The organism is Streptomyces sp. JK94 (assembly GCF_053613315.1).
Map to the genome: position 1 here is coordinate 1 of NZ_JBSICH010000020.1, position 57,671 is coordinate 57,671.

The 57,671-nt window shown below is 71.3% G+C and carries 43 protein-coding genes and 1 pseudogene (1 of these 44 running past the window's edge); 14 read left to right on the plus strand and 30 right to left on the minus strand.

Annotation, left to right across the window (positions count from 1 at the left end; all coding sequences use genetic code 11):
- Positions 1–394 precede the first annotated feature (394 nt).
- The 3 genes from ACVV2G_RS19265 to thyX all read right to left on the minus strand — a co-directional run bounded on the left by ACVV2G_RS19265 (position 395) and on the right by thyX (position 4,089).
- On the minus strand, positions 395–2,080 hold the full coding sequence (locus ACVV2G_RS19265) for a ribonuclease J (protein ID WP_453843969.1): 1,686 nt from the start codon (positions 2,078–2,080) through the stop codon (positions 395–397).
- Positions 2,081–2,231: 151 nt separating this feature from the next.
- On the minus strand, positions 2,232–3,131 hold the full coding sequence (gene dapA, locus ACVV2G_RS19270) for a 4-hydroxy-tetrahydrodipicolinate synthase (RefSeq protein ID WP_453843970.1): 900 nt from the start codon (positions 3,129–3,131) through the stop codon (positions 2,232–2,234).
- A gap of 217 nt (positions 3,132–3,348) precedes the next feature.
- Entirely contained in the window at positions 3,349–4,089 is a 741-nt protein-coding gene (thyX, locus tag ACVV2G_RS19275; RefSeq protein ID WP_453843971.1) for an FAD-dependent thymidylate synthase, read from the minus strand.
- 176 nt (positions 4,090–4,265) lie between these two features.
- Here thyX and ACVV2G_RS19280 point away from each other — a divergent pair, with 176 nt between their 5' ends.
- Together ACVV2G_RS19280 and ACVV2G_RS19285 are read left to right on the plus strand one after the other, a co-directional pair.
- Positions 4,266–4,505: a hypothetical protein gene (locus ACVV2G_RS19280; RefSeq protein ID WP_453843972.1), complete on the plus strand. Its 240-nt coding sequence runs from the start codon at positions 4,266–4,268 to the stop codon at positions 4,503–4,505.
- Positions 4,506–4,643: 138 nt separating this feature from the next.
- Positions 4,644–5,198, plus strand: a complete 555-nt coding sequence (locus ACVV2G_RS19285; RefSeq protein ID WP_453843973.1) for a hypothetical protein — start codon at positions 4,644–4,646, stop codon at positions 5,196–5,198.
- Between the two features lie 64 nt (positions 5,199–5,262).
- On the opposite strand, the gene ACVV2G_RS19290 is transcribed toward ACVV2G_RS19285, so the two are convergent.
- The 5 genes from ACVV2G_RS19290 to rpsO all read right to left on the minus strand — a co-directional run bounded on the left by ACVV2G_RS19290 (position 5,263) and on the right by rpsO (position 10,751).
- Positions 5,263–5,718, minus strand: a complete 456-nt coding sequence (locus ACVV2G_RS19290; protein WP_453843974.1) for a tetratricopeptide repeat protein — start codon at positions 5,716–5,718, stop codon at positions 5,263–5,265.
- A gap of 61 nt (positions 5,719–5,779) precedes the next feature.
- Positions 5,780–6,532, minus strand: a complete 753-nt coding sequence (gene dapB / locus ACVV2G_RS19295) for a 4-hydroxy-tetrahydrodipicolinate reductase (protein ID WP_453843975.1) — start codon at positions 6,530–6,532, stop codon at positions 5,780–5,782.
- A gap of 30 nt (positions 6,533–6,562) precedes the next feature.
- The gene (locus ACVV2G_RS19300; protein WP_453843976.1) at positions 6,563–7,942 is read right to left on the minus strand and encodes a M16 family metallopeptidase; all 1,380 of its coding nucleotides are present in this window, start codon (positions 7,940–7,942) and stop codon (positions 6,563–6,565) included.
- Entirely contained in the window at positions 7,939–10,158 is a 2,220-nt protein-coding gene (locus tag ACVV2G_RS19305) for a polyribonucleotide nucleotidyltransferase (RefSeq protein ID WP_453843977.1), read from the minus strand. Before ACVV2G_RS19305 ends, ACVV2G_RS19300 begins: the two co-directional genes overlap by 4 nt.
- Positions 10,159–10,463: 305 nt before the next feature.
- On the minus strand, positions 10,464–10,751 hold the full coding sequence (gene rpsO, locus ACVV2G_RS19310; protein WP_356297798.1) for a 30S ribosomal protein S15: 288 nt from the start codon (positions 10,749–10,751) through the stop codon (positions 10,464–10,466).
- Positions 10,752–11,053: 302 nt separating this feature from the next.
- On the opposite strand from rpsO, the gene ACVV2G_RS19315 reads away from it, so the two are divergent.
- Positions 11,054–11,341 (plus strand): DUF397 domain-containing protein, encoded by a 288-nt coding sequence (locus ACVV2G_RS19315; protein WP_453843978.1) that lies wholly within the window; start codon positions 11,054–11,056, stop codon positions 11,339–11,341.
- Between the two features lie 91 nt (positions 11,342–11,432).
- Here the strand turns inward: ACVV2G_RS19315 and eccD are convergent, their stop codons facing one another.
- Positions 11,433–12,944: a type VII secretion integral membrane protein EccD gene (eccD, locus tag ACVV2G_RS19320; protein WP_453844129.1), complete on the minus strand. Its 1,512-nt coding sequence runs from the start codon at positions 12,942–12,944 to the stop codon at positions 11,433–11,435.
- 259 nt (positions 12,945–13,203) lie between these two features.
- Between eccD and eccCa the strand changes: the two genes are divergently transcribed.
- The gene (gene eccCa / locus ACVV2G_RS19325) at positions 13,204–17,172 is read left to right on the plus strand and encodes a type VII secretion protein EccCa (RefSeq protein WP_453843979.1); all 3,969 of its coding nucleotides are present in this window, start codon (positions 13,204–13,206) and stop codon (positions 17,170–17,172) included.
- A gap of 468 nt (positions 17,173–17,640) precedes the next feature.
- On the opposite strand, the gene ACVV2G_RS19330 is transcribed toward eccCa, so the two are convergent.
- The 4 genes from ACVV2G_RS19330 to ACVV2G_RS19345 all read right to left on the minus strand — a co-directional run bounded on the left by ACVV2G_RS19330 (position 17,641) and on the right by ACVV2G_RS19345 (position 22,066).
- The gene (locus ACVV2G_RS19330) at positions 17,641–17,940 is read right to left on the minus strand and encodes a WXG100 family type VII secretion target (RefSeq protein ID WP_453843980.1); all 300 of its coding nucleotides are present in this window, start codon (positions 17,938–17,940) and stop codon (positions 17,641–17,643) included.
- Between the two features lie 64 nt (positions 17,941–18,004).
- Positions 18,005–18,355, minus strand: a complete 351-nt coding sequence (locus ACVV2G_RS19335) for a WXG100 family type VII secretion target (protein WP_453843981.1) — start codon at positions 18,353–18,355, stop codon at positions 18,005–18,007.
- A 116-nt stretch (positions 18,356–18,471) separates the two neighbouring features.
- Positions 18,472–19,725: a S8 family serine peptidase gene (locus ACVV2G_RS19340; protein ID WP_453844130.1), complete on the minus strand. Its 1,254-nt coding sequence runs from the start codon at positions 19,723–19,725 to the stop codon at positions 18,472–18,474.
- A gap of 1,894 nt (positions 19,726–21,619) precedes the next feature.
- Positions 21,620–22,066, minus strand: a complete 447-nt coding sequence (locus ACVV2G_RS19345) for a DUF2563 family protein (protein WP_453843982.1) — start codon at positions 22,064–22,066, stop codon at positions 21,620–21,622.
- 637 nt (positions 22,067–22,703) lie between these two features.
- Here ACVV2G_RS19345 and ACVV2G_RS19350 point away from each other — a divergent pair.
- The 4 genes and pseudogenes from ACVV2G_RS19350 to ACVV2G_RS19365 all read left to right on the plus strand — a co-directional run.
- Positions 22,704–23,210, plus strand: coding sequence for a hypothetical protein (locus ACVV2G_RS19350; RefSeq protein ID WP_453843983.1), 507 nt, complete (start codon positions 22,704–22,706; stop codon positions 23,208–23,210).
- Positions 23,211–23,266: 56 nt separating this feature from the next.
- A complete protein-coding gene (locus tag ACVV2G_RS19355; protein WP_453843984.1) occupies positions 23,267–25,597 on the plus strand; it encodes a hypothetical protein in 2,331 nt (776 codons plus the stop codon).
- 97 nt (positions 25,598–25,694) lie between these two features.
- Positions 25,695–26,186: a hypothetical protein gene (locus tag ACVV2G_RS19360; protein ID WP_453843985.1), complete on the plus strand. Its 492-nt coding sequence runs from the start codon at positions 25,695–25,697 to the stop codon at positions 26,184–26,186.
- Between the two features lie 166 nt (positions 26,187–26,352).
- A pseudogene (locus ACVV2G_RS19365) lies at positions 26,353–26,653 on the plus strand (IS5/IS1182 family transposase); the annotation flags it as partial.
- Positions 26,654–26,709: 56 nt separating this feature from the next.
- Here the strand turns inward: ACVV2G_RS19365 and mycP are convergent.
- Positions 26,710–27,963, minus strand: a complete 1,254-nt coding sequence (mycP, locus tag ACVV2G_RS19370; RefSeq protein ID WP_453843986.1) for a type VII secretion-associated serine protease mycosin — start codon at positions 27,961–27,963, stop codon at positions 26,710–26,712.
- 29 nt (positions 27,964–27,992) lie between these two features.
- Positions 27,993–29,519, minus strand: a complete 1,527-nt coding sequence (gene eccB, locus ACVV2G_RS19375) for a type VII secretion protein EccB (RefSeq protein ID WP_453843987.1) — start codon at positions 29,517–29,519, stop codon at positions 27,993–27,995.
- A gap of 227 nt (positions 29,520–29,746) precedes the next feature.
- On the opposite strand from eccB, the gene eccE reads away from it, so the two are divergent.
- From eccE to ACVV2G_RS19390, 3 genes are all read left to right on the plus strand, one after another.
- Positions 29,747–31,105, plus strand: coding sequence for a type VII secretion protein EccE (eccE, locus tag ACVV2G_RS19380; RefSeq protein ID WP_453843988.1), 1,359 nt, complete (start codon positions 29,747–29,749; stop codon positions 31,103–31,105).
- Positions 31,102–31,878, plus strand: a complete 777-nt coding sequence (locus ACVV2G_RS19385) for a hypothetical protein (RefSeq protein ID WP_453843989.1) — start codon at positions 31,102–31,104, stop codon at positions 31,876–31,878. The genes eccE and ACVV2G_RS19385 overlap by 4 nt, the downstream gene beginning before the upstream one ends.
- A 292-nt stretch (positions 31,879–32,170) precedes the next feature.
- Positions 32,171–35,374, plus strand: coding sequence for an SCO5717 family growth-regulating ATPase (locus ACVV2G_RS19390; protein ID WP_453843990.1), 3,204 nt, complete (start codon positions 32,171–32,173; stop codon positions 35,372–35,374).
- Between the two features lie 84 nt (positions 35,375–35,458).
- On the opposite strand, the gene ACVV2G_RS19395 is transcribed toward ACVV2G_RS19390, so the two are convergent.
- The 9 genes from ACVV2G_RS19395 to rimP all read right to left on the minus strand — a co-directional run bounded on the left by ACVV2G_RS19395 (position 35,459) and on the right by rimP (position 47,766).
- Entirely contained in the window at positions 35,459–36,406 is a 948-nt protein-coding gene (locus ACVV2G_RS19395; RefSeq protein ID WP_453843991.1) for a bifunctional riboflavin kinase/FAD synthetase, read from the minus strand.
- A 134-nt stretch (positions 36,407–36,540) separates the two neighbouring features.
- Positions 36,541–40,383, minus strand: coding sequence for a trypsin-like peptidase domain-containing protein (locus ACVV2G_RS19400; RefSeq protein ID WP_453843992.1), 3,843 nt, complete (start codon positions 40,381–40,383; stop codon positions 36,541–36,543).
- A 253-nt stretch (positions 40,384–40,636) separates the two neighbouring features.
- Positions 40,637–41,542, minus strand: a complete 906-nt coding sequence (gene truB / locus ACVV2G_RS19405) for a tRNA pseudouridine(55) synthase TruB (RefSeq protein WP_453843993.1) — start codon at positions 41,540–41,542, stop codon at positions 40,637–40,639.
- Positions 41,539–42,045: a 30S ribosome-binding factor RbfA gene (gene rbfA, locus ACVV2G_RS19410; RefSeq protein WP_453843994.1), complete on the minus strand. Its 507-nt coding sequence runs from the start codon at positions 42,043–42,045 to the stop codon at positions 41,539–41,541. The genes truB and rbfA overlap by 4 nt, the downstream gene beginning before the upstream one ends.
- Before the next feature lie 37 nt (positions 42,046–42,082).
- Positions 42,083–42,376 (minus strand): DUF503 domain-containing protein, encoded by a 294-nt coding sequence (locus ACVV2G_RS19415; protein WP_453843995.1) that lies wholly within the window; start codon positions 42,374–42,376, stop codon positions 42,083–42,085.
- Between the two features lie 187 nt (positions 42,377–42,563).
- Complete coding sequence (gene infB, locus ACVV2G_RS19420; protein ID WP_453843996.1) at positions 42,564–45,638, minus strand: translation initiation factor IF-2; 3,075 nt, start codon at positions 45,636–45,638, stop codon at positions 42,564–42,566.
- A gap of 176 nt (positions 45,639–45,814) precedes the next feature.
- Complete coding sequence (locus tag ACVV2G_RS19425; protein WP_453843997.1) at positions 45,815–46,096, minus strand: YlxR family protein; 282 nt, start codon at positions 46,094–46,096, stop codon at positions 45,815–45,817.
- A 102-nt stretch (positions 46,097–46,198) separates the two neighbouring features.
- Positions 46,199–47,209, minus strand: coding sequence for a transcription termination factor NusA (nusA, locus tag ACVV2G_RS19430; protein WP_453843998.1), 1,011 nt, complete (start codon positions 47,207–47,209; stop codon positions 46,199–46,201).
- Positions 47,210–47,211: 2 nt separating this feature from the next.
- On the minus strand, positions 47,212–47,766 hold the full coding sequence (gene rimP / locus ACVV2G_RS19435) for a ribosome maturation factor RimP (RefSeq protein WP_453843999.1): 555 nt from the start codon (positions 47,764–47,766) through the stop codon (positions 47,212–47,214).
- Positions 47,767–48,051: 285 nt separating this feature from the next.
- Here rimP and ACVV2G_RS19440 point away from each other — a divergent pair, with 285 nt between their 5' ends.
- From ACVV2G_RS19440 to ACVV2G_RS19450, 3 genes are read left to right on the plus strand one after another with little or no spacing between them, the layout of a single operon-like run.
- On the plus strand, positions 48,052–48,585 hold the full coding sequence (locus ACVV2G_RS19440; RefSeq protein WP_453844000.1) for a hypothetical protein: 534 nt from the start codon (positions 48,052–48,054) through the stop codon (positions 48,583–48,585).
- On the plus strand, positions 48,582–49,088 hold the full coding sequence (locus tag ACVV2G_RS19445; RefSeq protein ID WP_453844001.1) for a ferritin-like domain-containing protein: 507 nt from the start codon (positions 48,582–48,584) through the stop codon (positions 49,086–49,088). The genes ACVV2G_RS19440 and ACVV2G_RS19445 overlap by 4 nt, the downstream gene beginning before the upstream one ends.
- 39 nt (positions 49,089–49,127) lie before the next feature.
- Complete coding sequence (locus ACVV2G_RS19450) at positions 49,128–50,027, plus strand: aminoglycoside phosphotransferase family protein (protein ID WP_453844002.1); 900 nt, start codon at positions 49,128–49,130, stop codon at positions 50,025–50,027.
- A 434-nt stretch (positions 50,028–50,461) separates the two neighbouring features.
- Here ACVV2G_RS19450 and ACVV2G_RS19455 read toward each other — a convergent pair whose 3' ends face one another.
- From ACVV2G_RS19455 to dxr, 6 genes are all read right to left on the minus strand, one after another.
- Positions 50,462–52,165, minus strand: a complete 1,704-nt coding sequence (locus ACVV2G_RS19455) for a proline--tRNA ligase (RefSeq protein ID WP_453844003.1) — start codon at positions 52,163–52,165, stop codon at positions 50,462–50,464.
- Positions 52,166–52,240: 75 nt separating this feature from the next.
- Positions 52,241–52,771 carry a GNAT family N-acetyltransferase gene (locus ACVV2G_RS19460; RefSeq protein WP_453844004.1) on the minus strand — a complete coding sequence of 177 codons (531 nt, stop codon included), beginning with the start codon at positions 52,769–52,771 and terminating at the stop codon, positions 52,241–52,243.
- A 253-nt stretch (positions 52,772–53,024) separates the two neighbouring features.
- On the minus strand, positions 53,025–53,873 hold the full coding sequence (locus ACVV2G_RS19465; protein WP_453844005.1) for a GNAT family N-acetyltransferase: 849 nt from the start codon (positions 53,871–53,873) through the stop codon (positions 53,025–53,027).
- A gap of 97 nt (positions 53,874–53,970) precedes the next feature.
- Positions 53,971–55,128: a flavodoxin-dependent (E)-4-hydroxy-3-methylbut-2-enyl-diphosphate synthase gene (gene ispG, locus ACVV2G_RS19470; protein ID WP_453844006.1), complete on the minus strand. Its 1,158-nt coding sequence runs from the start codon at positions 55,126–55,128 to the stop codon at positions 53,971–53,973.
- A 262-nt stretch (positions 55,129–55,390) separates the two neighbouring features.
- The gene (locus ACVV2G_RS19475) at positions 55,391–56,683 is read right to left on the minus strand and encodes a M50 family metallopeptidase (protein ID WP_453844131.1); all 1,293 of its coding nucleotides are present in this window, start codon (positions 56,681–56,683) and stop codon (positions 55,391–55,393) included.
- 8 nt (positions 56,684–56,691) lie between these two features.
- A protein-coding gene (dxr, locus tag ACVV2G_RS19480) for a 1-deoxy-D-xylulose-5-phosphate reductoisomerase (protein ID WP_453844007.1) crosses the window boundary here: on the minus strand, positions 56,692–57,671 show its 3' portion. The gene runs 277 nt beyond the window's last position; the window shows 980 of its 1,257 coding nt (coding positions 278–1,257); its start codon lies beyond the right edge, outside the window; its stop codon occupies positions 56,692–56,694.

Consider the following 57,671-nt stretch of genomic DNA (forward strand, 5'->3'; position numbering starts at 1 on the left):
CGATCAGGTCGGGGTATCAACATATCTGGCGTTGACTTTTGGCACGCTGTTGAGTTCTCAAGGAACGGACGCTTCCTTTGTACTCACCCGAGAGACTCTCTCAGGCTTTCCTCCGGGCGCTTCCCTTCGGTCTTGCGTTTCCGACTCTATCAGATCCTTTTCGATCCGATTTCCTCGGTGCTTTCCGGGTTCCCGCTTTCGCGTTTCCCTTTCCGGCGGTTCCGACTTTATCAGAGATTCTGAGTCGGATTTCCCGCCCTCCGGGGCCGGCTCCGATCCACGAAGTGATCGGGTGCCCGTCCGAGCGGAGATGTAAACGTACTGGAGCGGGGCGCCCCGATGCAAATCGAGGCTCCCCGCTCCAGGTTGAGGCCGCCGGATGCCCGACGGTCCGTCAGACCTCCACGACGACAGGGAGGATCATCGGCCGGCGCCGGTAGGTGTCCGAGACCCACTTGCCGAGGGTCCGGCGCACCAGCTGCTGGAGCTGGTGGGGCTCGACGACCCCGTCCTGGGCCGAACGCTCCAGTGCTTCGACGACCTTGGGGAGGACCACGGCGAACGCCGAGTCCTCGATCCCCGAGCCGCGGGCCTGGACGTGCGGGCCGCCGGTGATCTTGCCGGTGGACGAGTCGATGACGACGAAGACCGAGATGATGCCCTCGTCGCCGAGGATCTTGCGGTCCTTGAGGGCCGGTTCGCCCACGTCGCCGACGGAGAGGCCGTCGACGTAGACGTATCCCGCCTGGACCTTGCCGGAGATCTTGGCCTTGCCTTCGACGAGGTCGACGACGACACCGTCCTCGGCGATGACGATGCGGTCGTGCGGGACGCCGGTCAGGGCGCCCAGTTCGGCGTTGGCGCGCAGGTGGCGCCATTCGCCGTGGACCGGCATGAGGTTTCTGGGCCGGCAGATGTTGTAGAAGTACAGCAGCTCGCCGGCCGAGGCGTGGCCCGAGACGTGGACCTTGGCGTTGCCCTTGTGGACGACGTGCGCGCCCCAGCGGGTCAGGCCGTTGATCACGCGGTACACCGCGTTCTCGTTGCCCGGGATGAGGGACGAGGCCAGGATGACGGTGTCGCCGTCGACGATGCGGATCTGGTGGTCCCGGTTGGCCATGCGGGACAGGGCGGCCATCGGCTCGCCCTGGGAGCCCGTGCAGACCAGGACCACTTCGCTGTCCGGCAGGTCGTCGAGGGTCTTGACGTCCACGACGAGACCCGGCGGGACCTTCAGGTAACCGAGGTCCCGGGCGATGCCCATGTTGCGCACCATGGAGCGACCGACGAAGGCGACCCGTCGGCCGTACTCGTGCGCGGCGTCCAGGATCTGCTGGATGCGGTGCACGTGGCTGGCGAAGCTCGCCACGATGATCCGCTTGCGGGCACCGGCGAAGACCTGGCGCAGGACGTTGGAGATGTCCCGCTCCGGCGGGACGAAGCCCGGGACCTCGGCGTTCGTCGAGTCGGAGAGGAGGAGGTCGATGCCCTCCTCGCTCAGCCGGGCGAAGGCGTGCAGGTCGGTGAGGCGGTTGTCCAGCGGGAGCTGGTCCATCTTGAAGTCGCCGGTGTGGACGACCATGCCCGCGGGAGTGCGGATCGCGACGGCCAGCGCGTCCGGGATGGAGTGGTTGACCGCGACGAACTCGCAGTCGAAGGGACCGACGCGCTCGCGGTGCCCCTCGGTCACCTCGAGGGTGTACGGCCGGATGCGGTGCTCCTGGAGCTTGGCCTCGATGAGCGCGAGGGTCAGCTTGGAGCCGATCAGCGGGATGTCCGGCTTCTCGCGGAGGAGATAGGGAACCCCGCCGATGTGGTCCTCGTGGCCGTGGGTGAGGACGATGCCCTCGATGTCGTCGAGGCGGTCCCTGATCGACGAGAAGTCCGGCAGGATCAGGTCGATTCCGGGCTGCTCCTCCTCGGGGAAGAGCACTCCGCAGTCGACGATCAGCAGACGGCCGCCGTACTCGAAGACCGTCATGTTGCGGCCGATCTCGCCGAGGCCGCCGAGGGGTGTGACCCGCAGGCCACCCTTGGGGAGCGCCGGGGGACGGCCCAGTTCAGGATGCGGATGACTCAAAAGACTCTCCTCAACCACACGCGCCACGTACCGGTGGGCACGTGGCGCGCGTGACGTTCGTGCAGAAGCAGTTGTCGAAGTGGGGTGCGGGCACCGGTGGCCCGCCTATTCAGTTGTGAAGTCCGGTCGTGCGGTGGTGCGAAGTCTGTTGTCAGAGCTGTACCCCGCCGGCGGCAAGATCGATCTTGAGCTGCTCGGTCTCCTCGGGCGTGAGGCCGACCATGGGCGCGCGCAGCGGTCCGGCGGGCAGTCCCTGGAGGGCGAGCGCGGCCTTGGTGGTCATGACGCCCTGGGTGCGGAACATGCCAGTGAAGACCGGGAGCAGCTTCTGGTGGATCTCCAGTGCCTTCTGTACGTCACCGGCGACGTGCGCGTCCACCATGGCGCGCAGTTCGGGGGTGACGACGTGGCCGACGACCGAGACGAAGCCGACCGCGCCCACGGAGAGCAACGGCAGGTTCAGCATGTCGTCGCCGGAGTACCAGGCCAGGCCGGAGTGGGCGATGGCCCAGCTGGCGCGGCCGAGGTCGCCCTTGGCGTCCTTGTTGGCGACGATCCGCGGGTGCTCCGCGAGGCGGACCAGCGTCTCGGTGTTGATCGGGACACCACTGCGGCCGGGGATGTCGTAGAGCATGACCGGCAGGCCGGTGGCGTCGGCGATGGCCGTGAAGTGCAGGTACAGGCCCTCCTGCGGGGGCTTGTTGTAGTACGGCGTGACGAGCAGGAGGCCGTGTGCGCCGACGCGCTCGGCGGCGCGGGCCAGCTCGATGCTGTGCTGGGTGTTGTTGGTGCCGACTCCGGCGACGACATGGGCCCGGTCGCCGACGGCCTCCAGGACGGCTCGTACGAGGTCCGCTTTCTCCGCGTCGCTGGTGGTGGGGGACTCACCGGTGGTCCCGTTGATGATCAGGCCGTCGTTGCCTGCGTCCACCAGGTGGGTGGCGAGCCGCTGTGCGCCGTCGAGATCGAGTGCGCCGTCCGCCGCGAAGGGCGTGACCATGGCGGTGAGGACCCGCCCGAAGGGGGTCTGCGGAGTGGAGGTCGGAGCCATGGGCTACACGCTACTCGTTGCTCAGGGCGGGGTCTGCCCTCGGGGGAGGCGGCTGGTCGGGAGGGAGGCGGAGCCCGGCACTGCCTGCTCGGGGGTTCAAGCAGTGCCGGGTCCCTTTGATCAGGCTAAGTGAACTTCTCAGAACGCCGCAATACGGACACTTCGGGTGGCTGATGCGTACATCTGTGCCCGACGGCCCGCCCGCTCGGCCGGGAGGCTACGGGGCCACCCGGCCGTTGGCGTTGAACGCGGCGTGGGTGAGCGGCATGAGCCGGGCCCACTCCTCCTCCATCTTCTCGCCGACCATCTCGATCTCGCGCTGCGGGAAGGACGGGACCTTCGCCAGCTCGTGCTGGGTGCGCAGGCCGAGGAAGTGCATCAGCGAGCGTGCGTTGCAGGTGGCGTACATCGACGAGTACAGGCCGACGGGGAGCACCGCGCGGGCCACCTCGCGGGCGACGCCGGCGGCGAGCATCTCCTGGTACTGGCGGTAGGCCTGGCGGTAGGAGTCCTCCATGGACCGGCTGACCAGGCCGTGCTGCTCGGCGGTGCCCTCGACGAAGACGTACTTGCCCGGACGGCCCTGCTGGACCAGCCTGCGGTCCTGCGCCGGGACGTAGAAGACCGGCTGGAGCTCCCGGTAGCGGCCCGACTCCTCGTTGTACGACCAGCCGACGCGGTGCCGCATGAACTCACGGAAGACGAAGATCGGGGCGCTGACGAAGAAGGTCATCGAGTTGTGCTCGAACGGGCTGCCGTGGCGGTCCCGCATGAGGTAGTTGATCAGGCCCTTGGAACGCTCCGGGTCCTTCCGCAGCTCGTCGAGGGACTGCTCCCCGGCGGTCGAGACGCGGGCGGCGAACAGCACGTCGGAGTCGGTCGCGGCGCTCTTGACCAGGTCGACGGTGACGTCGCTGCGAAGGTCGATCTTGGACTCGTCGGCGGGGGTGTCGGTCACGGGTGCAGGGCCTTCCCATCTCATCGCTTGGCGAGGGCCACTCTACGGCCCGCCGAACGGGGTGATCGGCGCCGGGCCGCAGATGAAGTCGGTGAAAAGGGGCACCCGCGGGGGCGTTCGTTCGTCTGTATGAGTGACAGCGATGCATTCATTCCCCGAAGGGAGACGCAGCCTCCATGATCCGCCGGCGTGAACCCGTGCCGTTCGCCTTCGTCGCCGAAGCCGACAGGTTCCGCAGCAATGTCACACCCCCGCCCCGGGAGCGGGCGTCCTTCGGCCAGCTGGCCGGGCGCTGGCTGCTCGGTCTCACCGTCGTCGCCGGAATAGTGGGATCCCTGGTGATCGGGATGCCCGCGTTGTCGGCCGACCAGCCGTCCGAGCACAAGCAGCCGTCGCAGGCGTCCGAGCGGCGCTAGCCGGCGTCCGAGCGGCGCCAAGGCGTCGCGGGCCGGTCGACCTGACTCCATCCGGGGGCCCCGAGGGTGGTGACCGCCGACACGGATCGGTAGCCTCACCGGGCACAGCACATGCCATGGAACGAGTGAGGACCAGCCGTGCCCCTGCCCTTCCTGACGGCCGACCGCGCCTTCGACACCGCCGACGACGTCGCGCTGCCGCACGACGACCGCGACCTCTGGCGCCGGCCCTACCGGCCGGGGCCGTGGCGGGTGGGGGCGGCGGCACTGATGCTGCTGTTCGCCTCGTTCGTGCTGTTCGCGGCGGTCGTCATCGCGGCGACGGCCTCCCTGTCGTCCGCCGGTGTGGTCTTCGGCCTCGCGGTCGTCGTGATCGTCTGCGCCCTGCGCCTGCTGCGCATGGGCGCGTGGGTGAGCGCGCAGGGAGTGCGGCAGGTGAGCTTCCTCAGCACGCGCACGGTGGCCTGGCAGCAGGTCGACGACATGCGCACCGTGCAGCAGCCGGTGCGCTGGCTCGGGCTGCCGCGCACCGTGCAGGGGCAGGCGCTGCTCCTCGTCCGGCAGGGCCGCTCCGGAGAGACCGTGCCTCCCCTGCTGACCACGCACAACGCGGACTTCCTGGCCCGTGAGGAAGCCTTCGACCGGGCGGCCGACGCCATGGAGGCGTGGGCCGCTGAGTACCGGCGGGCCTGAGCACGACGACGGACGCCGGGGCCCGGACCGCAGTGCGGTCCGGGCCCCGGCGTTCCCGGTTCGTTCAGGCCGCCCCGGCGTGCTTGCCGTCGTGCAGGGCGATCGCCCGCTGCATCGCCTTGCGGGCGCGCGGGGTGTCGCGTGCGTCGTGGTAGGCGACGGCCAGGCGGAACCAGCTCCGCCAGTCGCCGGGGGCATCCTCCGTCTCGGCCTTGCGCAGGGCGAAGACCGCGTCGGCCGAGTCCCGGTCGACGCGGCCGCTGGGGGTGCGCTCCAGCTCGTCGACGGGCAGTCCGCCCTCGGCGTCGAGTTCGGCGGCGAGGGCGTTGGCCCTGCGGACGAACTGGGTGTTCTTCCACAGGAACCACAGGCCGATCACCGGCAGGACCAGCACCGCGACGCCGAAGGCCACGGTGAGGGGGGTGCCGGTGCCGATCAGCAACACACCGCGGCTGCCGGCCAGGACGAAGTAGAAGACCAGGACGGCGGCCGTGATGACGTAGGAGATCTTCGCGCGCATGGGGTCAGGGGCTCGGTTCGGGGCTCGGTGGGGGATCCGGCGCGGGGCTGGGCCCCGGGTCTCAGTTCAGGTCCAGGAAGTGTTCCAGGCCGAAGGTGAGGCCCGGGGTGGTCACCACGCGGCGGGCGCCCAGCAGGATGCCGGGCATGAAGCTGCTGTGGTGCAGGGAGTCGTGCCGGACGGTGAGGGTCTCGCCCTCGCCGCCCAGCAGGACCTCCTGGTGGGCCAGCAGGCCGCGCAGCCGGATCGCGTGGACCGGGACACCGTCGACGTCCGCGCCGCGGGCGCCGTCCAGGGCGGTGGCAGTGGCGTCGGGCGCCGGAGCGGCGCCTGCCTTCTGCCGGGCCCGGGCGATCAGCTGGGCGGTGCGGGTGGCGGTGCCGCTGGGGGCGTCGACCTTGTTCGGGTGGTGCAGCTCGACGACCTCGACGGACTCGAAGTACGGCGCGGCGATCTGTGCGAACTTCATGGTCAGTACGGCGCCGATGGAGAAGTTGGGCGCGATGAGCACGCCGGTCGCCGGGGAGCCGTCGAGCCAGGTCTTCAGCTGTGCGAGGCGCTCGTCGGTCCAGCCCGTGGTGCCGACGACGGCGTGGATGCCGTGGCGTACGCAGTAGTCGAGGTTGTCCATCACCGAGGCGGGGGTGGTCAGCTCGACGGCGACCTGGGCGCCGGCCTCGGCCAGCGTGTCCAGGCTGTGGCCGCGGCCCAGGGCGGCCACCAGCTCCATGTCCTCGGCGGCCTCGACCGCCCGCACCGCCTCGGAGCCGATCCGGCCCTTGGCACCGAGGACGGCCACGCGCAGCTTGCTCATGTCACATGCTTCCTTCTCGAAACGGGACCGTCAGGCGACGGCGTCGTGCAGCCGGGACGCCTGCTTGTCCTTCAGCGGGCCGATGACCGACAGCGACGGCCGCCGGCCCAGGACGTCGCGGGCGACCGCGCGGACGTCGTCCGGCGTGACCGAGGCTATCCGGGTCAGCATGTCGTCGACGGACATCTGCTCTCCCCAGCACAGCTCGCTCTTGCCGATACGGTTCATCAGCGCGCCGGTGTCCTCCAGACCGAGGACCGTGGAGCCCCGGAGCTGGCCGACGGCGCGGCCGATCTCGTCGTCGGTGAGGCCGTGCTCGGCGACGTGGTCCAGCTCGTCACGGCAGATCTTCAGCACGTCGTGCACCTGGGAGGGCCTGCAGCCCGCGTACACGCCGAACAGGCCGCAGTCGGCGAAGGCCGAGGTGTACGAGTAGACGCTGTAGGCCATTCCCCGCTTCTCGCGGACCTCCTGGAAGAGGCGGGAGGACATGCCGCCGCCGAGGGCGGTGTTGAGGACGCCCATGGCCCAGCGGCGCTCGTCGGTGCGGGCCAGGCCGGGCATGCCGAGGATGACGTGGGCCTGCTCGGTCTTCCGGCCGACCAGCTCCACGCGGCCCGCGGCCCGGACCGTGCGCCGTCCGTCGCGCGGGGCGAGTGGCTCGGCCGCCGGGTCCCGGAAGGCGCCGGCCTTCTCGAAGGCGGCGCGGACCTGGCGTACGACCTTGTTGTGGTCGACGTTGCCGGCCGCGGCGACCACCAGGTGCGTGGGGTCGTAGTGCTTCCGGTAGAAGCGGCGGATGCGGTCGGCGGTGAGGGCGTTGACCGTGTCGACCGTGCCGAGGACGGGACGGCCGAGGGCGCTGTCGCCGAACATGGTGTGCGCGAACAGGTCGTGCACGCAGTCGCCGGCGTCGTCCTCGGTCATCGCGATCTCCTCGAGGATCGCGCCGCGTTCGACGTCGACGTCCTCCTCGCGGATGAGCGAGCCGGTCAGCATGTCGCAGACCACGTCGATGGCGAGCGGCAGGTCGGCGTCGAGCACACGGGCGTAGTAGCACGTGTACTCCTTCGCCGTGAACGCGTTCATCTCGCCGCCGACCGCGTCGAGGGCGGAGGAGATGTCCAGGGCGCTGCGCTTGCGGGTGCCCTTGAAAAGCAGGTGCTCCAGGTAGTGGGTGGCGCCGTTCAGGGCCGGGGTCTCGTCGCGGGAGCCCACGTGCGCCCAGATGCCGAAGGTCGCCGAGCGGACCGAGGGCAGGGTCTCGGTGACGATGCGCAGGCCGCCCGGGAGGGTGGTCCTGCGCACCGTGCCGGTGCCGTGCTCGCCCTTGATCAGGGTTTGGGTACGGGCGACGGCCCGCGCCTCCGAGGAGGTGCGGGCCGTCGCCTTGGAGCTACGGGACGTCACTGGTCGGCGTCGTCCTTCTTCTCGTCGTCGCCCTCTTCGCCCTCGATCACGGGGATCAGGGAGAGTTTGCCGCGGGAGTCGATCTCGGCGATCTCGACCTGGACCTTCTGGCCCACACCGAGGACGTCCTCGACGTTCTCCACGCGCTTGCCGCCGGCGAGCTTGCGGATCTGCGAGATGTGCAGCAGACCGTCCTTGCCGGGCAGCAGGGAGACGAACGCGCCGAAGGTGGTCGTCTTGACGACCGTGCCCAGGTAGCGCTCGCCGACCTCGGGCATGGTCGGGTTGGCGATGCCGTTGATCGTGGCGCGGGCGGCCTCGGCCTGCGAGCCCTGGGCGGCACCGATGTAGATGGTGCCGTCGTCCTCGATCGTGATGTCGGCGCCCGTGTCCTCCTGGATCTGGTTGATCATCTTGCCCTTGGGGCCGATGACCTCACCGATCTTGTCGACGGGGATCTTCACGGTGATGATCCGCGGCGCGTTCGGGGACATCTCGTCCGGCGTGTCGATCGCTTCCATCATCACGTCGAGGATGTGGAGGCGGGCGTCACGGGCCTGCTTGAGGGCGGCGGCCAGGACGGAGGCGGGGATGCCGTCCAGCTTGGTGTCGAGCTGGAGGGCGGTCACGAACTCCTTGGTGCCGGCGACCTTGAAGTCCATGTCGCCGAAGGCGTCCTCCGCACCGAGGATGTCGGTGAGGGCGACGTAGTGCGTCTCGCCGTTGATCTCCTGCGAGATCAGGCCCATGGCGATACCGGCGACGGGGGCCTTCAGCGGCACACCGGCGTTCAGCAGCGACATGGTGGAGGCGCAGACCGAGCCCATGGACGTCGAGCCGTTGGAGCCGAGGGCCTCGGACACCTGACGGATCGCGTACGGGAACTCCTCGCGCGTCGGCAGCACCGGCACGATGGCGCGCTCGGCGAGGGCGCCGTGGCCGATCTCGCGGCGCTTGGGGGAGCCGACGCGGCCGGTCTCGCCGACGGAGTACGGCGGGAAGTTGTAGTTGTGCATGTAGCGCTTGCGGGTCACCGGGGAGAGGGTGTCCAGCTGCTGCTCCATGCGGAGCATGTTGAGGGTGGTGACGCCCAGGATCTGGGTCTCGCCCCGCTCGAACAGCGCGGAACCGTGCACGCGCGGGATGGCCTCGACCTCGGCGGCCAGGGTGCGGATGTCGGTGACACCGCGGCCGTCGATGCGCTTCTTCTCCTTGATGACGCGCTCACGGACCAGGGACTTGGTCAGCGAGCGGTACGCGGCGGAGATCTCCTTCTCGCGGCCCTCGAACTGGGGCAGGAGCTTCTCGGCGGCGAGCGCCTTGACGCGGTCCAGCTCGGCCTCGCGCTCCTGCTTGCCGGCGATGGTGAGCGCCTGGGTCAGCTCGGGCTTGACGGCGCCGGTGAGGGCCTCCAGGACGTCGTCCTGGTAGTCGAGGAAGACCGGGAACTCGCCGGTCGGCTTCGCGGCCTTGGCGGCGAGGTCGGCCTGCGCGCGGCACAGCACCTTGATGAAGGGCTTCGCGGCGTCCAGACCGGCGGCGACGACCTCCTCGGTGGGCGCCTCGGCGCCGCCCTCGACGAGCTTGATGGTCTTCTCGGTGGCCTCGGCCTCGACCATCATGATCGCGACGTCGCCGTCCTCCAGGGTGCGGCCCGCGACGACCATGTCGAAGACGGCGTCCTCGAGCTCGGTGTGCGTCGGGAAGGCCACCCACTGGCCGCGGATCAGCGCGACGCGGACGCCGCCGATCGGGCCGGAGAAGGGCAGGCCGGCCAGCTGCGTGGACGCGGAGGCGGCGTTGATCGCCACGACGTCGTACAGGTGGTCGGGGTTGAGCGCCATGATCGTGGCGACGACCTGGATCTCGTTGCGCAGGCCCTTCTTGAAGGACGGGCGCAGCGGGCGGTCGATCAGGCGGCAGGTGAGGATCGCGTCCTCGGAGGGCCGGCCCTCGCGGCGGAAGAAGCTGCCGGGGATCTTGCCGGCGGAGTACATCCGCTCCTCGACGTCCACCGTGAGGGGGAAGAAGTCGAGCTGGTCCTTGGGGTTCTTCGAGGCGGTGGTGGCCGACAGCACCATGGTGTCGTCGTCCAGGTACGCCACGGCGGAACCGGCGGCCTGGCGGGCCAGGCGGCCCGTCTCGAAGCGGATGGTGCGGGTGCCGAACGCGCCGTTGTCGATGACGGCTTCGGCGTAGTGGGTCTCGTTCTCCACTAGTGATTTCTCCTCGTCTTCGTCCCTCCTCGCCCGTGTGGCGGGGGGACGGTGGCGGAGAAGCGCTCCGTCCTGTGCGGGCCGGTCTTCGATCGAAGCACCCGGGGCTCTGCCCGGGGGCCACTACCGAGGACCGGCGGCGGCGAGGCGCGCTTCTCCTGGTGTCGTTCGTCTTGTCTTACGTCGTACTCGTGCGTCGTGGTGTCCTGTGTTCTGCTACCACACTACAAAGCGGCAGCGACACCGCGCACGTACAGCAAAGGGAGCGGCCCCCGAACGATGGGAACCGCTCCCTTCACGGCGTCCTACTTGGCGCCCGCCGCACCGCGGCGGATGCCGAGGCGCTCGACCAGCGCACGGAAGCGCTGGATGTCCTTCTTGGCGAGGTACTGCAGCAGCCGGCGGCGCTGACCGACCAGGATCAGCAGACCACGACGGGAGTGGTGGTCGTGCTTGTGGGCCTTGAGGTGCTCGGTCAGGTCGGAGATCCGACGGGACAGCAGAGCGACCTGCACCTCGGGGGAGCCGGTGTCGCCCTCCTTGGTACCGAACTCGGAGATGATCTGCTTCTTCACTGCGGCGTCGAGCGACACGCGTACTCCTCTTGGTCTGTGGCTGGCCACCGAGTGCCCCCGGTCTACGTCTCGGGGGATCTTCCGTAACTCGGAAGGCGGGATCCGCTGGGCGCGGCCTCCAAGGCTCCTGGCTCCGGGGGCGCGTACACAAACGGCCGTCACCCAGCGTACCAGCCCGGGCGGGCACCCCGGCGCGCGGGCTCGGCGGCCGATTCGTCACTCGTACCGCTGCGCACATCGGCAAACCGCTGAGCTGGGAGAACCCCGGGAAGTAGGGTAACGGCGCATCCCGTTGGCACCGCAGGAAGGACCGAGCCCCGATGGCCGACGCCGAGGACAGGGAACTGAAGGCGCGCAAGGAGCGGGAGAGGGACGAGCTGTACTCCCTCGACATCTCCGGTGTCGAGTGGCACAGCGCGCCCGGCACCGAGGAGCACGAGGAGCGGGTCGAGATCGCCTACCTCCCCGACGGCGCCGTGGCCATGCGGTCGTCGCTCGACCCGGACACCGTGCTGCGGTACACGGAGGCGGAGTGGCGTGCCTTCGTCCTCGGCGCGCGGGACGGGGAGTTCGACCTGGAGCCCGCGCCGGGGAACGGCGCCGGGTGACGCGGGAGGGGCGGCACGGTGCGCGCCGCCCCTCGGACCGGACCCCGTGTACGCGCCCCGCTCTCCCCGGCGCCGGCCGGGGAGACGGTGGTCAGTCGCCGGTCATCGACCGCGCCGCGGCGTACACGTCGAACACCGCCAGGGCGAGGGGGATCAAGGTCAGGAGCACGAAGGCCTCCGCGATCTCCACGAAGCGGCCCCAGAAGGGCGTGACACCGCGCCGCGAGGTGATCAGGCCGATGGCCGTGACCAGGACGACGGCCGCGGCGACGGCCGCCGCGAGCCATACGCTGCGGAGGTCCAGGGCGGCGGTCTCGCCCTCCAGCGCGTCGCGCCAGTACTCCCCCGGTGGACGCATCGCGAGTCCGAGCCCGAGGAAGACGAGCGAACCGAGTCCGGCGGCCAGCATGGCGGCGACCTGCACGGTGTAACGGAACAGGTGGGCGCGCATCAGCATGGCGATCCCGGTGGCCAGCGCGAGGAGCTGGGCCCACACGTCGGCGGAGAAGCTCAGGACGATCGCCGCGCCGACCGAGAGCAGCGCGCAGCCGCCGACCAGCCCGGCGAGGAACTCGTGACCGCGGCGGGCCTGCGCGGCGACGCGCTCGGCGTCGACGGGTTCCGGGGAGGCCGTCTCGTCCGTCGAGTAGGTGCCGCGTGAGCCGTCGGGCAGCTCGAAGCCGATGGGCAGCCGGGCGAAACGCATGGACAGACCGGGCAGGAAGGCCAGGGCGCAGACCGACAGGGGGGCGCAGATCGCGGCCGTTTCCCTGGGCTCGAGATGCGTCAGCATCGCGATGAAGGTCGTGAGCATGCCGATCAGGGCGGCGAAGACGAACGCCACGAAGGGGCTGTCGCCCCCCGGCGACACGAGTGTCAGTACGACGGAGGCGACCAGGACCGCCGCGCAGGCGAGCAGGAACTGGAGCCGCCCGATGCCCTGCCCGTCGGCGAGCGGCAGCAGTCCCGAGCCCGCCACGGCGATGTTCGGCAGGGCGCCCAGCCCCAGCGCGACCGCGGAGCCGCGGTCGTCGTACACACGGGCGCGGACGCACGCGAAGGTGACCAGCAGGACACCGGCGACCGCGGCGATGACGCCCTGGAGGCTGTGCATGTCGTGGCGGACCTGGGAGCGCCACGCCACGAAGGCGATCAGCACCGGAAGGACGCCCGCTCCGATCAGACCGGCGGTGCGCGTGAGGTCGCCGTCCCACAGGGTGCGGTCGCGGGTGACGGCCGAGGCGACCGCCTCCGAGACGTCGTCGATGACGGCGGGGGGCAGCGATGCGGCGAAGGGCCGCAGGGTGAGCAGTTCCCCGTCCAGGATGCGCTGGGCCGCGAACGACCGGGCGCTGTCGAGGACGGTGCCGTCACGGCGTACGAGGTGGTAGCCGACCGGTGCGCCCTCGGCGGGGCTCTGCCGGGAGAACCGCAGGATCTCCGGGTAGAGGTCGGCGACCGGTACGTCGTCGGGCAGTGCCACGTCGATGCGGCTGTCGGGAGCCACGATGGTGACCCGGCAGAAGCCGAGCCCCGTGCCTGAGCCCGCTGGGACGGTGCTGCCCGGTGCGCCGGCCGCGCCGGCCGGCGCGGAGGCCGTCATGCTCACCTGCTGTTCCCCCTCGTCGGTCATACGGGCCGGGCGCGCTACCGTTGCGCCTCACCCACCGGTGGCCCTCGTGTGCGGCCGTTCGGCCCCGCTCGCGGTCCCCGGCCGATTCGCACCTGCTCACACGTCTCACGGGCACCCTATCGTCCGCCGTCGTCGGCGGGACTCAGTAGGATCGCCCTTCGCGATCGACGTGTGCCGGACACGGGGCGGCGGGCGGAACGGATCAGCCGGGCAAGGGAATTGGTGCCAAGTGAGCCACATCGTCGTCAAGCGCCCACCGCGGGCGCTGCCGAAGAACGTGCCCACGCGGGAAGTCGTCCTGCAGCCACCGCCCGAACTCCCGCGGGGACAGCAGGAAGGCGCCTTGATGCAACTCCTGCCCATGCTCGGCATGGGCGGGTCCGTGGTCTTCTTCTTCAACCCGCAGGCCCAGCCGTTCATGAAGATCATGGGCATGGTGATGGTGGCCTCGACGATCGCCATGGGCATCGCGATGCTCGTCCGCTACCGCCGGGGCAACCAGGGGCAGCTGGCCGACCTGCGCCGGGACTACCTGCGCTATCTGTCCCAGGCCCGGCGGTCCGCCCAGACGACCGCGCGGGCCCAGCGCGACGCCCAGTACTACCTGCATCCTTCACCGGAGCAACTGTGGGCGCTGGTCGCCGAGGGCAGCCGGGTGTGGGAGCGGCGTACGGGTGACGAGGACTTCGGTCAGGTGCGGGTCGGCCTCGGCCCGCAGGCCCTCGCCACTGAGCTGATCCCCCCGGAGACGGCCCCGGTCGACCAGCTGGAACCGCTGACCGCGGGCGCCATGCAGCGCTTCCTGGCCACCCACAGCACCCTCGACGACCTGCCGATGGCGGTCTCGCTGCGCGCCTTCTACCACGTGACGGTCAGCGGCGAGCCGGGCACCGTGCGCGCCACCGCCCGCGCCGTCACCGCCTCGCTCGCCGCGCTGCACTCCCCCGACGACCTGGTGATCGCCATCGCCACCGGCAGGGAGTCCACCGGCGAGTGGGAATGGAGCAAGTGGCTGCCGCACGTGCAGTCCCGGGGCGCCGCGGACGGCGCGGGCAGCATCCGCCTGATCACGACCGACCCGGTGGAGCTGGAGGACCTGCTCGCCGACCGGCTCCAGGGCCGCCCCCGCTTCCACCCGGACGGACAGCCCGTGCCCGACCAGCCGCACGTGGTCGTCGTCCTCGACGGGGTCTCGCTGCCGCCGACGTCGCTGTTGGCGAGTCCGGAGGGCATGCAGGGCGTCACCGTGCTGGAGGTCGTCCCCGGAAGGCTGGCCGGCGGGCGCGGTGACCTGTCGATCGTCGTTCACCCGAAGGAGCTGCGCCTGGAGTCGGCTCACGGCATGGTCTACGAGGGCACGCCCGACGGCCTGTCCTACGAGGCCGCCGAGGCCCTGGCGCGGCAACTCGCGCCGCTGCGCATGGCGTCGGGCGGGGACGACGACGAACCGCTGCTCGCCAACCTGGACTTCACCGACCTGCTCAATCTCGGGGACGCGGCCTCCGTCGACACCCGGCGCACCTGGCGTCCCCGCTCGCAGTCGGAGCGGCTGCGGGTGCCGATCGGCGTCGGCGAGGACGGCCGGCCCGTCATGCTCGACCTGAAGGAGGCGGCGCAGGAGGGCATGGGCCCGCACGGCCTGTGCGTCGGTGCGACCGGTTCCGGAAAGTCCGAGCTGCTGCGCACCCTGGTCCTCGGCCTCGCCGTCACCCACTCCTCCGAGACCCTCAACTTCGTGCTGGCGGACTTCAAGGGCGGCGCCACCTTCGCGGGCATGGCGCAGATGCCCCACGTGGCGGCCGTCATCACCAACCTCGCGGACGACCTGACGCTCGTCGACCGGATGGGCGACTCGATCCGGGGTGAGCTCAACCGCCGTCAGGAGATGCTCCGCGACGCGGGCAACTACGCCAACATCCACGCGTACGAGAAGGCCCGCGCCGCCGGTGCCGCGCTCCAGCCGATCCCGTCGCTCGTCCTGGTGATCGACGAGTTCAGCGAGCTGCTGACGGCCAAGCCGGACTTCATCGAGATGTTCGTGCAGATCGGCCGCATCGGCCGGTCGCTGGGCGTGCACCTGCTGCTCGCCTCGCAGCGGCTGGAGGAGGGCCGCCTGCGCGGACTGGAGACCTACCTGTCGTACCGGATCGGTCTGCGCACCTTCTCGGCCGCCGAGTCGCGGGCCGCGCTCGGCGTCCCGGACGCCTACGAACTGCCGAACGTCCCCGGCTCCGGGTTCCTGAAGTTCGGTACGGACGAGATGCTCCGCTTCAAGGCCGCCTACGTCTCGGGCGTGTACCGCACGGGCGCCCACCGGACGGCGTCCTACGGGGGGCCGCTCCCGGTCGACCGCCGCCCCGTGCTGTTCACCGCCGCCCAGGTGCCGGTGCGGTACCTCCCGGTCCCCGCGCAGCGCGAGGAGACCCGGGAGGAGACGGACGAGGCGCTCGCCGACACCGTCCTCGACGTCATCGTGCGGCGCCTGGAGGCGCAGGGGCCGGCCGCCCACCAGGTGTGGCTGCCGCCGCTGGACAGCCCGCCGTCGCTCGACGCGCTGCTGCCGGGCCTCGCGGAGGTGCCGGGCCGTGGCCTGACCCAGCCGGGTTACGAGGGCGCGGGCCGGCTGGTGGTGCCCGTCGGTCTCGTGGACAAGCCCTACGAGCAGCGCCGCGACCCGCTGTGGGTGGACTTCGGCGGCGCGGCCGGCCACATGCAGATCCTCGGCGGACCGCAGTCCGGCAAGTCGACGCTGCTCCGCTCGGTCATCGCCTCCTTCGCGCTCACCCACACCCCGCACGAAGTGCAGTTCTACGCCCTGGACTTCGGTGGCGGCGGCCTGTCGGCCGTGGCGGGCCTGCCGCACGTGGGCGGGGTGGCCTCACGCCTCGACCCCGAGAAGGTCCGGCGCACGGCGGCCGAGGCGTACGGCGTCATGACCCGCCGCGAGGAGTACTTCCGCACCGCCGGCATCTCCTCCATCGCCGAGTTCCGCAGCCGCCGCGCGCGGGGCGACATCTCCGTGACCGATCAGCCCTGGGGCGACGTCTTCCTGGTCATCGACGGCTGGGGCAACTTCCGTACGGACTACGACGCCCTGGAGCCGTACGTCCTGGACATCGCGGCGCGCGGACTGGGTTACGGCATCCACCTGATCCTCACGGCGTCGCGTTCCATGGAGGTGCGCAGCAACCTCAAGGACCAGCTGATGAACCGGCTGGAGCTGCGGCTCGGTGACCCGATGGACTCCGAGTTCGACCGCAAGGTCGCGGCCAACGTGCCGACGGGCGTGCCCGGCCGGGGCCAGACACCGCAGAAGCAGCACTTCATGGCGGCGGTCCCGCGCATCGACGGCCTGTCCTCCGACACGGACCTGGCGGAGGCCACTCAGGCGCTCGGCGCCGAGGTCTCCCGGCACTGGCAGCAGCCCGGCGCCCCCGCGGTGCGGCTGCTGCCCAGGGAGTTCCCGGCGCACCGGCTGCCGCCCGGCGACCGGTTCCCCCGCCGGGGAGTCTCCTTCGCGCTCGACGAGGACAACCTCGAGCCGGTGTTCGTGGACTTCGACCAGGACCCGTTCCTCCTGGTGTTCGGCGAGAGCGAGTCCGGCAAGTCGAACCTGTTGAAGCTGCTCATCCGGCGTCTCACCGAGCGGCACGACGGTGACGGCTGCAAGCTGTTCGTCGTCGACAACCGGCGCTCCCTGCTGGGGGTGACGCCCTCCTCGCACCTGGCCGAGTACGTGCCGATGTCGAACCAGATGCAGCACCACATGGAGGCGCTCGCCGAGCTGATGCAGCGCCGTACCCCGACCTCCGACGTCACGCCGGAGCAGTTGCGCGACCGCAGCTGGTGGCACGGTCCGACGATCTACGTCGTCGTCGACGACTACGACCTGGTGGCCACGTCGAGCGGCAACCCGCTGGCGGTCCTGACGGAGATGCTGCCCTTCGCCCGGGACGTCGGCGTCCGCTTCATCATCGCCCGCTCCACCGCGGGCGCGGGGCGGTCCGGTTACGAGGCCTTCATGCAGCGCATCAAGGAACTCGGCGCTCAGGGACTCGTCCTCAGCGGTGATCCGGCCGAGGGCGACCTGCTCGGCGGGGTGCGTCCGCGCCAGATGCCGCCGGGACGGGGCGTGTTCGTGTCCCGGCGCCGGGGGAAGCCGCTGGTGCAGGTGGGGCTGGCGGACGACGGGGCCTGACGGCGGGGGTCGTCCGCACGAACGGCTTGCTCTGCGTACGGCCCCTGGTACTCGCGCTCGCGGTCGCTTGCGTCCCGTACCGGGTGCGGTCGCTTGCGTCCCGTACCGGGTGGGTGAGCGACGCGGGCCGGGGACGGCGCTACGAGGAGGGCCGAGGAGGGGTGCTGCGAAGAGGAGCGCGGCGAAATGGGCCGAGGAGAGCGCCAGGTGTATTGCCCTGAGAGGCCGGGGGCGCTAACGAGGAGACGCCCGCGGGCCGTACTGCGGTGGCGGCTCCTCTCGCGGGGCGCGACGGGTCTCGCACCGGCCGGCGAAGAGGCCCACCGCACCGACGCCCCTGCAGGTGCCTGCCGGACGCGCTTCCCGGGCCGGGCTGAACGACGAGTACATCGGCGGCGCACAGCAGCAGGGTGGGCGTCTCCCGCGCACGCCCACCCACGTTCCTGCCGCGGCCTCGGCCGCCGGTGCCTACTGGAGGTACCTGGACGCCGCCAGGTCGCCCTCCATGTACGTACCACCCGACTGGCCCACGACGTGACCGATGCCCATCAGTGCCTGGTGGATGTCGCTGGCTTCCTTGTCCCAGCGCCGCAGCTTCTCGTCGAAGGTGTCCTGGGCCTTGCCCGCCCAGTACTGCTTGCTGTTCAGCACCATCTGCCGCAGCTGCTGAATGTCCTCGTCGAGCAGCTTCGCCTCGTTGGCGATGTTCGTCGCCGCGAAGTCGAGCCCGTCGTACGTTACCTGCAGACCGTCCGCGTTACGGCTCATCTCTGCCTACCTCGTCTCTTCCGCCTGTGGTTGATGTCCGCGCGCTGCGAAACGCTGAGAATGCTCAGGTCATCGAGCTGAACGGCGACGACTGAACCGTGGGGGCACCGTCGTTGATGTTGATCTTGTTGACGGCCGCGCGGACTTCGCCTTCCTTGCTGTCCTTGATGTTGCGCGTCGTGGTCATCGCCTCGACGACGTCACCGAGGATGCGGCCCATGTTCTGCAGCGAGGTGTTGATCTCGTACTGCTTGGTGTCGAACGCGGCACGGCCGATGCCCTGCCACTGGCCCTCGAGGCTGTCGATGACACCCTGCAGGCTGTGCACCCGCTTGCGGATGTTCTCGAACTTCTCGTACATGTCCTTCTGCAGCTTGATTACTGCCGCATCTTCGAGCTTCTGGTCGACGGTCATGTTCCGCCTGCCCTCCCTCTTTCCGTTTCGGGGTCCAACGTTGCGGCTCAACACCCTGCGGCGAAGAGCGCGTTCTCATGCCCTGGCCTGGCGGCGCAGGGCTCAGGCGGCCGGCGTCACGTGGCGCGACGCGATCGCAGGAAGACGAAGGCACCGCCCCCGAACACGACCACCGCCCCGACGGCGCCGAGCGTGATCCACAGTGTGCTGTTGTCGTTGCTCGAGGACTCCGCCGCCGCCTTCTCCGGCTCCCCCGCCTCCGATCCTGCTGCGCTCTTGTCGCCGCCGGACGAGGCTGCCGGGCCTTGTGACGAGTCTGTTGCGGAAGGCGAGGCAGCGGAAGCAGGAGGAATCTCCGTCACCAGTTCCTCCCCCTCCTCCTTGTTCCACTTGGCGAGGGGGTCGGAGTACGCGGGACCGGCGTCGTAGTTCGGGTTCTCGAGCACCATGCGGGGGCGGATCGTCCCGTAACCGGCGTACTGAGTCGGGTCGTCCTTCGGCCACTTACGGCTTGCGGTGTCGATGAGCGCCCGGGTGACCTGGTTGGCTGTCCAGTCGGGGTGGGCGGACCAGATGAGAGCGGCAGAGGCCGACACCAATGCGCTCGAGATACTTGTTCCCGCACTGTTGGCACAATAGGACTGGAAAGAGGCGTCGCACCAGGTCGGAACTTCCTCGCCCGGCGCAACAAGATCGACGTAGTTCCCGTGAGTAGCAAACCTCGACACGGTGCCGGCCTCGTTCATCGAGGAAACACCGAGCACATAGTTGTAAGCCACAGGGTAACCCGCGAAACCCTTCTCCAATCCATCGTTACCGGCAGAGGCAACCAGCAACTTGCCCTTAGAAGCGGCATACTCCACAGCCGCTTGTTCTTCCGCGTCGAAAGCCGGGTTACCGAACGACATGTTGATGATCTTCGCGTCAGTATCGGCCACCGCTCTGATCACCTCCGCCACATCCGGCACCTTATGCTTCCCATCCGTACTTTCTGGGTCGACACTGATGTAATAGGGAACGATCTTTGCTCCTGGAGCCAACCCTTGCATGCCGCCTCCGGCTCCGGTCCCCGCGATCAATTCGGCCATGCTCGTTCCGTGGCCGACTTCGTCACGAGTCGCGTGATTCGAGACGCTGTCCGGCACCTCGTCAGCGAGAACCTGTCCCTTGAGCGCCGGGGCGTTCACGTTCACGCCGCTGTCGAGAACAGCGACCTTCACACCTTCTCCGGTGCTGACCTTCCACATCTGCTCGGCCTGCATCGGTTCCAGGTACCACTGTTTCGACCTGATGTCGTCGGCAACGGCGCTAGGCGTCAACCCGATACTCACAGCAACCACGGCGCCGACTACCGCACCCGCGGCACGCACCCGCCTCTTGCGGTCCGGACTGATGAGACCGGCGCGCTCGTCTCGGCGGCTGGTGGCTGACTTCATGACTTCGCTGTCCTCGTTCGCGGTCAGTTCGAGCCCGGCGACGCGTCTCGCCGCGGCTCGGTGGGTAGGTCGGTCCCCGTCTCTTCTTCTTCGGCTCCTCGCTCCGGGCGCCTTGATCGATCAGCCTCTCGTCGATCGTCCGACTCCCCCCGGCCGCCAGGACCGCGCCAAAGACCGGCACCTCCACGGGTCATGCCATTGCGCTCGGCCCTGGTAGTGGAAGTGCGCGCCGCGGGCCTGCTTGTAACCGCAGCCGGCTTGCCTGGAACCACGCGCGAGCCATTCACACCCGAGCCCTGCCCCGCCGAGGGCTGAGGTGCCCCGACGACGCCTCTCTGCGGCGGTCGACTGGCCGGACCTTGAGAAGTTGCTGACTTACCGGCTCCGACGACCGTGCCATGAGGAATCTGCCGCCCGGCGCCCGCGGACGCAGCGGGGGCTGCTGCGGGCCGCCCCCCGACTACTCCATTGGACCGGCCTGCACCGGTAGCCGGTCCACCAGCCGCCCACGGTGCGCCTGCGCCAGCCGCCCGTGGCGTGCCACCGGTCACTCCGGGTGCCATTGGAAGTGACCTGGTTCCGCCAGCGCTGCCTCTGGCAGCCGGCTGCCCAGTCTGCCCCGACTGACCCAGGTGCCTGAGTAGCCCTTGTCCAGCTCCGCCAGCACGACCGGGAACCGAGCCACTCGTCCCTGTTTTGCCGACCGGCCCTGGAGCGGATGCGGGAGCCCGTACACCTGCAGGTGTACGCCCGCTCGTCGATGCAGCCGCATGGGGCACCGGGAGTCCGTAGCCGCCGCCCAGGAAGTTGGTGGTACCGCCCGCCGCCGAAGTAGTGGTAACAGGCGGAGTGTGACCAGTCATCGGCGGTGTGGTGGAGGAAGGCAAAGTACCGACACTGTCGATGCTCGTACCCACGCTCGGGACCTCGGGAGCGTCCGGATAGGAGATTTTGTCGTCGGCCTGCGAGTGAGGCGACCTCGGGTCCAGTACCCCATGTGTATCTGCGTTACTGGTGCCGGAACTGACCATCTGGGCTCTCGCGCTACCCGCTGTCTCCACCCCCTGAGAGGGAGGCGCAGGCGTGCTGCGAGGCCACTCCTCATAGCCACCTGCGGGCTTCGGAACGCCCACATCCGGCATGGTCGTGAACTTCGGGGGCTCCAGTGCGATGAGTTGCTCGCTGGCCACCGCATAGTAGGAGGACAACCGGTTCATCTGGTTGATCGCCTCTTGGCGGTCCTTCTCCACCCGGACCGCTTCGGCGTACTCGGCGTTGCCCTCCACCTGCTTGGGCACCGCCACCTGTTCCGGCCGCAGCGCCTTGCTCTCCGGCCTCGTATCGCGGAGCGGCATGGCCTTCTGTACCGCCGACAACCCCACGGCGGCTGCGGTGATCTGGTCCCCCGCCCCGCCGGCGAAGTCGCCCAGCCCGTACGTGCTGGTGACGAGTGAACGTCCCCACGTGCGAAAGGCCTCGCCCGACTCTCCGACCCAGTGCACCTTTTCGATGTGGCCGTCCAGTTCCTTGGCGGCATCCGTGATGGCGTCCCGTGCGTCCCAGAGGGCCTTCCCCGACGACTCCAGGTCCTCCGGGTTGGTCTGCTCGACCAGGTCGATCATGTCGTTCAGGCGGTGCCCGTCGAAGTTGGTGCGCCCGTGCATCGCCCGTCCGTACGGCGTGCCCTCGGCCGCCGAACGGACCATGCTGTCGATGGCTCCGCGGATGAAGCCACTGCTCGGGTTCTCCTCCGCGTGCCGCGTGAGGTCCGTGAACGTGTTCTGCCCGGAGACCCGCTCCAGATCCTGCTCATGCTGCTTGTCGGTCATCACAGGCCCCCGGTGGTGTTGTCGCCCCGAGTGCGCTGCTTGTCATCCGCCGCGTCCTGGACGCCCTTGATCTGCGTTTGAATCGCCCAGAAGCGACGACGCTGTTCCTCTTCGAGGTTGTCGAAGCCCACATGCGCGCCCCGGACGGCGATGCCGATCGCCTCGATCTGCAGGTGGAGTGCCTTGGACAACGAGGTGAGCTTCTCGTGCACCTGGTTGTACCGCAGGTACAGGTCGTGTGCCTCGGGGAAAGCAGACGGGTTTCCCGCCAGCGACCCGGGCCTGATCGTCTGGGCGCCGACCCGCGTCGGGTTGCCGGGGGATGCCTCCAGGCCGCTCAGAACCCCGTCCACCCGTTTCACGAACGCGCTCAGTGCCTCGCCGGTGACCTCCAGGTTCGCCGCCCTGGCTGCCGACACGCCCCCCACCATGCCCGCTGGAAGCACGTCGCTCCCTCCCCGTTCCCCGTAGCTTCATCACTGTGGCCGATCGGCCACTCGCGCCCGCGATCGCAAAGCGAGCTGCGGGCGTTTTGCGATCAACACTGTAGTCAACGGGTACGACAGGGCCAATCGTGATGTGTGCTAGTCAAGTTACAAAGCCGCCCCGGACATGACACTTGGACCAGTCTGGCAGTCAGTGACGCGCGATGCGGGCGAATCTCGGCAGATCGACACCGGTCGATCGCACCGCAACTGCGACCACATGGTTAAAAGGCAAACAACTCGTCACCGTGTCGGGCGTCGGAGCGTCACGGGTCGCCGCGTCACTCGAAGTGGTGCACCCCCACGGTGTCGCCCGGGACCCGGGTGGTTTCGCACTGACGCTTCCGTCGGTACGTGCGGGGAGCGCGTGCCCGATGCGGCACTTGCGAGGCTCGTCCCTGCGGCACGCTCCGCCGGCGGGCGCATCCACTCGAAACCTTCACCTCCGCAATCACTCCGCGTCCGGCGTTGCCGGTTGGCCTTCCGGTGGCAGTTGCTGGTTTGCTGCGGAGGCCGGACATCGCAGGACGCCCGTCGGCCGCCACGATGACGGCAGAAGTCCTGCATACGGGGTGCACACGGGGAGGGGTCGCCGTTCATGGCATGGAACGAGTGGGAACAGCTCAAGGCCGACGCGCTGCAGCGCCGGCAGGGGTCGACGCACATGCAGTTGAACCAGGTGGACGGTGGCGCGCCCCCCAGACCGAACTCCTACGGGGACCTCGCGGTCGCCAACGACGGACTCACGAAGATCGGCACAGCCGCGTTCGAGCTCTACAACCAGTGTTGGGACAAGGCACGGGTGGCCGTGCCCACGAGTGACTCCGCGGCCGCGGACCTGGCGAAGCAGGGCTTCGCACTCGGCGCGGGACTCAAGCACGTGTCGGCCCGCTGGGACGAGCAGCTGAGATCACTGATGGACGCGTGCGCCCACATCTCGAACCACATGCGGGTCACCAAGAAGGTCCATGACGGGGACGAGGGCTACATCCAGCGGCAGATGAGCAGCATCGCCACGCTGGACGCCGGCTTCGACGAGCGGGTCGGAGCGCCGGGTGAGAAGAACCAGATCTACGGGGAGCCGGTCGAGAAGAAGAAGGAGTGAGAGGCGCTGCACGCCGCTCGCCCCATCCGGTCTCGTGCCACGCCAAGGACGTAACCATGCGACTCGACACCCTCCGCGACGCCGACTTCAAGCTGCTTGACGACGCCGTAAAGGACTGGTCGACCCTGGTCAGGAACCTCGCGACACTGAAGAAGGACGCCGAGGACAACCTGCACAAGGGCGCCAACAAAGCCGAGTGGGCCGGTGTGAACGCCACGGTGTCCAAGGAGTTCATCGGCAAGACCGCCGGTGAGTTCGCGGACGCCCATGCCCAGGCCGACACGATTCACAAGATCCTGAGAGACACGATGGGTGAGCTGAAGGGCTACCACCGGCAACTCGTCGAGGCCATCGACGGCGGGCGGAAGAAGAGCCTCAAGGTGACCGGGCACGAAGGGGGTTTCACCGTCACGACGGACGTTCCTCCCGAAGCCCGCGGCACGATGGACCAGGACAACGAGGCCGCCATCACCGCACTCCGTGACGAGATCCAGGGGATTCTCAACAAGGCCACCGAGAGCGACAACTCCGCCAAGACCGTCCTGCAGGCCATCGCCGACCAGAGCAAGCTGGGCTTCTCCGACGCCGGATACCAGGACCGGGACACCGCCGCCGACGCGATCAAGCAGGCCGACGCACTGGCCGCCCTCGCGAAGAAGAACCCCGACGACCTGAGCGTCAAGGACTTCGACAGGCTCAACGCGGGGCTGAGGAAGTACTCCGGTGACATGCTGTTCGCCGAGCGGTTCGCCACGGCGACGGGACCGGAGAAGACGCTGGAGTTCTGGGCCGGGATCGCCGATCCGCAGCGCGGCAACTGGGACTTGGATCGTGAGCGTCGCGAGCAGTTCGACGACCTGCAACGCAGTCTGGGCCTGACGCTGGCCAACGCCACACAGAGCGACTCGTCGGCGATGGCCGACTGGAAGCGCACGATGGTGGACATCGGTGACAAGCCGCTGTACGGCAACCACAGCGGACCGATGGGCTTCCAGGTCATGAGCAACCTCATGCGGACCGGTGACTACGACGACCGGTTCCTCACGGACTACGGCACGAAGCTCATGGCCACCGAGCGCCAGTTGACCGGCAACGGGGAGCGTCCGAACATGGCATGGCGCCAAGGGCCGGTGAATTCATTGCTGAACCGGATCGGGGATGACAGCGGGTCGGACCCGCTCACGGGCTACCTGAAGGGCCTGTCCAACAGCCCGGATGCTGCTACCGACTTTTTCAACGAACAGTTCGTGTCCAAGGGCGACCCGGACAACCCGTTCGAACGGGACCCGGACGGCAACGGAAAGAACGAAAAGGTCTCCCTGTCCAACTTCCAGTACCTCTTCGAGGAGCGGGACTGGCCGCAGGAGTCGGACTCCAAGGGCAACGACCTGCACACGGGGCAGAACAACCTGGCGTTGGCGCTTGAGGCCGCCACCACTGGTCACCCGGCAGGTGAGATGCCCACGGAAGACACCCCGGCACACAACGAAGGGCAGACCAAGCTCTTCGAGAGCCTCGTGGCTTCCGTCTCGGACGACAGTGAGCGGCTCACCGGCCGCTCGTACATGTCAGACAGCATCGGACAGATCGCGTCCGAGTATCTGCCCGACATCAACCGCGCGGCATCCGATGTGAATCCGCACCCCGACACGGGTGACGTAGACGCACAGCAGGCATGGAAGCGAATTGAGAACCTGTACCCGGTATCCGGCTCTTTCGCTGAGATGAATCATCGTGACGTTTCCAAGTTCCTCTTCGCCGTCGGCCAGAACCCTGAAGGGTATGCTGCCGTCGAGGTGGGGCAGAAGAGCTACATGTCCCATCTGATGGACTACCACCTGAACCCCGACCTGCCGGAAAGCCGGAGGCCCGATCACGATCAAGAACTCACAGTTCGCGCTATCGCGGGTCATTCAGGGGAGGTATCCGGAACAATTGCCATGGGACGGAACGAAGCCGTTGTATCCGGCGCCGTTTCAAGCGATTCCGACTACGACCATTCCGTCGCTCAATGGAAGAACGTCATTTCAGGAACCGTCGGGCTCGGCGTTGGTGTCGGCACGTCATTCATCGCCTCACCTGCCGTCGGCGCCGGCGTAGGCGCCGCGGCGGGTACCGTGACCAGCGTGACTCTGGAGCAGATGTTCAAGGATGCGGAGGGAAACGCAAAGGATGGCGCTGGACCGAAGATGGGCGAACACTGGGAGAATGGCCAGGACTCCAATATGGCGTACACCAGGCGAGCCGCTTCGGAAGCCGCACGGGCACACAGCCACCCCCATCCAGGCGATGTTGCCACATGGGCAGAGAACGAGTCTTCCAAGGGATACCTCTCTGCTGGCGACTACATGGGACGCGTGGCACCTGAGCTACTCACCGAGATTTGATAAAGCCAGCCGCATATCCAGACCGCCGTGTACTGCCGATGGGGCACAAGCTGAGGAGCGCGTCCACTTGCACACTCGACATTTCACACGGGCCTGGATGACGCTCGCGGTCTTGGGCTGCCTTGGTGGCTGCACTGAAGCCGATCAGAATCAGGAGTACGACGTCCCTAAGTCACTCTGCGGCATTTCAGTGGATCGGGAAGCGCTTTCTCAGCTGCTTCCACCAGGCGGAAAGATCACGATCGAAGAGAAGAACCCAGTGCCCACCCGAGACCGCTGCCAGGTGAACATCGATGAAAAGGCAGCCCTTATGGCGAGCCAGGAGTGGTGGGAAGAAGGCGCGAACGTCGTCGATGTGGCCAAGGGCATTCCTCAGCTGAAGTCAGCGAAGTTGACAAATGACGACAGCTATCTATTGACGGGCAAGGGTGCCGCGAGGAAGGCACAGTGCTCCAGCGAAGGGAATCCCGGGCACGACCTTTTCCTGACCGTTCAGGTGTATGCGGATGGGGTGAACGATCCGACTGCGATGGAAAGGATGATCACCACCTATACACGATCGGCTGAGGACTCCCTGGCATGCAGGTGATGGGCCGGGAGTGCAGGCCAACTCCATGTGTCGAGTTGTGCGTGAGCAAGCCGCTTGAAGACAGGGATGTCCACTGCGTTACGACTATCTTCGGCTGACGGCCAACTGGCATACGCTACCGCCCAGGCTGCCCGGACAACCGATCTTCTACGCGAAGGTGGAGCGCGAGAACTACCGCTACTCCCCCAATCATCAGGTCGTGATCGACGCGGACGCCCGGCTCATCGTCGTCGTCGGCCGATCGCTGCTCGGGAGACGCGCCGGTTACAAGCCGTGGAAGGAATGCGGCGTCAAGGCCGCCGTCGGCAGCACTTTCACGATCGCGACAACGGGATCGCCGGGGCGGGCTCGTCATCCCACATCCTCGACGCACAGGCGAAGAACTGCCCGAATGGAAGGAAGTGCGCAATAGATCCCACAAGCAGCGCCCTGCCCGCGTCGAGCACGTCTTCGTCCGCACGAGGACCTGAGTGCACGGCAGGCGCGCACAGGGCCAGCGCTGACAGCCACACCCCGTGCAACCTCACCGCCCCCCGCGCCTCCGGCGTGCGTCTCGTGTGGCCACTGATGTGCCGACGAGGCCCGTTGCGAGGACCAGGCCGCCGACCACCACGTACGTGCCCACGCGGGTGTTGCGTTCCTGGGCCGTCTCGCCGAAGTGGACCGGGGGGACGGAGGGGGCCTCGGCCGGGAGGACGCCCTTGTCGGGGGCCGGGGATTCGACGGGGTGGGCCGGGTCGACGGCCGTGAGGGCCTTGACCGGGTCGATGACGCCCCAGCCGACGAGGCGGTCGTGGCCGGGGATGGAGCGTTCGGCCGTCTGCTCGATCTGGGCGACGATCTGGGCGGCCGTCCACTTGGGGTACGTGGCCTTCAGGAGGGCCGCCACCCCGGCCACGTACGGCGCGGAGAAGCTCGTGCCGTTGTCCGAGCAGTGGCCGCCGCCGGGGACCGTGGAGATCATGTCGACGCCGGGAGCCGCCACGCCGACGAACTCGCCCGACTGGGAGAACGGCGCGCGTTCGTTGTTGCGGTCGGAGGACGCCACGGCCAGGACGCCGTCGTAGGACGCCGGGTAGGTGACCTTGACGTTGCCGCCGAGGCCGTCGTTGCCCGCGGAGGCGACGACCACGACCCGCTGGGCCAGGGCGTGGTCCACCGCGTCCTTCAGGCTCTGGTCGGGTTCGACGGCGTTGGCCGTGTCCTGGGAGATGTTGATGACGTCGGCGCCCGCGTCGACGGCGTACCGGATCGACTGCGCGAGGGTCTTCGCGGTGCCGTTGCCCTCCGCGTCGTTCTGCTTGACCGGGATGATGGTGGCCTCGGGGGCCAGGCCCACGAATCCGGTTCCCCGGGCGGGGCGGGCGGCGATGATGCCGGCCACCCGGGTGCCGTGGCCGACGGTGTCCGTGGTGCCCTGGGCGTTGCCCCGCTCGATCTCCTCGCCCTCGGAGTTCTTGGCCGGCAGGTAGTTCTTGCCCTTGGACGCGTCGACGGCACCGGTGAGTTGCGGGTTCTTGACGTCCACGCCCGTGTCGATCACCGCGACCCGGACGCCGGCGCCCTTCGACTGCTGCCAGAGTTCGTCCAGGTTGACGCGTTGCAGCGACCACGGCCGGCCCTCGTACGCCTTTGACGGGAAAGTGCACTGCCCGCCGTCGTCGGCCTTCGCCTCGGGTGCCGGGAGGGCGCACACCGCCGTCCCCGCGAGGAGCGTCGCCGCGAGGGCGGCCGTCGCCGTACGGGGGATCCTGGTGAAGCGGCTTGCCTGCGACATGTCTTCGTCGTTCTCCTGGGATGCCACCGCTACGAGCCCTGCGGCTGCCGCGCCGCCGCTTCCGACAGTCGGGGGCCGGTGGGCAGGAACGTGGACCAGTTCACCGGAACGGGGGACGGCTTCACCTTCTCGTATCCGAGGCGGGTCTGTGCGATGCGGGCTTCGTTGAGCTGCTGCTCGCGCTGTTTGTCGGAGGTGCCGATGCCCTTGTCGTCCGTGGCGCTGTCGTTGTTGGACTGCAGGGCGTACCGCAGTCCCGTGTCGGTGACGAGGAAGACCCCGCCCGCGTCGGTCTCGCTGCCCTGGAACTGGCGGTAGAGCTGGCCGGAGCCCGGGGTGACGTACGCGCTGGAGGAGCCGGTGGGCAGCTGGGCGGGAAAGTCCTTGCCCGACCAGGTGGACAGGGTGGTCACGCCGTTCCCGGCGTTCACCGAACGCAGGACGTTGCAGACGGTGTTGCGGCCGGTGGTGGCGGAGGAGCTGTCGTTGACCGTCCTGGGCTGGTACGACGGCCAGTTCCGCTGTCCTTCGAAGACGGTGCTGTCGACGACCGCACCGGGACTGACCTGCTGCGCCTCACCGGCCTGTCCGACACCCACGAGGTCGCCGCTGTTGAGCAGCAGGGTGGCGGTGAACTCCGAGATGCGCGCCACGCCGCCGCTCAGGACCACGTAGTACTGCATGCGCCGGCCGTCGTAGGCCTTGATGACCATGCCGACCCTGTCGTACTGCCGGAGCATGCCGGAGGCTCCCGCGTCCGCGCCCGGCGTGCCCTCGATGTCGGGGATGGCGATCGGGTCGCCCTTGTGGAGGGTGTCCAGCCAGTCCTGGGAGACGCGCTGGGGGGCGCGTCCCTGGGTGTCGAGGGCCTTGAGGAGTTCCTTGTCGGTGGGGTCCGCCAGCGGGTACGCGTAGCCGCGCGAGTCGACCACGTACTGGCTCTCGCCGTCCGGGCCGACCACGTACATCAGCTCTCCGCCGACGAGTCTGTTCGCACCCTCGGTCTTGCCCCACTGCTTCTCAGCGAGGACGAACGCGGCCTTCTGGATGGCCCGGCCGCCCGGCCCCGGGCGCTCGCAGACCGCCCACCGCATGGCCTTCTCGGCCTCCTCGGGCGAGGGCAGGCGGTCGGGTGCGTAGGGGATCCCGATGGTGGCTCCGTGCGGGGGCTCGCCGCTGTCCAGTACGTCCTCGGCGACCGTGATGACGCTGTCCTTGTCGGGGTCCAGGAGGAGTTTGGCGGACGCCATGTTGAGGACCGGGTGCAGCTGCTTGTCCCCGCCCGTCTTCAGGACGACGTACCGGGTCGTGGACTTGCTTGCCACGATCACGTGCGCCCCCGGCTCGTTCCACCCCTTCGGGGCCGTGGGGCTGAACATGCCGATCGCGCCGAACACGGCGAGGACGACCACGCCGACGACGAGGCTCGGCACGACCGCTCTGAGCGGCTTGGGGGCCCCCTCCTCCGAGCCCGTCGGGGAGGGCTGCAGGAAGGACGCGAGAGTGCGGCGCTTCGCGAAGGTGTAGGCGTTCAGTTCATCGCGCCGTGATGCCATCTGTGTTCGTTCTCTCCCCGTACGACGTACGACGTCATGGAGACCGGCGGAGCGGCGGTGCGGACGACCGGCGTACGTCCCGTCCCGGTCGCCTCCGGAACCCCGGCTGTCGGACCCGGCACCTACTATGCCTGTTGCACGGTGGTGCGCGCGGCACGGGTAGGGTGCTGAAGCCTCGCCACTGCGGAGTGCGGTGTTATTCGGGACAGTTCGGGGGTTTTGCAGTGATGGCTTCCGCACCGCGAACCCGGTCGCGATCGCGATCCGCGGCGCGACGGGCCGACGCGGCGTCGGCCGCCGGGGAGTCCGCCACGTCCCGCGGGTCGGCCGCACGCGGTTCATCGGCCGCTCGTGGTCCCGTCACGCCGCACCTGCGGACGCGTTCGGGGCGTGGCGGCTCCTTCGCGTTGCAACGGCTGGTGATGCTGGAACTGGCCGCCGCGCTGGTGGTGTGCGGTTGGCTCGTCGGAACGTCCGCCCTGGTACCGGCGGGGGTGGCCGCCTGCGTCCTGGCGCTGCTCGCCGTCGTACGCCGTCGGGGGCGCTCCCTGCCGGAGTGGCTGGGCAGTCAGCTGGCTCTCCGTGCCCGCCTGCGCAGAGCCCCGGACACGCCCCCGCCCTCCGGGGTGGACTCCAGCCTGGTTCCGGCCGTGGAGTGCGAGCCGAATCTGCGGACGTACCAGTACAGCCACCGGGACGACCACGACCGGCGTCCGGTGGGCATGGTGGGTGACGGGGGGTTCCTCACCGCGGTTCTCCAGGTGGAGGCCGACGCCGGTGCCCTGCGCGCCGAGCGCGGGCGCACGCCGCTCCCCCTGGCCCTGGTGCGGGACGTGCTCGACGTGGACGGCATCCGGCTGGAGTCGGCCCAGGTCACCGTGCACACGCAGCCCGCGCCCGCTCCTCACCTGCCGCAGGAGTCGGTCGTGGTGAGGAACTACGCGCAGCTCCAGGCGCAGACGTCCTCCCCTGCGGTCCGCATCACGTGGATCGCGCTGAAGCTCGATCCCGAGCTGTGCCCGGAGGCGGTGGCCGCACGGGGCGGTGGACTCCTCGGGGCGCAGAAGTGCCTGGTGCGTTCGGCCGAGCACCTGTCCAGCCGGCTGACCGGCGCCGGGTTCAGGGTCAACGTACTGACGGAGGAGGAACTGGCCGCCGCCGTCGCCACCTCGGCGTGCGCCAACCCGATGGTGACCACCCAGGCCGACCAGGGCGACGCCCCCCGGCGCCGGACCGAGGAGTCCAGCCGGAGTTGGCGCTGCGACAACCGGCGGCACACCACCTACTGGGTACGGCGCTGGCCCCCGCTCGGCGGCTCCGGCGTCGGGCTGCCGCAGCTGGTGGCCCAGTTGACGGCGGTTCCCGCGCTGGCGACGACGTTCAGTCTGACGCTGGCCCGCAGCGGGCAGCAGGACGTCGCGGTCACCGGGCACGTGCGGGTCACCGGCCGCAGCAGCACCGAGCTGTCCGACGCGCGCCGGGCCCTGGAGCGCGCCGCGCGTCAGTCACGCACGGGACTCGTCCGCCTCGACCGTGAGCAACTGCCCGGTGTGCTCGCCACGCTGCCGCTCGGAGGTGCCCGTTGACGGCCACGACCACGTCGACCTCGCCCGCCGGCCCCGCTGACGGCGGCCGGCCGGACGGCGGTCCGCGGGAGCGGCTGCGCACCGGTTTCGGGCTGTTGGGGCCGCGGCATCCGCGGCACACGCTGTCCCTCTCCCAGATCGACACGCTGGCCCTGCCCGTCGGGGACGACGGTGTCGTCGTGGGAGTGGACGCCGAGGGGCATCCCGCGGTGCTCGGGGTGAATCGCCCGACGCCGTTCGACATCCTGTTCATCGGCGGCCTGTGGACGGCACAGGTGCTGGCGCTGCGCGCGGCGGCGACGGGTGCGCGGGTCACGGTGGAGACCGGCAGGCCCGGGCACTGGGCGCAGGTCGTCCAGGCGGTCGGCGGTGGCCAGTCGGGGATGACGGTGCACGATGTGGGCCGGGTGCCCCCGCAGGGTGCCTCGGCGATGGGGCCCGTCCTGGTGATCCGGGACTGCGGCATGCGGCCGCCGCGTGGGCGGGTGGCGTCGGCGCCCTGGCAGTCGGTGCTCACCCTGCTGCCGTATCTGAGCCCGGTGGCACCGCGCTTGATGCGGCAGGCGCGTCTGGTGGGGGTCCAGCGCGTCTCGCCGGACGAGGCGGTGGAGATCGGCCGTGCGGCACGGCTGCCCCGCGCCGAGTACGAGGCGCTGCCCACCCTCGCCGACGGGGTCACCCTGTGGTGTACGGACCGCGACCGGCAGTACGTGATGACCCAGCCGACGGATGCCGAGGTCGGGTTGCTGGGTACGCCGCGCCGGATGGACTGACCGACTGCTTATCGACCGGTTTGCCGTCTTACGGTGACGACACGCGTGTGCCTTCGCCGCGGCGGTTCCCGGAAATCGGCGGCTGCCGAGTGCCGGGCAGGGCTGCCGGGGCAGCGCCCGTGGTGATTAGGCTGGGTCTCGGCGCGACGCGAGAACCCGTGGACCGGGCATCGGCGTCCCAGGGGGAGAGTCCGTGACTCGGGCGACCTCGTACGGCCGCGGACAACTGCGAATGACAAGCACGGGTCGCCCCAGCACGGCATGAGGGTGCTCGACCACACCAGGAGGAACTGTGAGCAGCGATCGGGACGGGATGCGCGGGGGCTGGGCGACGCCCGGCGATGACCAGCCCGACGCGGAGTCCGCCATCGAGGCGACGGGCGAGTTCACCATCGACTACGCGCCACCCGCCTGGTACACCCAGAACGCGTCGGGCGACTCGGGGCAGGGGCACGGGCAGGGTGCCGCACCCGCTCCCGCCGCTCCGCCCGCTCCGCCCTCTTCTGAAGGGCCGGTTCCTCCGTTGGCGGGGTCGGTGCCGCCGCCCCGGGCGTTCGCCTCCGACGGTCCCTCCTCCACCCCGGGTCCGGCTGCGCCGGCACCCTTCGCTCCGCCTCCGCCGCCCGCTCCGAGCGCCCCGTTCGCGCCACCCGCGCCGCCGGTCGGAGTGCCCGGTCTGCCGGTCGGGAGTGGCTTCGAGCCGCAGCAGACGCAGGGTGGGACGCCCACTCCCCCGCCCGCCGAGGAGCCCCGGTCCGACCACGGTGATCTGGAGAGCGGCGCCACCATGCGCTTCTCCGCGGCCGCCCTGAAGCGGGAGATCGCCGAGCGCGCCTCGGGGGACGCCGGGGAGGAGGACCGGCCGGGTTCCGCAGCCGATGCGTCGGAGGTCGCCTCCGAGAACGAGGTGGACCCGTCCTCCGGCAGTACGGGCGGCGAGGGGGGCACGCCGGACGAGTCCCCCGCCGTGGCGGACCACTCCATGGGGTCCGAGCGCCTCGACGCGCCCGGACCCGCTGTCGGCCCGGAACGCACCGATGCCGGTGAGCAGGACAACGTGACGGGCGAGGACGCCACGAGCCGGGACGACAGGGCCGAGAACGACACGGCCGACGCGGCCGACACCGCCGGTGCCCCTGGCGGGTCCGACAGGTCCCACGGGTCCCACGGGTCCGAGGCATCAGATCCGCCCCAGGGGCCCGGCGCCTCGGAGGCGTCGCAGCACGCCGGTCCGGCTCCGGACGTCGAGCCGGAGCGGGTCGCTCCGGTGGCCGTGCCCGGACCCGGGGCCGGTGAGGGCACGGTGGGCGGGGCCGGGAACGCGACGGTCGGTCCTCGGGTCGCCCAGCAGCCCGCCCCGGAAGGCGTGACGCCCGTCGCGGCACCCCCCGAGGCCCTTCCGGCCGAGGCCCCTCCCGCGGTTCGGGGCGGGGTGCCGCCGCTGCCCCCGTCGTACCCTCCCGCTGCCCCCGCTCCGGCGCAGCAGTGGCCCACGCAGCCGCAGCCGGCCCCCGCCGCTCCGGAGCACCCCGGTGTGCCGGCCCAGCATCCTCCGTTCCAGCCGCAGGCTCCGCAGCCCGCGCCCGCCGCGTGGAACCCGCCGGCCGCCGCGCCGATGCCGCCGAACCAGCCGCCCGCGCAGCCCGCTCCGCAGGCCGGTTACGGGTTCCCGCAGCCGACCGCCACGCCCCCGGGGGCACCACAGCCCCCCGTCCAGCAGGCGGGCGGCGCACCTGCTCCCGCGGTCGGCGCCGCGTCGGGCTACGGGTTCCCGCAGGCCGACGCGTCGGCCCACCGGCCCCACCCTCCGTCGCAGCCCGGTGGTTACGGCTTCCCACAGGCACCCGCGCCGCACGACCAGTCGCAGCAGCCGCAGCAGCCGCAGCGACCGCCGTATGCCGGCGTGCCGCAGCAGGGTCAGCCGCAGGGTGACGCGCAGACCCCGCCGGTCGCGCCGCAGGCGGCGCAGCAGGGCTTCGCCCAGCAGCCTCACCACGCCCCCGCCCCGCACCCCCCGTTCGCCCAGACACCGCCCCCCGCCCCCCAGCCGGGCCAGCCGGGCCAGCCGGGCCAGCCGGGCCAGCCGGGCCAGTATCAGCACCCCCAGCCGCCTCACCAGCCCTCCCAGCCTCAGCAGCCCCCCGCCGACCCGCGTCTCGGTGCCGCCTGGCCCCAGGCCATCCAGCACGACCAGCGTCAGCCCACCAACCCGGGTGCCGCGCCGCTCGGTTACACGGCGGCTGTGGAGCTGTCGTCCGACCGGCTGCTCAACAACAGGAAGCAGAAGGCGAAGAGCAGCCGCCCGGCAGCCGGCGGCTCCCGGTTCAAGCTGGGCGGCAAGAAGGAGGAGGCCGAGCGGCAGCGCAAGCTGGAGCTGATCCGCACCCCGGTGCTGTCCTGCTACCGCATCGCCGTCATCAGCCTCAAGGGCGGCGTCGGCAAGACGACGACCACCACCGCCCTCGGCTCCACGCTCGCCACCGAGCGGCAGGACAAGATCCTCGCGATCGACGCCAACCCGGACGCCGGCACGCTCGGCCGCCGCGTGCGCCGCGAGACGGGCGCCACCATCCGCGACCTCGTCCAGGCGATCCCGTACCTCAACTCGTACATGGACATCCGGCGGTTCACCTCCCAGGCCTCCTCCGGGCTGGAGATCATCGCCAACGACGTCGACCCGGCCGTGTCCACGACCTTCAACGACGAGGACTACCGGCGCGCGATCGACGTGCTGGGCAGGCAGTACCCGATCATCCTCACCGACTCCGGCACCGGCCTGCTCTACAGCGCCATGCGCGGCGTCCTCGACCTCGCCGACCAGCTCATCATCATCTCGACGCCGTCCGTGGACGGTGCGAGCAGTGCCAGTACGACGCTGGACTGGCTGTCCGCGCACGGGTACGCCGATCTCGTCTCCCGGTCCCTCACCGTCATCTCCGGGGTCCGCGAGACCGGAAAGATGATCAAGGTCGACGACATCGTCGGGCATTTCCAGACGCGGTGCCGGGGCGTCGTCGTGGTGCCGTTCGACGAGCACCTGGCCGCCGGTGCCGAGGTCGACCTCGACATGATGCGGCCGAAGGTCCGGGAGGCGTACTTCAACCTCTCGGCGTTGGTCGCCGAGGACTTCGTCCGCCATCAGCAGTCGCACGGCCTGTGGACGTCCAACGGCAACCCGCCCCCGGTGGCCGCTCCGCCGATGCCGGGCCAGGAGCACCAGGGCCAGCCGATGCCCGGCCAACCCGTGCCCGGCCAACCCATGCCCGGTCAGCACCCGGTGCAGGGCGGGCCCGGCACCCCCGGTCACCCGGGCCAGTACGCCGCATACGGACACCCCCACCCCGGCCAGGCCAGGCCCGATCAGCCCCCACCGGATCAGCCCCACGCCCAGCAGCCCGGACAGCCGTACCCGTACCAGCCCGGACAGCCGTATCCGCAGCCCGGTTACGGATACCCGCAGCCGGGGCAGGCGCCTCCCCCGCCGCCGCAGCAGTGACCCCCGACGCCGGAGGGCGGCCGGCGCTCACCAGCACCGGCCGCCCTCCGGCGTCGTCCGCGTACGAGACTCCGGACGGAAGACCTAGGACGCCGCCGCGACCAGGTTCCGGCAGCGCTCCACGTCCGCGGCCATCTGCTCCAGGAGCGCGTCCAGCGTCTCGAACCTCGCCTGGCCGCGTACGAAGGCCAGGAAGTCCACGGCGACGTGCAGGCCGTACAGGTCGAGGTCCACGCGGTCGATGGCGTACGCCTCCACCGTGCGCTCGGTGCCCTCGAACTGCGGGTTGGTGCCGACGGAGATCGCGGCCGGCATCACCTCGCCCTGCGCGTGCAGCCAGCCGGCGTAGACGCCGTCGGCCGGGATGGCGGTGTGCGGGAGCGTCTCCACGTTGGCGGTGGGGAAGCCGAGTTCGCGGCCGCGCTGGGCGCCCCGGACGACGACGCCCTCGACGCGGTGCGGCCGGCCGAGGATCTCCGCTGCGCCCTCGACGGCGCCCTCGGCGACCAGGCGGCGGGTGAGGGTGGAGGAGAACGGCTCGCCGCCGCCCGCGTCACCGGTCACGTACAGGTCCACGGCCTCGACCTCGAAGTCGTAGATCTTGCCCTGCTCGACCAGGAAGTCCACGTCTCCGGCCGCCTTGTGGCCGAAGCGGAAGTTGGGACCTTCGACGACCGCCTTGGCGCGCAGCCGGTCGACCAGGACCTTCACCACGAAGTCGGCCGCGGACAGCTTCGAGAACTCCGTCGTGAACGGCAGGATCAGCACCGCGTCCACGCCCAGCTCCGCCATCAGTTCGGCGCGGCGGTGGTGCGGGGCGAGCAGCGGCGGGTGGCTGCCGGGGCGGACCACCTCGCTGGGGTGCGGGTCGAAGGTGACGACGACGGCGGGCACGCCCAGCTCGCGGGCACGGTCCACGGCGTGCTTGATGATGAGCTGGTGTCCGCGGTGGACACCGTCGTAGGAGCCGATGGTGACGACGCTGCGTCCCCAGTCCTCGGGGATGTCCTCCAAGCCACGCCAGCGCTGCACTGTGTCTGCTCCTTGTCGCAAACTCGTCGGAGTCGATGCCTCTTACGCAGCTCTAAGAGTGCCATGCCGTGCGCCTCCCGCCCGCATCGGTGTCGCCCTGTGACCGGGTGCACGCCGTGCGGAGCGGTCCCGGGTCACGCGGGAACCCGGGCGTCCGCCAGATTCTCCAGCGTGCGGCGCGCGCTGGGGCCCACCAGCGCGGCCCACTCCTGCGGCGCGTCGGCCAGCCAGCCGGTCACCAGCGCGGCGAAGCCCGGAAGGCGGCGTCCCAGGCCGACGAGGGCGCGGTCGAAGCGGGTGGCTCCCTCCGGGGTGCGCAGGAGGAGCAGACCGGTGCGGTGGACGAGGGCGCGCGGCTCCTCGCCGCCGCCCCGGACGGCCGCGTGCAGCAGCGCCTCCAGGACCGCCGGCTCCCGCTCGTGGGCCAGGAGGTGGGCGCGCAGCTCACCGCGGAGCGGGCCGCGGCCGGGGGCGCCGTCGGTGGCCAGGACGCCGGCGAGCGCGGCCCGTACCGGCTCGGGGCCGTCCTCCAGCAGGGCGGTGACCAGGGGGTGGAGTACGGAGCGGGCCGTGGGGTCCGCGTCGAGCCGCCGGTCGACGTACGCCGCCACGTGGCCGGCGGTCTCCGGGCGCTCCGCCACCGCCTCCCCGAGGAGCGCGGCCACCCGGCGCGCCAGCGCGGGCGTGGTGGCGTCGGCGAGCCTGCGCAGCGCCTCCCCCGCGTCGGGGCCGCGCAGCCGGGCCCGGAAGGCTTCCAGGACGGGCTCCGGGTGGGTCGGCAGGGCGGCGGCCACCGCGCTCGGCGGAAGGTACGGGTCGCCGGCCGCGAAGTGGCCGAGCGCCGTGGGGAGGTGGCGGTCGCGGCTGCCGGGGTCCTGTACGAGCAGGGCGAGCGCGCCGCCGTGCAGCGGATCGCCGGCCGGGCCGGCGAGCAGCACCAGGGCGGCGTGGCGCAGCAGGGTGCGGTCGGCGTCGGTCCGGGCGTGCGGGGCGGTGCGCAGACCGTGGGTCACCGCCGCGGTCCGCCGTGCCGGGCGCTCGTCGCGGGCCCACCGCTCGACGGCCCGGCAGAGGGCGGACGGTTCCTCCTCCGCGAGGACGGCGAGGAGTTCGTCGGCCCGCCGGTGCGCGCTGTCGACGAGTGCCTCGGTGAGGCCGTCCAGGCCACGGTGACGGTGGGTGTGCAGCAGGGCCTGCGCGGCGGTCGCGACGGTCGCGTGCGGGGTGGCGGGCAGCGGCCTCTCGTCGTCGAACCAGCGGACGAGGAGCGGTTGTACGGCCGCGGGGTCGGCGGCGAGCAGTCCGGCGACGGTGTCGAGGTGGCGGGGGCCGGGCGCGTGCGGAGGCCCGTCGGCGAGGACGAGCCGGCGCAACAGGTCCAGGCGGGTGGCCTCCGGGAGCCGCAGGGCGGTCCAGAAGGCGGGCCCGAACTCCCCGGCTGCCGCCCGCCCCTCGCCGCTCCGTTCCGCGACGCCGTCGGCGAGCAGCCGCAGCACCTCCGTGTACGGCGTCGCGTCGGGCACCCTGGTCAGCACCTCGGCGAGCAGCCGGGCCGCCCACCAGGAGTGCGGGTCGGCGTCGAGGGCGGTGACCAGCTCTTCGAGGGTCAGCGCGAGTTGGGGGATGCCGTGCTGGCGGCCGAGGAGCAGCACGGCCTCGGCGACGGGGCCGATGCGGTGGTGCGGCACGGGCGGGGCGTGGGTGCCGTGCGGGGCCGCGCGGCGGTGGACGAGGGCGCGCAGGGCCTCGTCGAGGTCGAGGTGTGTGCCCTGGATCCAGTCGGCGAGTTCCTCGTGCGCGAAGCGGTAGCCGCCGCCCGCCGGTACGAGGAGGCCCTCGGCGAGCACGGCGGCCGCCCAGCCGGTGACCCCGCCGAGCCGGGCAGGCGCCTGTCCCCACGGGAAGACGGCCTCGAACGACTCCCGGTCCAGCTCCCCCTGCCCGGGGCCGAGACTGCGCCGGGCGGCCTCGTGCACCTGCCCGGAGACCTTCGCCGCGAGCCGGCGTACGGCGGTGCCGCGCAGGCCGTTCTGGCCGGCCAGACGGGTCGCGACGCGCAGGCACATCAGGTCCAGGTAGGCCGCGAAGACCGCGTCCCGGTCGACGCGGGCGGGGGGCGGGGAGCCGGGGAGGGCCGCGTGGACCTCCGCGAGCAGACGGAGGGTCAGCGGGTGCCGGCCGTCCGGGCCGGCGAGGGCGCCTTCCGGCAGGCGGTAGCGGGCGCGCGCCTCACGGGCCTCGTCGTCGCCCAGGTCGCCGAGGCGGACGCAGGGCGGACGTCCCGCGCCGACCACTCCGGAGGCCGGTTCGGCGGATGCCGTTCCGGACGACGGCCCCGCGGCGGCTGCCCCGGCCTCCGGCTCCCCGGGGACGACCGGCCGGGCGCCGCGACCGCCGGTACCGCTGACATCGCCGTTGCCGTTGCCGGAGACCGCCCCCGCCCACGGCTCCCGCGCGCCGCCGGCGGCACCGGTGCCGCCGGCGGCGCGGACGCGAGGCGCCGGCACGGGTACGGCCCGTCCGGCCGGCCGGTCCCCCACGGCCGCCGGCGCGCGCGTCGGCGCCCCGTGCAACAGCTCCGGCGGGAACTCCGCCCCCGCCCGTTCCCAGTACTCCCCCCGGCAGGCCACGACGAGCCGTGTCCCCGTCTCCCGCAGCCAGGCCGCCGTGCCCTCGGTCCACTCGGGGAGGCGGTGGGCGAGGACGGGCGGCATCTCCTCGGGGCCGTCGAGGAGGAGCAGGAGGGGGCGCCCGGCGGCGCGGGCGAGGTGGGCGAGGCGCTCCGGGGTGATGTCGCCGAGGCCGGCGGGACGTGAGCGGTCGGAGGCGGCCACGATGCGGGCGGCCCGGGCCAGCGTCCTGCGTGCCGCGTCGGCCACCGACCTGTCGTCGTCGCGAAGATCGGCGCCCCGCAGCCACAGGGTGGGCGCCGGTTCCGTGCCCCGGGAGCGGTGGGCGGCGAGCCTCGCCAGCTCGGTCGTACGGCCACTGCCCGGCGCGCCGACCAGCCCGAGGACACGGGCGCCGCTCCCCGTGAAGGCGGTGAGCTCCCGCGCGACGGCGACCCGCTCGACCGGTTCCACGGCCGCCGCACCGGTGCCGGTGCCGGAACCCGCACGGCCACCGCCACCTCCACGGCCCCCCATGCCGAACCCGCCCCCGCCCCCGACGACCACCCCGGGCGGGCCGTCCTGCCCCACCGAGGTCGCCGTGAGCGCGAGCACGCCGGCCAGGTTGAGGTCGGTGCCGTAGGCCGGGACCGTCGCCGCGTTCTCGGCGAGCAGGTCGGCGAGGGGCCCGGGAGCGGGCGGCAGCGGTACGGCGAAGCCGACGTCGCTGTGTCCGGAGCACAGGGCGGTGCCGAGGACGCCGAGGACGGCACCGGTCGTGAGGTCGAGCACCGGGCCGCCCGCCGCGCCCCCGCCGAGGCGCAGCGCGTCCCTTCCCGAGGTGCCGACCGCGAGTTCCAGGGCGTCGCGCAGGACGTGGAAGCGGTCGGTGGCCGCGTAGTGGACGTCGGTGGTGCCCAGGACGCGGGCCTCGCGCCAGCCGGCGGCGGCGATCCGGACGTACGTGCCGGCGTCGACCCGGCTCCGCGCGCCGACCGGCAGCGGTTCGACGCCGAGGCCCTCCGCGCGTACGAGGGCCAGGCCGAGGGCGGGCAGCGGGGTCACGTCGGCGGCGGCCACGACACGGCGGCGGCCACCGGCGGTGCTCAGCACGAGCCGGGACAGACCGTCGACCGCTTCGTGGCTGGTGATCAGTGTGCCGCGGTGGTCGGCGACGAACCCCGTGCCGCGGGGGCGGCCGGCGAGGTCGTGGAGCTGGACCAGGACGTCGTCGGGCGGGCACCGCCTCGCCTCGGCCTCCGGGGCGGCGAGGCCGGGCGAACCGCCGCGCGTGTCCTGGAAGCCCTCCCGGGACCGCCGTGCCGCCCTGCCGCCGCCCGCCTCCCGGGACCGGTTCCGCGACGCCATCGTCGAACCTCCCCGCCATACACCCGTGCCGTGTGTTCGACGGTAGGCCGGTGATGATCAGCGGGACAGATCACGTGACGAACGCGCCCCCTCGCACCCCCCGGTTCACTCCGAGCGCCTGCCCGGACGGGTGAACAGGAGGGAAGCGTTGGATACACCCTAGAGGGTGGGGGAACCGAGGGGGGACCGTGGAGCGGCGGCAGTGGAAGTCCCTGTGGCCGTCGCTCCACGGGCGGAGTGCCGGCGGGCCGGCTCAGCCGAAGACGGCCAGGCTCTTCGCCTTGCCCCGGTGCTCCTCCACGAGCGCGAGGAAGCGTCCCTCGGGTGCGAAGACGGCGACGGCACCGGCACCCGCGTACCCGTCGGGCATCTCCAGCCGCACCCCGTTGAGGAGCAGCCGGGCCCGCCTGGTGTCCACGTCCCAGCGGGGGAAGGCCGCTGTCGCCGCCTCCGCGATCGGCATGACGGTGAGCTCCTGCTGGAGCTGGTCCAGGGTCTTCGCGGCGTCCAGCTTGTACGGCCCCACGCGGGTACGGCGCAGCGCGGTGAGGTGGCCGCCGACTCCGAGGCCGGCCCCCAGGTCGCGGGCCAGGGCGCGGATGTACGTCCCGGAGGAGCAGGCCACCGAGACCACCAGGTCCAGCACCGGGGTGCCGTCCTCGGCGACGGCCTCCCGGACGTCGTGCACCGCGAAGGAGGAGACGGTCACGGGGCGGGCCGGGATCTCGAACTCCTCGCCCTCGCGCGCCCGCTTGTAGGACCGCACACCGTTGATCTTGATCGCACTGACCTTGGACGGCACCTGCATGATGTCCCCGGTCAGCTTGGCGACGGCCTCGTCGACGGACTCCCGGGTGACCTTCGAGGCGTCGACCGACCTCGTGATCTCGCCCTCGGCGTCGTCGGTCGGCGTCGTCTGCCCGAGCCTGACGGTGCCCAGGTACTCCTTCTCGGTGAGGGCGAGGTGCCCGAGGAGCTTGGTGGCGCGCTCCACACCGAGAACCAGGACGCCCGTCGCCATGGGGTCGAGCGTTCCGGCGTGCCCGACGCGCCGCGTCCGGGCGATGCCCCGCATCTTGGCGACGACGTCGTGCGAAGTGAAGCCCGACGGCTTGTCGACGATGACGAGGCCGTCGGGCGTGGTGTGCTTCTCGGTCATTTAGCGGTGTCGTCCGTCTCGTCGGCCTCGGCTGTCTCGACGGCCTCGGCGGCCTCGGCGGCCTCGTCGGCCTCGTCTTCTTCGCCCGGCTTGCGGTACGGGTCCGCCTCACCCGCGTACGCGGCGCCCGCGGACGCCTCCCGCACCTTCTCGTCGGACTGACGCGCCTTGTCGAGCAGGTCCTCGATGGTGCGGGCGGTGTCCGGGAGGGCGTCCATGACGAAGGTCAGGGTCGGCGTGAACTTCACGCCCGCGGCCTTGCCGACCTCGGAACGCAGGATTCCCTTGGCGCTCTCCAGGCCCGCCGTGGCGGCCTGGCGCTCCTCGTCGTCTCCGTACACCGTGTAGAAGACGGTCGCCTCCCGCAGGTCACCCGTGACCCGGGTGTCCGTGATGGTGACGTGCGAGCCGAGCCGCGGGTCCTTGATCCCGCGCTGCAGCTTCTGGGCCACCACCTCTCGGATGAGGTCCGCCAGCCTTTTCGCCCGCGCGTTGTCGGCCACTGGTCCGTCTCCCGTTCTTTCTTCTTCTCGTTCTTGGTCAGTCGTCTTCGCCGTGGAAGCGCCGTCTGACGGACAGCAGCTCCACCTCGGGGCGGCCGGCCACCAGACGCTCGCACCGGTCGAGGACGTCGGTGAGGTGCCCCGCGTCGCCGGACACCAGGGCCAGGCCGACGACCGCCCGCCGGTGGAGGTCCATGTGCTCCACCTCGGCCGCGCTCACCGCGTACTTCCGCTGGAGCTCGGCGACGATCGGGCGGACGACGGAGCGCTTCTCCTTCAGCGACCGCACGTCGCCGAGGAGGAGGTCGAAGGACAGTGTCCCCACGTACATGTGTATCCGGATGACCCGCCGGTACGGGATCGATGGCCCTGCCATCGGTATGGGCAGGGACACCAGGAACGGTACCGCGATCCCGCCGGTGGCTCGACGGGGTTTCTGCGCCCGCGGCGCGGTGCCGCAGACAGCGGCCGGCCGGCCGACGGGACGGATCCCGTCGGCCGGCCGGAGCCGGGGTGTGTCACACCCGCGGCTTCTCGCGCATCTCGTACGTCGCGATGACGTCGTCGACCTTGATGTCGTTGAAGTTTCCGAGGTTGATACCGCCCTCGAAGCCTTCGCGGATCTCGGTGACGTCGTCCTTGAAGCGACGCAGACCCTCGATGTTGAGGTTCTCCGCGATGACCTTGCCGTCGCGCAGGAGGCGCGCCTTGGTGTTGCGCTTGACCTCGCCGGAGCGGATGAGGACACCCGCGATGTTGCCCAGCTTGGACGAGCGGAAGACCTCGCGGATCTCCGCCGTACCCAGCTCGACCTCTTCGTACTCCGGCTTGAGCATGCCCTTGAGGGCCGCCTCGATCTCCTCGATCGCCTGGTAGATGACCGAGTAGTACCGGACGTCCACACCCTCGCGCTCGGCCATCTGCTGGGCCCGCCCGGCGGCGCGCACGTTGAAGCCGATCACGATGGCGTCGGAGCCCATCGCCAGGTCGATGTCGGACTCCGTGACCGCACCGACGCCGCGGTGCAGGACGCGGATGTCGACCTCTTCGCCGACGTCCAGCTGGAGCAGGGAGGATTCCAGCGCCTCGACCGATCCGGACGCGTCGCCCTTGATGATCAGGTTCAGCTGCTGGACCTCGCCGGCCTTCAGCACCTTGTCCAGGTCCTCCAGCGACACGCGGCGCGTGCGCTTGGCGAACGCGGCGTTCCGCTCGCGGGCGGCGCGCTTCTCCGCGATCTGGCGGGCCGTACGGTCCTCCTCGACCACGATGAAGTTGTCACCGGCGCCCGGAACGTTGGTCAGGCCCAGGACCTGGACCGGCGTCGACGGACCGGCCTCGGCGACGTTGTTGCCGTTGTCGTCGAGCATGGCGCGGACGCGGCCGTAGGCGTCGCCCACCACCATCGTGTCGCCGACCCGCAGGGTGCCTCGCTGCACGAGAACCGTCGCCACGGCACCGCGGCCGCGGTCGAGACGGGACTCGATGGAGATGCCCTGCGCGTCCTGGTTCGGGTTGGCCCGCAGGTCGAGCGAGGCGTCCGCGGTGAGGACCACGGCCTCCAGCAGCGAGTCGATGTGCAGACCCTGCTTGGCGGAGATGTCGACGAACATCGTGTCGCCGCCGTACTCCTCGGCCACCAGACCGTACTCGGTCAGCTGACCGCGCACCTTGGTCGGGTCGGCACCCTCGACGTCGATCTTGTTGACCGCGACGACGATCGGGACCTCGGCCGCCTTGGCGTGGTTGAGCGCCTCGACCGTCTGCGGCATGACGCCGTCGTTGGCCGCGACGACCAGGATCGCGATGTCGGTCGACCGCGCACCACGGGCACGCATGGCGGTGAACGCCTCGTGACCCGGGGTGTCGATGAAGGTGATCTTGCGCTCTTCTTCGTTGACCTCGGTCGCGACCTGGTAGGCACCGATGTGCTGGGTGATGCCGCCGGCCTCGCCCGCGATGACGTTCGTCTTGCGGATGGCGTCGAGCAGCCGGGTCTTGCCGTGGTCGACGTGACCCATGACGGTCACGACCGGCGGACGGACGACCAGGTCCTCCTCGGAGCCCTCGTCCTCGCCGAACTCCAGGTCGAAGGACTCGAGCAGCTCGCGGTCCTCCTCCTCCGGGCTGACGATCTGAACCGTGTAGTTCATCTCGCCGGCGAGGAGGTGGAGCGTCTCGTCGGAGACGGACTGCGTCGCGGTGACCATCTCGCCGAGGTTCATCATGACCGCGACGAGGGAGGCCGGGTTGGCGTTGATCTTCTCCGCGAAGTCGGTGAGCGACGCACCGCGCGACAGGCGAATGGCTTCGCCGTTGCCGCGAGGCAGCATCACGCCGCCGACCGACGGGGCCTGCATGGCCTCGTACTCCTGGCGCCTCTGCCGCTTCGACTTGCGGCCTCGACGCGCGGGACCGCCGGGACGGCCGAAGGCGCCCTGCGTGCCTCCACGGCCACCGGGACCACCGGGACGACCGCCGAAGCCGGGACGGCCACCGCCGCCGCCGAAGCCGCCGCCACCACCGGGACGACCGGCGAAACCGCCGCCGCCACCGGGACGACCGCCGCCACCGGGACCGGCGGGACGACCGGCGAAGCCGCCGCCACCGGGACGACCGCCGCCGCCGGGACGACCGGCACCGCCGGGACCGCGACCGCCGCCGCCGCCGGGGCCGGGACGCGGGCCGGCAGCGGGACGCTGCGGCATCATGCCGGGGTTCGGACGCGGGCCGCCGGGACGGGGACCGCCCTGGCCGCCCTGCGGGCGGGGCATCGAGCCCGGGTTCGGACGGTTGCCGCCCGGAGCCTGGGGACGGGGGCCGCCGCCCTGGCCACCGGGAGCCTGCGGACGCGGGCCGGCGCCGGGGGCACCGGGGCCGCCCGGACGCGGGGCGCCCTGCGGACGGGGCGCCTGCGGACGCGCCATGCCGGCGTTGCCGCCGGAGGTGAAGGGGTTGTTGCCCGGACGCGGGCCGCCGGGGCGGCCTCCGGGACGCTGCGCCGGGGCACCGGGACGCTGGCCACCGGTACGGCCCTGGCCGCCCTGCTGACCGCGGTCCTGACCCGGACCGGACGGACGACCGCCACCGGGCTTGGGAGCACCGGGACGCGCGCCGCCGGGCTTCGGGCCGGCCGGAGCCGGGGTCGAGGCGGCCGGTGCGGACGGGGCGGCCGGCGGAGCGGTGAACTCCGGGGCGGCCGGAGCCGGACGCGGCGCGGGCCTCGGGCCCGGCGTCGGACGCTGGCCCTGGGGCTGGCCGGCGGACGGCGCGGGGGCCGACGGGGCCTCGGGCTGCTGGGCAGCCGCGGGCTTGGGTGCCGCCGGCGGCCGCGGAGCGGCCGGACGGGCCGCCTGCGCCGGGGACGGCGCGGCGGGCCTGGGGGCGGCCTTCTTCGGGGCCGCGGGGCGGCCGGCGGACCGACCGTTGCCACCGCCCTGCTGGAAGGCGTCTGTCAGCTTGCGTACTACGGGCGCTTCGATCGTCGAAGACGCCGAACGGACGAACTCACCGAGTTCCTGGAGCTTGGCCATGACGACCTTGCTCTCGACACCGAACTCCTTGGCGAGTTCGTAGACCCGGACCTTAGCCACTTCGCTCCTCTGAGGTCCGGGTTGCGTCCGGACCGTCGCTAGTTCATGGGCGTACTCATCGCGTACTCATCGAGTGCTCATCGCAATCTCGACCTGCTTTCGACTCGCGAGGTACCAGGCCGCACGGGGTTTTCCGCGCGGCATGTCTTCCTTACCACGTTGCTTACGTGCTGCTTTCAGCAACTTTGTGCCTGCTCGACGTAGCGGCGCAACGCCTTTACGTCGAGCGGACCCGGGACGCGGAGCGCCCGCGGGAACGCCTTGCGGCGCACTGCCTGGTCGACACAGACCGGCGCGGGGTGTACGTAAGCACCCCGGCCGGGCAGCGTACCGCGTGGATCAGGGGCGCATGCACCCTCGACCGCCACGGTGCGCAGCAGCTCGCTCTTGACCGCTCGCTCCCGGCACCCCACGCAGGTGCGCTCAGGGCAGGCTCGGGCACGTGTCCGGCCAGACACTTCTTAGTCTACCTCCCCGGACCGACCTCACCCCTGCGGGGCAAGAATCGAACACATGCCGCGCGCAAGTCTGTCGTGATCTCAGCGCCGCGCGGCTTGGATCTATTCCCCGCGCGCGCCCGACGGCTGGTCGGACGGCTGCTCGGTGTCCGGCCGGATGTCGATCCGCCAGCCGGTCAGCCGGGCCGCGAGCCGGGCGTTCTGGCCTTCCTTGCCGATCGCCAGCGACAGCTGGTAGTCGGGCACGATCACGCGTGCGGAGCGGGCCGCCAGGTCCACGACCTCCACCTTGGAGACGCGGGCCGGGGAGAGCGCGTGCGCCACCATCTCGGCCGGGTCGTCCGACCAGTCGACGATGTCGATCTTCTCGCCGTTCAGCTCGCCCATGACGTTGCGCACCCGGCCGCCCATGGGGCCGATGCAGGCACCCTTGGCGTTCAGGCCCGAGCGGGTGGAGCGGACGGCGATCTTCGTGCGGTGGCCGGCCTCGCGGGCGATCGCGGAGATCTCGACGGACCCGTCTGCGATCTCCGGCACCTCCAGGGCGAACAGCTTCTTCACCAGGTTGGGGTGCGTACGGGACAGCGTCACGGAGGGACCGCGCACGCCCTTGGCCACCCGGACGACGTACGACCGCAGCCGCATGCCGTGCGGGTAGGTCTCGCCCGGCACCTGCTCCTGCACCGGCAGGATGGCCTCCAGCTTGCCGATGTCGACCAGCACGTTCTTCGGGTCGCGGCCCTGCTGGACCACGCCCGTGACGATGTCGCCCTCGCGGCCGGCGTACTCACCGAGCGTCGCGTCGTCCTCGGCGTCGCGCAGCCGCTGCAGGATGACCTGCTTGGCGGTGGTGGCGGCGATACGGCCGAAGTCGGACGGGGTGTCGTCGAACTCGCGGGGCGCCTGGCCCTCCTCGAGGTCGTCCGGGTCCTCCTTCGCCCACACGGTCACATGCCCGGTGTCCCGGTTGAGCTCCACGCGCGCGTGCCGGCGGCTTCCCTCGGTGCGGTGGTAGGCGATGAGGAGGGCCGACTCGATCGCTCCGACCAGCAGGTCGAAGGAGATCTCCTTCTCCCGTACCAAGCCCCGCAGGGCGCTCATGTCGATGTCCACGGCTACGCCTCCTCCTCTTCCGTCGTGTTCTCGTCGTTCTTGCTGTTGTCGCTGGTGCTGCCGCTGCCGTCGCCGGCGCCGTCCTTGCGGTTGAACTCGACCTGGACGCGTGCCCTGTCGATGTCGCCGAAGGCGAGTCTGCGGGTGGTGGCCCTGCGGCCCTTCACGCCGGGCACCTCGAGGTCGAGTCCCTCCTCGTCCACGCCGAGGATGCGGGCGACGAGCTCGCCGCCCTCCCGGAGCTGGAACCGCACCAGGCGGTCCGTGGCGCGTACGTAGTGGCGGTGCTCGGTGAGGGAGCGCTCCGCACCCGGGGTGCCGACCTCGAGGGTGTACTCCCCGTCGCCCATCGCGTCGGTCTCGTCGAGCTTCGCCGAGAGCGCGCGGCTCACATCGGCGATCCGGTCCAGATCCGCTCCGGTGTCCGAGTCGACGACGACACGCAGCACACGCTTGCGGCCGACCGAGTCCACCGCGATCTCCTCGAGGTCCAGTCCCTGGGAGGCGACGAGCGGCTCCAGCAGCTCTCGCAGCCTCTCGCTCTGGGTGGTGCTCATCCGGGTGACTCCTCGGCCGCGTGTGCTGTTGTGGGATGGGGCGCGTGTCTGGTCAAAGGGTATCCGGTCCAGGGGGGTGTTGCCGTCCACCCCGGCCCGGCGGTGCCGATGACGGGTGCCCGGCCGCGGCCCGGGTACCGTGATCACGGGCAGGCCGGCCACCGGCCCCGGCCCCCGCCGCTGTTCCTCCGCACCGCCGCCCCCGGTTCTCCTCCCGTCGCTTCACCCCTTGCGCCACCGCCGCTTTGCCGTCGTTTCCGTACGAGCCTGTCGAGGACGTCTGCCGTGTCGTTTCCCTCATCGCCGCGCTCGGCCCCGGGGCCGAGCCGAAGGAGTGTGCTCGCGTCGGCCGCCGGGGCCGCCCTGCTGGCCGGCTGCACCGGCGGCCCGGGTTCCGGCGGCGCGGACACCGACCCGTCCGCCGCCGACCGGGCACGCGCGCGGGCGGCCCGGGACAGCGAGGAGCTGGCCGGGCGGTACACGGCGGTCCTGGCCGCGCACCCGGGGCTGGCCGAGCGGCTGCGCCCGCTGCGCGCGGAGGTCGTACGGCACGCGGAGGCGTTCGGTGCCGTCCGCACCGCCTCGCCGAAGGCGTCGCCGTCGGTCTCGGCGCGGGCCGCCGGGCCGCAGGACGGAGCCGATGCGGTTCCGGCCGCCGCGCAGGACGCCCTGGCCCTGCTCGCCGCCGCCGAGCGGGAGCTGGCGGACCGGCGGGCGGCGGCGTTGCCCGGGGTACCGGGCGAGCTGGCACGGTTGCTGGCCTCGGTGGCGGCGGCCGGCGCCGCGCACGTGTATCTGCTGACGGAGGCTGACGGGTGAGCGAGGCGGAGGACCGGGAGCTGGACGCCCTCCAGGCGGCGCTGGCGGCGGAGCACGCCGCCGTGTACGGCTACGGGGTCGTCGGCGGGCGGATCGGCGAGGAACGGCGCACCGAGGCGCGCACCGCGTACGACGCGCACCGGGCACGGCGGGACGCGCTGGCGCGCGAGGTGCGCGGCCTCGGTGGCGAGCCGGTCGCCGCGGCGGCCGGGTACGCACTGCCCTTCGCGGTGCCGGACCCGGCGACGGCGGTGCGGCTGGCGGCCGAGCTGGAGGACCGGGTGGCCGGGGTCTACTCCGACCTGGTGCGGGCCGCCGGGGGCGGCCGGCGGACGACCGCGGCGGCGGCCCTGCGGGAGGCTGCGGTCCGGGCGGTGCGCTGGCGGGGCGGGAGCGTAGCCTTCCCTGGGCTCGCGGAGCGGGCCGGCGGGCCGGCGGTGCCGGACACGGCGTCGGGCCCGCCTTCGGACCCGGCCGCCTCCCCGGCGGCTCCGACCGCGTAACACGTACGGCTGCCCGTACGGGAAGGGAACGGCTCGCGCATGGCTTTCGAACCGCCGCGGCGTCTGGTCAAGGCGTTCGGTGAGACGGCACCGGACGGTGACGACTGGCTGGAGAAGCTGCCCGAGGCGGCGGAGCGGGCCGTGGCGCTGCGTGAGCTGGCCGTGGAGCGGGTGCAGGTGCCCGGCGGGCGCAGCAGCCTGGTGGTCCTGGTGCGGACGGCCGGCGGGACGCTCGCGGTGCTCAAGCTGGCCCCGCGCCGGGCGCGTCCGCAGAGCGAGCGGGCGGCGCTGGCCCACTGGGGCGGGCTGGGTGCCGTGCAGGTGCTCGACGAGGACGCCACGGAGGGCGTCCTGCTGCTGGAGCGGTTGCATCCGGACGTCTCGGTGCGGTCGCTGCCGGAGGCGAAGGCGTTGCTGGAGGCGGCGGGCACGCTGCGGCGGCTGTGGGTCCAGCCGCCCGCCGGCCACCCCTTCGAGACCGTGGCGCAGCGGACCGGACGGCAGGCCGACGCGATGCGGGCGGGCGCGGGGGCCGATCCCGTGGTGGCGCCGCTGGTCGAGGCGGCGCTCGCGGCCCGTGAGGAACTGCTGGCCGCGCCGCCGGAGCCGAGGTTGCTGCACGGCACGTTCCGGCAGAGCAAGGTCCTCGCCGGGGAGCGGATGCCGTGGCTGGCCGTGGGTCCCGACCCGGTGGTGGGCGAGACCGCCTTCGACCTCGCGCGGTTGGTGCGGGACCGGGTGGAGGACCTCGTCGCCCAGCCGTCGGGCGCCTCGACGACCCGGCGCCGCGTGAAGCGGCTCGCGGAGTCGCTGGAGGTCGACCAGGAGCGGCTGCGCGGCTGGGCGCTGTTCCGCGCGGTCGAGTCGGGTGTGCGGGCCCGGCGGGTGGGACGGGAGCAGGACGCGGAGCTGCTGCTGGAGTTCGCGAGCTGGCTGTAGGCCGCCGGGGCGCGCGTCGCGGGCCGGAGCGGGGCACGCCGGCCGGCCGTGCGCACGCCGGTACGGGATGCCCGCGGGCGCGGGCCCTCACGGCCGCCGCCGGTGTCCCGCGAGTCGGCCCGCGCCCTCCCCGCGCGTCCGCCGGCCACAGGCCGTTCGGAACCGGACGCGGAGCAGAGTGGGCGTCAGCCGCCGCCGGGCGGAACCGGGGCGCGGGACGCCTGGTGACGGCCGGAACCGGGGCGCGGGACGCCTGGTGACGGCCGGACCCGGAGCAGGGGAGCGTCAGCCGCCCCCGGCGTGTTCGGGTGGCGGGCGCCCCGGTGGGGGGTACGGTCCCGCTGCGCGGCCCGGACGGAGAGCGTGTGCGCGGGAGCGGGCAGGCCACAGGGGGCGCCCGCCTGGTGGGGGCGCCCCCTGTGTGGGCCGGTGTGTCAGGCCGTGAGGCGGGCGATCGCTTCCTCGACCGTGAGTTCCTCGCGCTCGCCGGTGCGGCGGTCCTTCAGTTCGACCACGCCCTCGGCGGAGCGGCGCCCGGCGACCAGGATGTGGGGGACGCCGATCAGCTCGGCGTCGGTGAACTTGACGCCCGGGGAGACGCCGGCCCGGTCGTCCACCAGGACGCGGACACCGGCGGCCGCCAGCTTGTCGGAGACCTCGAGGGCCAGCTCGGTCTGGAGGGCCTTGCCTGCGGCGACGACGTGGACGTCGGCCGGGGCGACCTCCTTGGACCAGACGAGGCCCTTCTCGTCGGCGTGCTGCTCGGCGAGGGCGGCCACCGCGCGGGAGACGCCGATGCCGTAGGAGCCCATGGTGACGCGGGCCGGCTTGCCGTTCTGGCCGAGGACGTCGAGCTTGAGGGCGTCGGTGTACTTGCGGCCCAGCTGGAAGATGTGACCGATCTCGATGGCGCGGTCCAGCTTGAGGCCGGTGCCGCACGTGGGGCAGGGGTCGCCCTCCCGGACCACGACGACGTCGACGTACGCGTCGACCTCGAAGTCACGGCCCGCCACGACATTCCTGGCGTGGGTGTGTTCCCTGTTGGCGCCGGTGATCCACGCCGTGCCCGGCGCCACGCGCGGGTCGGCGATGTACTTCACCTTCTCGCCCAGGCCCTGCGGGCCGACGTAGCCGCGCACCAGGTCGGGGCGGCCCACGAAGTCCTCGGCGGTGACCAGCTCGACGGCGGCCGGGGCGAAGTGCGCCTCGACCTTGTCCATGTCGACCTCGCGGTCGCCGGGGACGCCCACGGCGACGATCGCGCCGTCGACCTTGACGAGCAGGTTCTTCAGGGTGGCGGAGGCCGGGACGCCGAGGGAGGCGGCGAGGGTCTCGATGGTGGGGGTGTCCGGGGTGGGGATGTCCTCGGCGGCGGGCGCGTCCGCGGCGTCCACGGGCCGGAGCGCGTAGGTGATCGCCTCGGTGTTGGCGGCGAAGTCGCAGTTCGGGCAGTCCGCGAAGGTGTCCTCGCCGGCCTCGGCCGGGGCGAGGAACTCCTCGGACCGGGAGCCGCCCATGGCGCCGGCGGTGGCCGCGCAGATGCGGTAGTCGAGGCCGAGGCGCTCGAAGACGCGCTGGTAGGCGGCGCGGTGCAGGGCGTAGGACTCGGCGAGGCCCTCGTCGGCGACGTCGAAGGAGTAGGAGTCCTTCATCAGGAACTCGCGGCCGCGCAGGATGCCGGCCCGGGGGCGGGCCTCGTCGCGGTACTTGTTCTGGATCTGGTAGAGGATGACCGGCAGGTCCTTGTAGGAGGACGCCTGGTCCTTCACCAGCAGGGTGAAGATCTCCTCGTGGGTGGGGCCGAGGAGGTAGTCGCCGCCCTTGCGGTCCTGGAGGCGGAACAGCTCGGGTCCGTACTCGTCCCAGCGGCCGGTGGCCTCGTAGGGCTCGCGGGGCAGCAGGGCGGGGAGGGTCACCTCCTGGGCGCCGATGGCGTCCATCTCCTCGCGGACGATCCGCTCCACGTTGGAGAGCACCTTCTTGCCGAGCGGCAGCCAGCTCCAGAGGCCGGCGGCGGTGCGGCGGACGTAGCCGGCGCGGACCAGCAGTTTGTGGCTGAGGACCTCGGCGTCCGCCGGGTCGTCGCGCAGCGTCTTCGCCAACAACTTCGACATGCGCTGGACCGGTGCGTTCGCCATGGTTCTCGTGTCTCCTGCTGCGTGAGGGTGATGACGAACGAGGTTAGCCGGGCCCTCCCGTGACGCGGAAATCGGTTACGGCCTGCGCAGCGGCAGCGGGGCGCCCATCACGGCGTACGGCTTGGGGGCGCTGGGGAAGAGGACCCGGCGGGCGAGGTCCTGGTAGCCGAGGGAGCGGTAGAGGCCGCGGGCGGGGCTCTCGGTGTCGATCGCGGAGAGGATCGAGCGGGGTTCGGCGGCGCCGTCGGTGAGCGTGGTGATCAGGGTGCGGCCCGCGCCTCGGTGCTGGTGGGCCGGGTGGACGTGGAGTTCGGTGATGACGAAGGAGTCGTCGAGCCAGCCGTCGTTGCCCTCCGCGCGGAGGTGGGGCTCCACCACGGTGGACCACCAGTGGGCGCGGTCGTTGGGCATGCCGTAGACGAAGCCGACCAGGTCGCCTCCGGCGGTGGCGCCGAGGGCCCTGGCGCCCGGGTGGGTCAGGTGGCGCAGGACGATCTGGCGGCGGACCGCCACCTCGTCGGGGCCGAGTCCGAACGCGGCGGCTTGGACCGCGAGGGCCTCGTCCACGTGCGCGGCGAGGTCCAAGGGGCCGATCACGAGCTCCATGGCGGGGAGCCTACCCGGGCGGTCCACCGGATCACGTCCGGTTCGCGGGGCGTTCGCGGGGTGGTGCCCGGGGCGGCGTCCCGGGGCGGTCGGTTCGACGTGCGGCGTACGGTCGCCCTCGCGTCCCGGACCGGTTCAGCACGGCGTACGGTCGCCCTCGCGTTCCAGGCCGGTTCAGCGCGACGTACGGCACGCGGTCGCCCTCGCGTCCCGGACCGGTTCAGCACGGCGTACGGTCGCCCTCGCGGGTCCGTCAGAACAGCACGCTCATGAAGGCGCCGACCTCCTGGAACCCCACCCGTGTGTACGTCCGTCGCGCGGCCGTGTTGAAGTCGTTGACGTACAGGCTCGCCACCGGTGCGACGTCCGCCAGGGCGTAGCGCAGGACCGCCGCCATGCCCGGGGCGGCGAGGCCCTTGCCCCGGTACTCGGGGGCCACCCAGACGCCCTGGATCTGGCAGGCTCGGTCGGTGGCGGCGCCGATCTCGGCCTTGAAGACGACCTTGCCGTCGGGGTCGAAGCGGGCGAACGAGCGGCCGGAGCCGACGAGTTCGGCGACCCGGGCCTGGTAGAGCAGACCGCCGTCGCCGGCCATCGGGGAGACGCCGACCTCCTCGGTGAACATCGCCACGCACGCCGGCATGATCCGCTCCATCTCGTCCTTGCGGACGCGGCGGACGCAGGGGTCGGGCGCGATGTCCGCCGGCATGCGGTCGGTGACCATGAGGGGCTGCCGGGTGCGGATCTCGCGGGCCGGCCCCCAGCCCGGCTCGAGCAGCCGCCACAGCAGGGCCGTCGTGTCGGCGGGGCCGACGATCGAGGAGCAGCGGCGGCCGGCCCGCCGGGCGCGGTCGGCGAAGGCGCGGACGGCGCGCGGGGTGGCGCAGACGGGGACGAGGTTGGCCCCCGCGTAGCACAGGGACGTCAGCATGCCGTCCGCGTACCAGCCCCACATCTCGCCGCCGAGGCGCCACGGGTCGAGGCCGGCGATCTGGACGCGGGCGGCCACGAAGGCGTTCGCGACCGGCTCGCGGTCGAGGACGGCCAGCGCGGCGTCCAGGTCGCTCGGTTCGAGCACGCGGGAGGTGGTCTGCGTCAACACGTGCGGGGGCCTCACCCTGAGTTCTGCTGGTTCCCGCACTGTACCTGCCGTGAATATGCCGCGCCGCCCCCGAGGGGGACGCGGCCGGAGCGGAAGTTCAGCCCGCGATCGAGACGGAGGGCTCGCCGGAGGTCACGCCGTCCTTCTCCATCTGCTCGGCGATCTTCATGGCCTCCTCGATGAGCGTCTCCACGATCTTGGACTCGGGGACGGTCTTGATGACCTCGCCCTTGACGAAGATCTGGCCCTTGCCGTTCCCGGAGGCGACGCCGAGGTCGGCCTCGCGGGCCTCGCCCGGACCGTTGACGACACAGCCCATGACGGCGACCCGCAGCGGCACCTCCATGCCGGTCAGCCCGGCGGTGACCTCCTCGGCCAGCTTGTAGACGTCGACCTGGGCGCGGCCGCAGGACGGGCAGGAGACGATCTCCAGGCCCCGCTGACGCAGGTTGAGCGACTCCAGGATCTGGATGCCGACCTTGATCTCCTCGACCGGCGGGGCCGACAGGGAGACGCGGATGGTGTCGCCGATGCCCTGGGAGAGCAGCGCACCGAAGGCGACGGCCGACTTGATGGTGCCCTGGAAGGCGGGGCCGGCCTCGGTGACGCCGAGGTGCAGCGGGTAGTCGCACTGGGCGGCGAGCTGCCGGTAGGCCTCGACCATGACGACCGGGTCGTTGTGCTTGACGGAGATCTTGATGTCCCGGAAGTCGTGCTCCTCGAAGAGGGAGGCCTCCCACAGCGCGGACTCCGCCAGCGCCTCCGGGGTCGCCTTGCCGTATTTCTGCAGCAGGCGGCGGTCCAGCGAGCCCGCGTTCACGCCGATGCGGATCGGGGTGCCGTGGTCCTTGGCCGCCTTGGCGATCTCCTTGACCTTGTCGTCGAACTGCTTGATGTTGCCCGGGTTGACGCGGACCGCCGCGCAGCCCGCCTCGATCGCGGCGAAGACGTACTTGGGCTGGAAGTGGATGTCGGCGATCACCGGGATCTGCGACTTCCTCGCGATCACCGCCAGCGCGTCGGCGTCGTCCTGCGTCGGGCAGGCCACCCGCACGATCTGGCAGCCGGACGCCGTCAGCTCGGCGATCTGCTGGAGCGTCGCCCCGATGTCGGACGTGCGGGTCGTGGTCATCGACTGCACCGACACGGGGGCGTCGCCGCCCACGGCCACGGACCCGACCTGGATCTGCCGGCTCTTGCGGCGCTCGGCGAGCCTGGTCGGAACGGACGGCATGCCGAGAGAAATCGCAGTCATCTGCTGTGCAACCCCAAGTCGTGGATCAAGGTCCGGCCCCGTTCAGCGGCGGGCTCCGGCCTTCGAGATTACGGCACCGACGTGAACGCCGGGCACGCGGCGTACGGGAGATACACCCTTTGGCGTCCATCTGGCGGGCGACCGGCGTGAAGCCCGATCCGGAGGGACATGCTCCCCGGATCGGGCTTCTCGTCGGATCGTTCTGATGGTCCGGAACATCTGGAACATCCCGAACGACTGGAACAGCCGAACCCTGCGCCCCTCAGCTGATCCGTACCGGATTGACGACGTCCGCCACCAGGACGAGCAGCGTGAAGCAGACGAAGATGCCCGCCACCACGTAGGCCACCGGCATCAGCTTCGCCACGTCGAAGGGGCCCGGGTCCGGGCGGCGCAGCACCTTGGCCGCGTTGCGGCGCAGCGACTCCCACAGCGCGCCCGCGATGTGGCCGCCGTCGAGCGGCAGCAGCGGGAGCATGTTGAACAGGAACAGGGAGAGGTTGAAGCCGGCCACCAGCATCACGAACATGGCCAGCTGCTGGGTGGGCGGGATGTCGAGGGTGGCGATCTCGCCGCCGACCCGTGCGGCGCCGACGACACCCATCGGGGAGTCGGCCTCGCGGGGACCGTCGCCGAAGGCCGCGTCCCACAGGGCGGGGATCTTGGCGGGCAGGGCGGCGAGGGAGTCGACGGCGTCGCCGATGCGGTCGCCCATCCAGGTCACGGACTGGCCGAAGTCCTGTTTCACCACGCCGGTGGCGGCGCTGAAGCCGAGGAAGCCGGCGGTGACGTACTCACCCTCGACGATCTGGCCGTTGGAGTCCTTCTTGGCGACCTTGTTGGTGGCGATGGTCGCCTGGAGGGTGACCTCCTGGCCGTCGCGCTCGACGACGACCGGCACCTTCTCGCCGGGGTTGGCGCGGATCATGTTGGACAGCCGGTCCCAGTCGTCGGTCCGTACGCCGTCGAAGGCGACGATCCTGTCGCCCGCGCGGAGGCCGGCCGCGGCGGCCGGGGAGGCCGGGTCGGACCGGGTGCAGTCGTCGCGGTTCTCGGTCTGCGAGATGACGCACTGGGAGACGGAGCTGACGGTGGTGGTCTGCTGCGAGATGCCGAAGCCCATCAGGACGACGAGGAACAGCACCACCGCGAGGACCAGGTTCATGAACGGGCCCGCGAACATCACGACGACCCGTTTCCAGGGCTTGCGCGTGTAGAACAGGCGCTTCTCGTCACCCGGCTGCAGTTCCTCGAAGGCGGCCGAGCGGGCGTCCTCGATCATGCCGCGCCAGGGCGAGGTGGAGCGGGCCTCCAGCCGGCCGTCGGCGCCGGGCGGGAACATGCCGATCATGCGGATGTAGCCGCCGAACGGGATGGCCTTGACGCCGTACTCGGTCTCGCCCCTCCTGCGCGAGAAGAGCGTCGGCCCGAAGCCGACCATGTACTGCGGCACGCGGATGCCGAAGAGCTTGGCGGTGGACAGGTGCCCCAGCTCGTGCCAGGCGATCGAGAACAGCAGGCCGACCGCGAAGAGGACTATGCCGAGGATGAACATCAGGGTCGTCATGCACGGGCCTCCGCCGTCTGTGCCGCCAGTTCCCGGGCCCGGGTCCGCGCCCAGGTCTCCGCTTCGAGGACGTCCGCGACGGTGAGCGAGGTTCCCGTACGGGGGGTGCCGTGCTCCTCGACCACCCGCGTGACGGTCTCCATGATCCCGAGATACGGCAGCGCGCCGGAGCGGAACGCCTCGACGCACTCCTCGTTGGCGGCATTGAACACCGCCGGGGCCGTGCCCGCGAGCTCCCCGACGTGCCGGGCCAGGCTCACCGACGGGAAGGCCTCGTCGTCGAGCGGGAAGAACTCCCAGGCCGAGGCCTTGCTCCAGTCGAAGGCCGGGGCGGCGTCGGGGACGCGTTCGGGCCAGCCGAGCCCGATGGCGATGGGCCCGCGCATGTCGGGGGGCGTCGCCTGGGCCAGGGTCGATCCGTCCGTGAACTCCACCATCGAGTGGACATACGACTGCGGGTGCACGACCACCTCAATGCGGTCGAAGGGAATGTCGTAGAGCAGGTGGGCCTCGATCACCTCCAGGCCCTTGTTGACGAGGGTGGCGGAGTTGATCGTGATCACCGGGCCCATGGCCCAGGTGGGGTGCGCGAGGGCGTCCTCGACGGTGACGCCCGCCAGCTGCTCCTTCGTACGGCCCCGGAACGGGCCGCCGGAGGCGGTGACGACCAGCTTGCGCACATCGGCGCGGGTACCGGCGGCGAGCGCCTGGAAGAGGGCGGCGTGCTCCGAGTCGACCGGGATGATCTGCCCCGGCTTGGCGAGGCCCTTGACCAGTGGACCGCCGACGATGAGCGATTCCTTGTTGGCCAGCGCGAGGGTGCGGCCCGCCTCCAGGGCGGCCAGGGTCGGGGCCAGCCCGATGGAGCCGGTGATGCCGTTGAGGACGGTGTGGCATGCGGAGGCGGCGACCCGGGTGGCCGCCTCGGGACCGGCGAGGATCTCGGGGAGCGGCTCCCCGCTGCCGTACCGGGCGC

Coding starts and splice junctions, on each gene's coding strand:
- mycP (WP_453843986.1), bottom strand. CDS start 27,963: ATGTCGCAGGCAAGCCGCTTCACCAGGATCCCCCGTACGGCGACGGCC.
- ACVV2G_RS19335 (WP_453843981.1), bottom strand. CDS start 18,355: ATGACCGTCGACCAGAAGCTCGAAGATGCGGCAGTAATCAAGCTGCAG.
- ACVV2G_RS19350 (WP_453843983.1), top strand. CDS start 22,704: ATGGCATGGAACGAGTGGGAACAGCTCAAGGCCGACGCGCTGCAGCGC.
- rimP (WP_453843999.1), bottom strand. CDS start 47,766: ATGAGCACCACCCAGAGCGAGAGGCTGCGAGAGCTGCTGGAGCCGCTC.
- ACVV2G_RS19360 (WP_453843985.1), top strand. CDS start 25,695: ATGACGCTCGCGGTCTTGGGCTGCCTTGGTGGCTGCACTGAAGCCGAT.
- dapA (WP_453843970.1), bottom strand. CDS start 3,131: ATGGCTCCGACCTCCACTCCGCAGACCCCCTTCGGGCGGGTCCTCACC.
- ACVV2G_RS19460 (WP_453844004.1), bottom strand. CDS start 52,771: ATGGAGCTCGTGATCGGCCCCTTGGACCTCGCCGCGCACGTGGACGAG.
- dapB (WP_453843975.1), bottom strand. CDS start 6,532: ATGAGCAAGCTGCGCGTGGCCGTCCTCGGTGCCAAGGGCCGGATCGGC.
- ACVV2G_RS19290 (WP_453843974.1), bottom strand. CDS start 5,718: ATGCGCGCGAAGATCTCCTACGTCATCACGGCCGCCGTCCTGGTCTTC.
- ACVV2G_RS19455 (WP_453844003.1), bottom strand. CDS start 52,165: ATGGCGAACGCACCGGTCCAGCGCATGTCGAAGTTGTTGGCGAAGACG.
- ACVV2G_RS19450 (WP_453844002.1), top strand. CDS start 49,128: ATGGCTTTCGAACCGCCGCGGCGTCTGGTCAAGGCGTTCGGTGAGACG.
- ACVV2G_RS19475 (WP_453844131.1), bottom strand. CDS start 56,683: ATGTTCATCCTCGGCATAGTCCTCTTCGCGGTCGGCCTGCTGTTCTCG.
- eccD (WP_453844129.1), bottom strand. CDS start 12,944: ATGACGGCCTCCGCGCCGGCCGGCGCGGCCGGCGCACCGGGCAGCACC.
- eccB (WP_453843987.1), bottom strand. CDS start 29,519: ATGGCATCACGGCGCGATGAACTGAACGCCTACACCTTCGCGAAGCGC.
- ispG (WP_453844006.1), bottom strand. CDS start 55,128: ATGACTGCGATTTCTCTCGGCATGCCGTCCGTTCCGACCAGGCTCGCC.
- ACVV2G_RS19400 (WP_453843992.1), bottom strand. CDS start 40,383: ATGGCGTCGCGGAACCGGTCCCGGGAGGCGGGCGGCGGCAGGGCGGCA.
- truB (WP_453843993.1), bottom strand. CDS start 41,542: ATGACCGAGAAGCACACCACGCCCGACGGCCTCGTCATCGTCGACAAG.
- ACVV2G_RS19355 (WP_453843984.1), top strand. CDS start 23,267: ATGCGACTCGACACCCTCCGCGACGCCGACTTCAAGCTGCTTGACGAC.
- eccE (WP_453843988.1), top strand. CDS start 29,747: ATGGCTTCCGCACCGCGAACCCGGTCGCGATCGCGATCCGCGGCGCGA.
- ACVV2G_RS19280 (WP_453843972.1), top strand. CDS start 4,266: ATGATCCGCCGGCGTGAACCCGTGCCGTTCGCCTTCGTCGCCGAAGCC.
- ACVV2G_RS19315 (WP_453843978.1), top strand. CDS start 11,054: ATGGCCGACGCCGAGGACAGGGAACTGAAGGCGCGCAAGGAGCGGGAG.
- ACVV2G_RS19330 (WP_453843980.1), bottom strand. CDS start 17,940: ATGAGCCGTAACGCGGACGGTCTGCAGGTAACGTACGACGGGCTCGAC.
- ACVV2G_RS19415 (WP_453843995.1), bottom strand. CDS start 42,376: ATGTACGTGGGGACACTGTCCTTCGACCTCCTCCTCGGCGACGTGCGG.